General features: G+C 43.4%; 29 protein-coding genes (2 of these 29 only partly in view). 22 read left to right on the top strand and 7 right to left on the bottom strand.

Annotation, left to right across the window (positions count from 1 at the left end; genetic code table 11):
- From AC1DVJ_RS02215 to AC1DVJ_RS02200, 4 genes are all read left to right on the top strand, one after another.
- Positions 1-297 carry the 3' end of an enolase C-terminal domain-like protein gene (locus AC1DVJ_RS02215; RefSeq protein ID WP_477588009.1) on the top strand. 801 nt of this gene lie to the left of the window's left edge, so only the last 297 of its 1098 coding nucleotides appear in the window; its start codon lies off the left edge, out of view; its stop codon occupies positions 295-297.
- A 3-nt stretch (positions 298-300) separates the two neighbouring features.
- Positions 301-636: an L-rhamnose mutarotase gene (locus tag AC1DVJ_RS02210; RefSeq protein ID WP_477588007.1), complete on the top strand. Its 336-nt coding sequence runs from the start codon at positions 301-303 to the stop codon at positions 634-636.
- 200 nt (positions 637-836) lie between these two features.
- The gene (locus AC1DVJ_RS02205) at positions 837-4259 is read left to right on the top strand and encodes a discoidin domain-containing protein (RefSeq protein WP_477588005.1); all 3423 of its coding nucleotides are present in this window, start codon (positions 837-839) and stop codon (positions 4257-4259) included.
- 188 nt (positions 4260-4447) lie between these two features.
- Positions 4448-7405, top strand: coding sequence for a malectin domain-containing carbohydrate-binding protein (locus AC1DVJ_RS02200; RefSeq protein WP_477588004.1), 2958 nt, complete (start codon positions 4448-4450; stop codon positions 7403-7405).
- Between the two features lie 86 nt (positions 7406-7491).
- Here AC1DVJ_RS02200 and AC1DVJ_RS02195 read toward each other — a convergent pair whose 3' ends face one another.
- The 4 genes from AC1DVJ_RS02195 to AC1DVJ_RS02180 form a co-directional block, all read right to left on the bottom strand.
- The gene (locus tag AC1DVJ_RS02195) at positions 7492-9048 is read right to left on the bottom strand and encodes an ABC transporter substrate-binding protein (RefSeq protein ID WP_477588003.1); all 1557 of its coding nucleotides are present in this window, start codon (positions 9046-9048) and stop codon (positions 7492-7494) included.
- A gap of 180 nt (positions 9049-9228) precedes the next feature.
- Complete coding sequence (locus AC1DVJ_RS02190; protein ID WP_477588000.1) at positions 9229-10788, bottom strand: ABC transporter substrate-binding protein; 1560 nt, start codon at positions 10786-10788, stop codon at positions 9229-9231.
- A 63-nt stretch (positions 10789-10851) separates the two neighbouring features.
- Positions 10852-11733: a carbohydrate ABC transporter permease gene (locus AC1DVJ_RS02185; protein WP_477587996.1), complete on the bottom strand. Its 882-nt coding sequence runs from the start codon at positions 11731-11733 to the stop codon at positions 10852-10854.
- A gap of 20 nt (positions 11734-11753) precedes the next feature.
- Positions 11754-12737: an ABC transporter permease gene (locus tag AC1DVJ_RS02180; protein ID WP_477587994.1), complete on the bottom strand. Its 984-nt coding sequence runs from the start codon at positions 12735-12737 to the stop codon at positions 11754-11756.
- A gap of 185 nt (positions 12738-12922) precedes the next feature.
- Here AC1DVJ_RS02180 and AC1DVJ_RS02175 point away from each other — a divergent pair, with 185 nt between their 5' ends.
- The 4 genes from AC1DVJ_RS02175 to AC1DVJ_RS02160 all read left to right on the top strand — a co-directional run bounded on the left by AC1DVJ_RS02175 (position 12923) and on the right by AC1DVJ_RS02160 (position 27882).
- Entirely contained in the window at positions 12923-15175 is a 2253-nt protein-coding gene (locus tag AC1DVJ_RS02175) for an AraC family transcriptional regulator (RefSeq protein ID WP_477587992.1), read from the top strand.
- A 454-nt stretch (positions 15176-15629) separates the two neighbouring features.
- Positions 15630-20285, top strand: a complete 4656-nt coding sequence (locus tag AC1DVJ_RS02170) for an Ig-like domain-containing protein (protein ID WP_477587990.1) — start codon at positions 15630-15632, stop codon at positions 20283-20285.
- A gap of 69 nt (positions 20286-20354) precedes the next feature.
- Complete coding sequence (locus tag AC1DVJ_RS02165) at positions 20355-21938, top strand: S-layer homology domain-containing protein (protein WP_477587988.1); 1584 nt, start codon at positions 20355-20357, stop codon at positions 21936-21938.
- A 52-nt stretch (positions 21939-21990) separates the two neighbouring features.
- The gene (locus AC1DVJ_RS02160; RefSeq protein WP_477587986.1) at positions 21991-27882 is read left to right on the top strand and encodes a discoidin domain-containing protein; all 5892 of its coding nucleotides are present in this window, start codon (positions 21991-21993) and stop codon (positions 27880-27882) included.
- A gap of 58 nt (positions 27883-27940) precedes the next feature.
- Here AC1DVJ_RS02160 and AC1DVJ_RS02155 read toward each other — a convergent pair whose 3' ends face one another.
- Positions 27941-30187, bottom strand: a complete 2247-nt coding sequence (locus AC1DVJ_RS02155) for a helix-turn-helix transcriptional regulator (protein ID WP_477587984.1) — start codon at positions 30185-30187, stop codon at positions 27941-27943.
- A 202-nt stretch (positions 30188-30389) separates the two neighbouring features.
- On the opposite strand from AC1DVJ_RS02155, the gene AC1DVJ_RS02150 reads away from it, so the two are divergent.
- The 5 genes from AC1DVJ_RS02150 (at position 30390) to AC1DVJ_RS02130 (ending at position 40886) form a co-directional block, all read left to right on the top strand.
- Positions 30390-31310, top strand: coding sequence for an ABC transporter permease (locus tag AC1DVJ_RS02150; RefSeq protein WP_477587982.1), 921 nt, complete (start codon positions 30390-30392; stop codon positions 31308-31310).
- 21 nt (positions 31311-31331) lie between these two features.
- On the top strand, positions 31332-32213 hold the full coding sequence (locus AC1DVJ_RS02145) for a carbohydrate ABC transporter permease (RefSeq protein WP_477587980.1): 882 nt from the start codon (positions 31332-31334) through the stop codon (positions 32211-32213).
- Between the two features lie 65 nt (positions 32214-32278).
- Positions 32279-33832 carry an ABC transporter substrate-binding protein gene (locus AC1DVJ_RS02140; RefSeq protein ID WP_477587978.1) on the top strand — a complete coding sequence of 518 codons (1554 nt, stop codon included), beginning with the start codon at positions 32279-32281 and terminating at the stop codon, positions 33830-33832.
- A gap of 73 nt (positions 33833-33905) precedes the next feature.
- On the top strand, positions 33906-36029 hold the full coding sequence (locus AC1DVJ_RS02135) for a DUF5054 domain-containing protein (protein ID WP_477587976.1): 2124 nt from the start codon (positions 33906-33908) through the stop codon (positions 36027-36029).
- Between the two features lie 48 nt (positions 36030-36077).
- Positions 36078-40886, top strand: a complete 4809-nt coding sequence (locus tag AC1DVJ_RS02130; protein WP_477587974.1) for an OmpL47-type beta-barrel domain-containing protein — start codon at positions 36078-36080, stop codon at positions 40884-40886.
- A gap of 195 nt (positions 40887-41081) precedes the next feature.
- On the opposite strand, the gene AC1DVJ_RS02125 is transcribed toward AC1DVJ_RS02130, so the two are convergent.
- Together AC1DVJ_RS02125 and AC1DVJ_RS02120 are read right to left on the bottom strand one after the other, a co-directional pair.
- Positions 41082-42914, bottom strand: coding sequence for a sensor histidine kinase (locus AC1DVJ_RS02125; protein WP_477587973.1), 1833 nt, complete (start codon positions 42912-42914; stop codon positions 41082-41084).
- A complete protein-coding gene (locus AC1DVJ_RS02120; RefSeq protein ID WP_477587971.1) occupies positions 42911-44467 on the bottom strand; it encodes a response regulator transcription factor in 1557 nt (518 codons plus the stop codon). Before AC1DVJ_RS02120 ends, AC1DVJ_RS02125 begins: the two co-directional genes overlap by 4 nt.
- Positions 44468-44619: 152 nt before the next feature.
- On the opposite strand from AC1DVJ_RS02120, the gene AC1DVJ_RS02115 reads away from it, so the two are divergent.
- The 9 genes from AC1DVJ_RS02115 to AC1DVJ_RS02075 form a co-directional block, all read left to right on the top strand.
- Complete coding sequence (locus tag AC1DVJ_RS02115) at positions 44620-45570, top strand: ABC transporter permease (protein ID WP_477587968.1); 951 nt, start codon at positions 44620-44622, stop codon at positions 45568-45570.
- A gap of 18 nt (positions 45571-45588) precedes the next feature.
- Positions 45589-46485: a carbohydrate ABC transporter permease gene (locus tag AC1DVJ_RS02110; RefSeq protein ID WP_477587966.1), complete on the top strand. Its 897-nt coding sequence runs from the start codon at positions 45589-45591 to the stop codon at positions 46483-46485.
- A 46-nt stretch (positions 46486-46531) separates the two neighbouring features.
- On the top strand, positions 46532-48274 hold the full coding sequence (locus tag AC1DVJ_RS02105; protein WP_477587964.1) for an extracellular solute-binding protein: 1743 nt from the start codon (positions 46532-46534) through the stop codon (positions 48272-48274).
- A gap of 120 nt (positions 48275-48394) precedes the next feature.
- On the top strand, positions 48395-50665 hold the full coding sequence (locus AC1DVJ_RS02100) for a DUF5703 domain-containing protein (RefSeq protein WP_477587963.1): 2271 nt from the start codon (positions 48395-48397) through the stop codon (positions 50663-50665).
- Positions 50666-50696: 31 nt separating this feature from the next.
- On the top strand, positions 50697-52955 hold the full coding sequence (locus AC1DVJ_RS02095; RefSeq protein WP_477587961.1) for a hypothetical protein: 2259 nt from the start codon (positions 50697-50699) through the stop codon (positions 52953-52955).
- Between the two features lie 141 nt (positions 52956-53096).
- Positions 53097-53996 carry an aldo/keto reductase gene (locus AC1DVJ_RS02090; protein ID WP_477587960.1) on the top strand — a complete coding sequence of 300 codons (900 nt, stop codon included), beginning with the start codon at positions 53097-53099 and terminating at the stop codon, positions 53994-53996.
- A 32-nt stretch (positions 53997-54028) separates the two neighbouring features.
- Positions 54029-55963, top strand: a complete 1935-nt coding sequence (locus tag AC1DVJ_RS02085; protein WP_477587958.1) for a DUF8034 domain-containing protein — start codon at positions 54029-54031, stop codon at positions 55961-55963.
- 27 nt (positions 55964-55990) lie between these two features.
- Entirely contained in the window at positions 55991-56308 is a 318-nt protein-coding gene (locus AC1DVJ_RS02080) for an L-rhamnose mutarotase (protein WP_477587956.1), read from the top strand.
- A 2-nt stretch (positions 56309-56310) separates the two neighbouring features.
- A protein-coding gene (locus AC1DVJ_RS02075; protein ID WP_477587955.1) for a glycoside hydrolase family 43 protein crosses the window boundary here: on the top strand, positions 56311-57671 show its 5' portion. 241 nt of this gene lie beyond the right edge of the window; 1361 of the gene's 1602 nt are visible here — the first part of the coding sequence; it begins with the start codon at positions 56311-56313; its stop codon lies beyond the right edge, outside the window.

Below are 57671 nucleotides of genomic sequence, written 5' to 3'. Positions count from 1 at the left end.
AGCGCTGGTCTCAAAGGTGGTATTACTGGCGCAATGAAAATTGCACATATGGCAGAGTCCTTTAATCTTAGGGCTGAAGTTCATGGCGGCGGCGAACTGTGCATGCACTTGATAGCAGCATTCCGCAATACGTCCTTCTATGAAGCCCTTGTTTGGGATAATCCGATTAACGATAATCCGGAAGTGGATTCAGATGGATTTGTTCATGTTTCGAAGAAACCGGGAATATCCCATGATATTGACTTTGAGAAGATTGAGAGAGAAGCTTACGCATCGTTCTCTGTATTGGACTTTTAGGATATGAAAACAACCCAACTGTTAATGGCTATTCTGCATGAACATAAAATTGAGGAGTACGAAGGACTTCACAACCATATCCCGGATGAGATTGTAAAGCAGCTGCTCGAGGACGGTTATACGAATGTTGAGATTTATAGGAAAGGGACTACTTTAATTATCCGTATGGAAAATGATGAGGTAATAAGGGTTCCTAATCGGCGACCTAATATAGCTGTTGAAGAAGCCTGGTACAAAGTAACAAATGATTGTTTTTCGCAACCTTGGGAGCACTTATCCAAAATTTTTAATATGAATGATTTTATTTTACATCCAGAAATCCAAGAGAAATCCCAATAGATGAATAATGTTAATAAACCCCAAAATGGAATGAATTCAATCACCTGCTGGGGTTATTATTGTTTCATCAATCCATTTAAGGAGGTGATCTAATATGAAGCAGTTCGACGGATGAGAAGCCTAATTTTCCAGTGGCAAGATTGAATTCGCCTACATTTAGTTCGAGTTTAAATCCTTAAATTTGAAAGTGAGGTAGATTGATGAAAAAGTCACTCATTTATTTAGTTATGTTTTGTATGTTTCTTTCCACTTTCATGATGATCAGCTCCCCCGAGAAAGTATCCGCCGCTGTACAATCAACACTCTATGTTTCGCCTACAGGAAGTGATGCTAATCCGGGGTCACAGTCTCAACCATTTCAGACAGTAGCTCAAGCAAAAACCGCGGTACGCGCTATTAACAGCAATATGACAGGTGATATTGTTGTCATTCTAATGAATGGAACTTATAACTTAACGTCCACTTTAACGTTCACTTCATTGGATTCAGGAACGAATGGCTTTGATGTTATTTATAGAGCTGATACCGCTTCCACGCCAGTAATCAGTGGCGGCACTTCAATTACAGGATGGACGCTCGATGATGCAGCTAAAAACATTTATAAGGCAAATGTAGGTACTTCCCTCCAAACAAGACAATTGTATGTCGACGGAGTGAGAGCTGTCCGTGCAAGAGGAGATAATTTATCTGGTTTTACAAAAACAAGCACAGGATATACATTGCCTTCAACTGGAACCTATGCCAACATGGCAAACTGGGGAAATGTAATTGATATTGAAGTTGCCGCTAAAGGGTATCCATGGCAACAAAGTCGAATAGGGATTGCCTCCATCAGCGGATCGGCTGTAACTATGAAGCAACCAGGTTGGTCTTATGCTCCATCGAATACTGGTACTAATGGTTGGGTTGAAAACGCTTACGAATTATTGGATACCGCAGGGGAGTGGTATTTAAATCGTACTACAGGATATATGTACTATATCCCACGTACTGGTGAAAACATGTCGACATCCTCTTTTACTGCGGGTACACTTGAAACATTAATAAGTGGCGCTGGGACACTAGATGCTCCTGTACACAATATTCAATTCGATGGGATTACCTTCACATATAATACATGGTTGATGCCAAATACGAATGCCGGATACCCTGATAATCAGGGAGGAGTGATCATTATCGAATCAACCGACCCGGAACCGGAAAATCACAAAATGTTAACTCCGGCAGGAGTAGCGTTTAAAGCTGCAAAATCTATTACCGTTAAAAACTGTACCTTCACACACATGGGTAATGCCGGTTTAGGTTTCGATCGAGGCAGTCAGAACAATGTTATTGACCACAACACATTTACCGATCTTTCAGGCAGTGGTATCACGCTAGGTAATATCTTGGTTGACGATCACCACCCAACAGATACAAGAAATATCATAAGTGATAATAACATAACGAATAATACGATTTCGAATATCGGTGTGGAATATTTTGATACTGTGGGTATTTTTGGAGGCTACACAGTTGGAACCAAGATTCAGCACAACACCCTTTACAATTTACCGTATTCCGGCATCTCTTGGGGCTGGGGATGGGGGTATCATGACACGCTTGGAACACCCGTATCCCAAAATAACATCATTAGTCATAACCTCATTCATGATATCATGCAAACGATGAATGATGGTGGAGGTATTTACACACTTGGCAGTCAACAAGGTTCTAAGGTATACAACAATTACATCTATGCGATTAAAAATCTTTACGCATATCTATACCGTGATAACGGAACATCTGGATATTTTGATACAAACAACGTCCTAAGTTCGTTGAATTCAAGCAACGCTTCTTGGTGGTATTATACAAATACAGGTAGTGGCGGGTATTGGAACGCCAATAACAATAAATCATATTATAACTATTATTCATCTGGATTGACTCTTCACGGAACAGGCGGTACCAATGTTGTCGGCAACAATTATGCAGTAACCAATTATGCATGGGACGCTACGGCACAAGCGATTATTGCAAATGCGGGAGTTGATGGAGGGGATGGTCCGGCACCGAATTTCAATTTGCCTGCAGCACCGCCAGCATTGCCATCCATACCGCAATCCCAAATCACGGCAACAGCGACGAGTTATCATGCCGGCGCTGAGCCTAGTAAAGCGCTTGACGGAAGCGCAACAAGTATATGGCACTCGGAGTATAGCCCGATGGCAAACCTGCCTCAATCGATAACATTGAATTTAGGCGGCACCTACAATGTTGACAAACTTAGATATGTACCGCGGTCAGATGCTTCTTCGAATGGAAATATTACGACTTTCAATATTTATACAAGCACAGATGGTACGAGTTTTACCAAAGTGGTGAACGCAGGTACATGGGCAGACGATAGTACCGAGAAATCAGCTGCATTTACACCTACAAATGCTGCATATATTAAACTGGAAGCAACGGCAGGCCATGGTGGATTTGCATCAGCTTCAGAAATCAATGTAGAATTGACCCCAAGTACAGTACCGCAATCCCAAATCACTGCGACAGCAACTAGTAACTTTGCTGGTAGTGAACCAACCAAAGCAATTGATGGTAGTTCATCAACAATGTGGCATACAGCATTTAATGGTTCTACAGGGGTTCCTACTGTAAGCCTTCCTCAGTCCATAACGTTAAATTTAGGCGCAACGTATAACATCGCTCAACTGAGATACTTGCCTAGGCAGGATGCAAGCTTGAATGGTAACATTACCAGCTATAACATTTATACAAGTACAGATGGAACGAACTTTACCAAAGTGGTGAACGGAGGAACTTGGGCAGATGACGCAAATCCGAAAGCTATGACATTTACACCGATTAATGCCTCCTATGTCAAATTAGAAGCGTTAGCTGGTCATGGAGGATTTGCCTCGGCAGCCGAGATTAATATTGATAAGCTTGGAAGTCCTGTATCGTTTACGCCGCCTGCAAGCACTAATCTTAAGCTATGGCTTAGAGCGGATTCAGGGGTGTTAGCGGATGCGAATGGAAAAGTGAGCTCTTGGTCGGATCAGTCTGGCGTTGCTAACAATGCCGTGCAAGCCACTTCAGGAAATCAGCCGACATTGGTAAGCAATGTAATTAATGGGAATCCAGTTATTCGATTCGATGGCGCAAACGACTACTTGCTATCATCCGGTGTAACGGGTTCAATGAATACGTCAACGGTGATTTTTGTGTTAAAACCTCAAGTGGTTTCCAATTACAACCAAAGTATAGGCGCGGCTGGCGGATGGGGACAATTCCAATTCCACACGACATCGACGGGTCAGGTATATGTCGGAACGAGTGCGAGCTCGAGAATTACCCCGACAGACGGTCCTGGCGCAAATACGTTGGTTGCCAATACATGGTCAAAATTTGCCTATGTATTGAACAACGGCTCCGCCAAATTGTTTAAAAACGGTGTCCAACTTGCTTCTAAAACATTAAGTAATCCCGCATCGTGGACAGGATTTACGCTAGGAACTAACAGCAGCAATACGATTAACGGCGATATCGCGGAGGTGTTTGTTTACAACTCGGCTTTATCAGATTCGGACCGCCAAAGTATTGAAACTTATTTGCAAACGAAGTATGGGCTTTAATGACAGGAAAGGTTCGCATTACCGAAATCTAATATGAAGTTAATCGTGCCGAGCTGATCTCTTTCATGCTCGGCATTATCAATTTCAGACACAAACAAGCAACTGACAGACATTGTTGTTCATCGCCATGCAAAGTATGATGATTGTAATAAGAAACACGATCATAACTAGAGAGAGAAGTGAATCAAATGTCTAATTCATTGTTCATTTGCTATCCAAAAGGCGCATCCAGACAAGAGAAGTTCGCCGCAAAGGAAATACGCCGTTATTTATACGTTCGTACTTCCGTCCTTTTGCCGATGGTTGCTGAGGATTCTATGCCGGAAGAAGCAAGCGGATTCATCGTCGGTTACTCGGACAGAAGGTTGATCACAGACACAATTTCACCTCCGCAGCTGCAGTTAGATTCGGTCTATGAACAAAGCTATCAACTGAAAACGGTTTCTTCTTCAGCTGGAAAGCGAGTTGTCATCTCAGGAGGACGTAAAGGCGGATTGCTCTATGCTGCATACCGTATGGCAGAGCATTGGGGCATTCGGTTCGCCCTACATGGCGACATTATTCCTGACCAGCAAATTCCGCTGGTACTGCCGGACATCGAGGAAGCGGGATCGCCTTTATTTGAACTACGAGGTATTCTTCCTTTTCATGATTTCCCGGAAGGTCCGGATTGGTGGAGCCAAGATGATTATAAGAGCGTCTTGTCTCAGCTTCCTAAGCTGCGTATGAATTTCATTGGCTTGCACACCTATCCAGAAAGACCACGTACGAATCTTTATGCAAGCGCTGAGCCTGCAACCTGGATTGGACTTCCAGAGGACGTGAAGGACAACGGAGATGTGAGCTATAGTTATCCATCCAGACATTTCTCGACCATTAATGGTGCTTGGGGTTATGCATCGAAGCAAACAGGGAGCTATTCGGACGGCGGAGATCAGTTGTTCGAAAGGGACGATTACGGAGCCGATTATATGCAAGGTATGGCGCCATGGCCAGATACGATGGAAGCCAGCAATGAGCTTTTCAATCGTTTCGGCCGATTGCTTAATAATGTGTTTTCATATGCGCAGGAGTTAGGCATTTCCACATGTCTTGGGACGGAAGGCCCCCTAACTATACCGGCGGAGGTCAAATCTCATCTGATTCGGAAGGGGATGGATCTTGAGGACGAGAGAACGATAGGGCGTCTGTATGAAGGGATTTTCACAAGAATTAAACAAACGCATCAGCTCGATTACTTTTGGTTATGGACACCTGAGCTGTGGACATGGGGAGGCAATACGGAAGAGCAAACGCAAGCGACTTTGCGCGATATTCAAACAGCCATTCATGCTGCCGAAAAGGTAGAGACTTCGATTCAAGTGGCCACTAGCGGCTGGGTGCTAGGTCCTCAATCGGATCGGACAATGTTTGACCGCCATTTGCCCAAGTCAGTGCCATTCAGCTGCATTAACCGAAATCTCGGCAACGAATTTGTAGAGCCTGGGTTTCAAGCCATTGGGCAGCGTCCAACTTGGGCGATTCCATGGGTTGAAGATGATCCCGCTATGATTCTACCGCAACTATGGGCGGGACGTATGCGCCGGGATGCGGCTGATGCTGCATCATATGGATGCTCAGGTTTAATGGGAATTCATTGGAGGACGAAAGTGATAGATCCAACTCTTGCGGCACTCGCAGCTGCAGGCTGGGAGCAGGCGGGGTGGAATGCGAACGAAAATAAACCCGAAGACGCAGGCTCGTATTCAACAGAAGGATATTGGGGCAGCCATGTAAGGACTGTCGAGGGTTTAACAAGCCTGCACCATGAGCAATATAGAACTATCAGAGTCGGTATGAAAGGATACCGTTTGGAGGTGCCGAATGGCACCTATAGGTTGACGATAACATTTATAGAATGGGAAGTCACTGAGCCCGGCAAGCGCGTGTTCGACGTTCTCACAAACGGAAGTATTGATAAAAGGATTTACCAACTCGATATTCTCAGAGATAGCCAAGGAGAAAATCAACCATTGGAGCGTTCGATCCAAGAGTTGAAAGTGTCTGATGGCTTCATTGATATTACCTTCAATTGCCATAGTGGTGAAACTTGCCTGTGTACGATAGAGGTGGAAGGGCAAACGGACGATATCAATCAGTTTAAGGGTGGGGCTTATTCACGCCTGATTAACTGCGGAGGACCTGCAATTGACGGCTATGAGGCTGATCTTTCGGAGCTTAAGATTCGCGAACGCGATTTACCAATTACCGATTTTTATTTGGATTGGGCTACGGCGCAGTTTGGAGCGGATATAGCTGCTGATATAGCCGAGGTATTTACCGAGCTTGACGGCAAGCTTCCTCGTCCAGCAACTTGGGTGTCCGGTCCTGGCAGCACTATTGTTGTTAATCGTGCGCCATGGGCAGAAGTAGCTTTGCAATACGGATTTGTGAACCGACTAGAGACCTTGCGGGCGAGGATTCGTGGAGCGGGACATTTGGAACGCTTCGATTATTGGTTGGATCAATTCCGTTTTCTGCGCAGCTCTGCTCAGATTGGTTGCACGCTGGGCCTATACGAAGAGGCGGTGGAAGAGCTGCAAGTCCAAGCTTCAGAGGAACAGAAACGGCTTGTTGCCAGAGAAAAACTGCTGCCGATTCGCAAACAGCTTGTAGAGCAATATTCGGAGCTAAACAGCTACCTGTTGGCAACTGTTTCAACGCCAGGAGAGTTGGGCACCTTCGCCAATGTTCAACAGCAGACGATGGAGCTCCAACTGCATAAACCGGGGATGGCTTTGGAGGCATGGCTAGGTGAGCCGCTGCCGAAAGAGGCTTTGCCTGGTACAAGTTATACTGGTAAACCGCGTATGATTGTTCCGACCGTCCGTACGAGTCTGGAGATAGGGGAGCCTTTAGATCTAAAGGTGCTTATGCTCGGTCACAAGCCAGATCAACTTACGCTATACTGGAAACCATTCGGTGAACGGGATTATCGCAAAGTAGAAGGAGGTCATGTAAACCGCAATGTCTATCAAGTGTTACTGTCTCTGGAATCGGACGAGGATTTTGAGTACTACATAGAAGCGGTCCTTCCTGGCAATGAGAAGCTGCGGTTTCCTGCTGGTGCGCCATATATCAATCAAACCGTTGTCATAAACGGATGAGCTCCAATTCATATGGTTGATAGCAAAACAAAAGCCCTGCCCATCAGATGCGTTCTGAGGACAGGGTTTTCGTCATGCTTATTTAATTATTTTGAAGCTTTCCAAGCATCAACTTGCTTTTGCATTTCAGCAATAATCTTATCGGAACCGGCTGTTTTCAGTTTAGCCAAAAATTCATTGTACTTATCTTCCGAAGCAATTCCAAGTTCAATAGATCTGGAGTATTCGTCATAAACAGCACTCGACTTTGCGATCTCGGATTTTACTGGCTCTGCATCGAAGGTGAAACCTAGCAATCTAGAAGGTGTCGCCGTTTCGTTCAGTTTCTTCGTCTCTTCCCAAACTGTTTTTGGCATTCCTTTTTCAACATTAGCAAGGAAGTTGGTAGCAAACATCCACGGAACTTGCGGGTTGTACGCTTTTTGATTGTCGCCAGGAATCATGAACCCATCTGCGTCGATTTTGAAATGGTTATCCTTGATACCAAAGTTTAACAGATTGTAAAGGTCTTTATCCGTATTCAGAAGCTCGAGCAGCATCATGGCTCTTTCAGGATTTTTCGAGTTTCTGTTGATACCTTGCATCGTAGCTGTAATACCGCTTGTTGTAAGATGTGCTGTTCCAGCAGGAGCATCCACCATAGGATACCCGGCTTGAGCCGTTTCACCGATATCGCCGCCTGGTTTGAAAGAGCCGCCGAGATTCACTGCCCATTTACCAGCCTTCGCATCTGTCCATTCATCCTTTTTCTGAGAAATGCGGTCTTTGGAATTCAATAAACCTTTGGCGTTCCAATCTCTCATTGTAGCTGCAAATTTCTTAGCTTGCGGAGTTTCGAACTGGTTAATGACCTTAAGTGATGCATCGGAGTATTCGACTGCGCCCGGAACGTTAAAGCCAGAAATAGAATCAAGATTAAACAAATCACTGCCAGCTTGATCAAAAGATGTAATAAACGCTTTCTCTGGATCGTCCTTATGAACGCTCGTTACAAACGGCTCCAACAGGTTTAAGGTGTCCATATTAATTTTACCGCTTACAGAACGGAGATCGAACTTGTATTTGTCTACCAAATGTTTAGGGAACATCAAGGCAGGGGTTCTGGCAGAGATTTGATGGTTGACAAATCCATAAATTTTACCCTTCATTCTCGCAGCGTCCCACATCACTTTTGGTACGGCAGCATAGGTTTTAGGAGCATATGTTACAAGCAAATCATCAAGGGGAAGAAAGGCACCTTTTGCAACATTTTGGCTGAAGTTGGCAATCCAGCTTGCCGTAAAGGCAATGTCATACGGTTCGCCTGAGGCAATGACAACTTGCATCTTCTGATCGTAGTCACCAAAAGCAAAAGGTTTGAAATCTACGGTTGCGTTGATTTTCGCTTTCAATACCTTGTTCACTTCTGCGAATACGTTATCCTGCTCAGGCTGCGGGAAGTTCCCAGGGAAGTACCAAGTCAGTTTGACTTCTGGGAGAGCTTCCGGTGTTACAGCGGCTTTGGCAGAACCAGTCGGTTTGGCTACCGGGCTTGTTGTATTTTGCGTCGTTTTACTGCCGCATGCGGAAAGCATCATGCTGACTGCGAGAAGCATACTACCTGCTATGAGAACTGGCTTTACTAGTTTTACAGTATTGAACATGTACAAAATCCTCCCTGGTTTGTAAACATTATAGTCAGTTCGGAGTCAAAATGCGAGTTCTTAATTGAGTAGTAAGTTCTTAAATTAGGCAAACTCCCCAATTAAGAATGGTTGAAAGCATGACAAAAACCCTGCCCAACAGATGTGTTCTGTGGACAGGGTTTTTGTCAGGTTATCTCATTATTTTGAAGTTTTCCATGCATCGATTTGTGTTTGCATTTCAGCAATAATCTTATCGGAACCGGCTGTTTTCATTTTAGCCAAAAACTCGTTGTACTTATCTTCGGAAGCAGTACCAAGTTCAATGGATCTGGAGTATTCGTCATAAACAGCGCTCGTTTTCGCGATCTCGGATTTTACCGGCTCTGCATTAAAGTTAAAGCCTAGTAATTTAGAAGGTGTTGCCGTTTCGTTCAATTTCTTCGTGTCGTCCCAAACCGTTTTAGGCATACCTTTTTCAACATTAGCAAGGAAGTTGGAAGCAAACATCCATGCAACTTGTGGATTGTACGCTTTTTGATTGTCGCCAGGAATCATGAATCCATCTGCATCGATTTTGAAATGGTTATCTTTCATACCAAAGTTCAACAGATTGTAAAGATCTTTATCCGTATTCAGAAGCTCAAGCACCATCATAGCTCTTTCAGGATTCTTCGAGTTTTTGTTGATACCTTGCATTGTTGCGGTAATACCGCCTGTTGTAAGTGCTGCTGTTCCGGCAGGAGCATCGACCATCGGATAACCGGCTTGAGCTGTTTCACCGATATCACCGCCTGGTTTGTAAGCGCCGCCGATATTCATTGCCCATTTACCAGCTTTCGCATCTGTCCAATCATCCGTCTTCTGAGAAATACGGTCTTTGGAATTCAATAATCCTTTGGCGTTCCAATCTCTCATTGTAGCTGCGAATTTCTTAGCTTGTGGAGTTTCATACTGGTTAACGACTTTCAGTGATCCATCAGAAATATCAACCCCACCCGGAACATTAAAGCCAGAAATGTAATCAAGATTAAACAAATCGCCAAATGAACTGAAGGAAGTGATGAATGCTTTCTTTGGATCGTCTTTATGCACGCTCGTTACATAAGGCTCAAGTAGGTTTAGATTGTCTGCATTCACTTTGCCGCTTACAGATTTGAGATCTAGCTTGTACTTCTCAGTCAGATCTTTCGGGAACATTAATGCTGGTGTTCTAGCAGAGATTTGTTGGTTTACAAACCCATAAATTTTGCCCTTTACTTTCGTAGCGTCCCACATTGATTTTGGCACAGAAGCAAATGATTTCGGAGCATATTTAGCAAGTAAATCATCAAGCGGTAGTAAGCCGCCTTTTGCTACACCTTGGCTGTAGTTGTTAATCCAGCTTGCCGTAAAGGCAATATCATACGGTTCGCCTGAGGCAACGACGACTTGCATCTTCTGATCATACTCACCAAATGCGAACGGTTTGAAATCTACGGTTGCATTAATTTTTGCTTTCAATACTTTGTTCACTTCGGCAAATACTTTATCCTGCTCAGGCTGCGGGAAGTTACCAGGGAAGTACCAAGTTAGTTTTACTTCTTGAAGAGCCGCTGGTGTCTCAGCAACTTTGGCAGTTTCTGCCGCTTTGACCGCCGGACTTGTTGTTGCTGTTTCTTGCGCCCCGTTGCTTCCGCAAGCGGAAAGCATCATGCTGACTGCGAGAAGCATACTGCCTGCTACGAGACCTGTTTTCACTAGCTTTAAATTTTTGTACATATTCAAAATCCTCCCTTTTGGTTGTAAACATTATATTCTTAAATGGATTTTATCCATGTTAAGTTACCCTTTAACTGCACCTACTGTAAGGCCTCTGACGAAGTATTTTTGGAAAAACGGAAACACGATTAACATCGGACCAGCGGCAAGTATGGCCATAGCCATACGGGCGGATTCCGAGGGGAGGTCGGCATTTTTCAAACTAGGCGGCATCATATTGCTTGCGCTCGTCAGATATTGAATATTATTCATCATTCTGTAAAGCATATATTGGAGGGGGACGAGGCTTTCTTTCTCGACATACAGCAAGCTTAGCCACCAATCGTTCCAATAATGTAAAAGCATGAATAGCGCAACTGTTGCAAGCCCCGGCTTAGCTAACGGGAGAATGATTTGAAAAAAGATTCTGAATTCGCTTGCTCCGTCAATCATGCAGGATTCAATGATGCTGAGCGGGATCTTTTGCATAAAGGATCTCAAAATCAAGATAAACCAAGGAATAGCCAAATATGGCAGAATTAGCGCAAAGATCGTGTTTTTCAAATGTAAGTAATTTGTAATTAAGATATAGGTCGGAACGAGTCCGCCGTTAAACAACATAGTGAAAAAGACATAAAAGCTTAGAGAGTTTTTAAATTTAAAGTCTTCACGAGACAGCGCATAGGCAATGCCTGCCATGACTGTCACCGAAACGAATGTGCCGAAGAAGCTAACAAACAGAGAGACCTTGAACGCGTTTATTAGCTGAATAGGCTGATACAATATGTAAGCATAGGCCGTAGTATCAAATATTTTTGGGAATAATTTATATCCATTCTTTACAATGTCAACTTCGTTGCTGAATGAAATGGAGATAATGGATAGGAGCGGAATGATACATGTGAGACTAAACAGGATAAATAGTAGGTTGATCATGACCTGAGGCCACGTTTTTCTTGCCAGCATGTGCTCACCTCTTTGTAGTTCTAGAATAATTTGTTCTCTTCGTCTACTTTCCTCACAATAAAATTACTAATCAAAACGACGATGAATCCCATTGTAGATTGAAATAGTCCGACAGCTGACGACATACCAATATCACCAGAAACTTTCAACATACGGTACACATACGTATCAATAACTTGCGTTACTGGGTACAACTGGCCGATCTCTCTTGGCACGAAGAAGAACAAACCGAAATCGGAATAAAAAATTTTTCCTATGGATAATAAAGTCATAATAGTAATTAGCGGCATGAGCAACGGAATTGTAATCGTTCGAACCATTTGAAACTTAGATGCGCCGTCTATAGAAGCAGCTTCGTAGTATTCTTGTGAAATACCCAAGATGCCCGCATAGAAGATGATGCTCACATAGCCTAGACCTTTCCATATATTAATTAAGGTTAATAGAATGGGCCAGATCCAAGTCTCTGTGTAAAAATCAAACGACATTATACCTAAATGTTCCATATAAGAAGTGAAAATTCCATGTGGGCCCAGAAAAGAATAAGCCATATAGGCAACGATGATCCATGAAAAGAAATACGGAAAGAAAAATATGGTTTGATACGCTTTCAGAAGTCTTCTGCTTACGATTTCATTGAGAAGGATGGCAAACAACACGGAGAGAAACGTGCCGACTGCGATAAAGATGGTGTTGTAGGCCAACGTATTTCTAACTACGATCCACGCATCGCTTGATGTGAAGAAAAATTTGAAATTATCGAAACCGACCCACGGGCTGTGAAAGATGCCATCTGTATAGTTGATGTTTTTGAAAGCAATGAATATCCCGCCCATTGGGATGTAAGAAAAAACAAAAATAATGAGGATGGCTGGAAACGCTAGCAAAAGTAGTTGAACATTCTTTTTAGTGTTCTGAGATTTAAGTATGGTTTTTATCAATGTGCTCCCTGCTCCTTTAACCAGATTTTTTCGAAATGCTTGTTGACTGATCTCTGGCTTCATCGTAGCCCGTACCTCTTCCATAAAACAATTTCTGAAATCACGGATAAGTTCAGTTCAGAGTCAAAATTTGAGTTCTGAATTTAGTAGTAAGTTCTTAAATTCAGCAAAGTGCCTCTATTGCTTTGCAAAGGGTTCATTAAGTACCGTTTTTGTGATAATCTTTTGTCAGAAGGAGTTGTCGAATATTGTTTAAAAAATTCAGCATGAAAAACCCATTTCAACTGTTTCTTACGATACTGCTGCCATTTCTTCTAAGTACAGTATTGCTTCTTTTCATACAATCTTCGTTTTTAACCCAGAACTTTGAAAGCTTTGCACTTCAAATGGTTTATAATCAACAAAAAAACGACTTGCAGAATACAAGTCGGAATGTAAGCGTAATGGCACAATCAGCCAGGTCTGTTGCGACGACAGCTTTTTTTGATGATACGATTAAGGATTTGCTTTATACGGATGTAAATACCGGAGACTACATTAAATATAAGGATAAGTTAGCATCCTATAAAAACATTTATCCTTTTTTACAATCCATCTATATTTATAATGGAAGTCATATTCATGCGTTGCCAAGCCAGAAATTTGTATATGACCGTTCAACCTTTGAGGACATGGGAATTTTCCCGATTTTGGACGACATTCAGCATAACCGATCTCATAGTATTGTGCTTAGACAAATACCTAATATGATGTACGGAATTTCATCAAACGCAGAAAAAGATGTGTATGTGTATTCCTATCTTTTTTTTGATTCGCAAATTCAGAGCGGTAAAGTTAGCGAAGCCATTATTCTTAATATCTCGGAAGAGTCGATCAGACAAACCATTAGCTCGTCCGATCATAAGAATGACAATCGTATCTTTATTATTGATCGTGATGGAAGGCTGATGTCTGGCGATGGCAAGCATCCTTTGCTGAGTGCATTAAATGAAAACGACTATATCCAAAAGATTCAATCGTCTAAGGAATCCAGCGGAAACCTGCGAATGAATGTAGATGGTGTGGACTCATTCATCACATATTCAGTCACAGATGCCTTCGGCTGGAAAGTAATTAGTATTACTCCCTATCAAAGCATCGTCCAAGATGTGGAACGTATGAAGCAAAAAACCTATCTACTTGTTATTTGTTTTATAGTTGGAAGTATCTTATTATCGTTTTATTTATCGCGAAGACTGTATAAGCCTATGAACGTCGTCATTCAGAACTACATCGAGTTGGAATCTGAAAAGAGAAATGAACTATACAATCGAAAACAAAATTTCCTGCGAAGCATGGTGCTTTCTAATGAAATGATACCTGTTGAAGTTCTCAAGAAACGCTTCAACACCTATCGTATTGAGCTTGAGCCGACCGATTCGTTTTTGCTTCTACTAGTGAAAATTGATCATTTTGCGGATTTTTGTTCGGCGTTCAGCTTGAAGGATCGAGGCTTGTTAAAATTCGGCATGATCAACATTATTTCTGAGTTGTTGTCTAACGCATATAAACATGAATCTATTGAAATCGAAGAGGATCAGATCTTAATTTGGATGAACTACAATGGTTTGGAATTTCCGTCCAAGGATGACCTTCTAGTTTCGCATGTAAAAGATATTCAAGAAAATATACAAATTTTTTTGAATGTATCGATTTCGATTACCTTCAGCGAACCATTTCAAATGTTGAATACCATCAACTTTCATTACTTGAAAACACTTGATTTATCCAATTACAGATTAATTATTGGGCATAAAGCTTTAATTTCGTATGATCATATAGATATTCAGATAGATGAGTTTAAATATCCGCAAGACCAAGATAAGGAACTAACAGATGCATTAATTCAGGGCCAATTTGCTGAAGCCAAACAGGTGTTGTCCAGTGTTATTCATTCCGCTTCAAGGTATAGTTTTACTGTGCTAAATTCAGTGCTCATTCGGCTATTATTGTCGATTCGTTATGCGATTGAAATCGTTGAAGCTAATCATGCGATTAAGGTGAATTTCAATTTCAATACCTATTTGGCAGCTCTTCAAAAGATGGAAACGTTAGAACGGATTCAGTCCGACTTTCATGAGTTGTTTGACCAGTTAGAATCAGAGCTGGAAGCTAAAAAAGACAACAAATACATCAAGCTGATTGAGGACGTGAATCAGATCGTTCATGTGGAGTTCGCAAATCCAGCTTTATCATTGGATGAAATAGCTGAAAAGGTTAATTTATCCTCTCCATATCTAGGGAAATTATACAAGAAGCATTGTCTCATTTCTGTCACAGATTATATCAATCATGTTCGGCTTAGTTATGCATGTAAACTAATCGCAGAGTCAGAGGAAACGATTAACGATATTATGGAAAAATCAGGGTATATCAGCCGAAGTCATTTTTTTACTTTATTTAAAAAAGCATATGGCGTTACGCCTAATCAGTATCGAAGTAATGCAAACGTGCGTAATTGAGAAGAAGAACATGCGGAGTAACCGCATGTTCTTTTCTTATTTTGGTAATTAAAGAACGAATGATTAAAAAGAGAACTGCTTAATTCACTTGAAATAGAACCTTTTAATGATATAAGAAGTTCATTTTTGGGGCCTAAACGCTTACAGTCAGGAGACAGGAGGTGAAAAAGAAGAGGCTCAATAATTTTGACAGATTAAACTAGAATTTGAACATTGAGAATCTACTAGCTCTGTAATAACCTTGAAATCTAGGAGGAAATCAACATTAAGATGTGTAGTTAAGAGAGATACGAAGAATGTAAGCGTTTCCGCTAATGCCAAGATCGTTATGCTTTCGTGCCAACATGTAAATCTTCTCGCGCCAAAGCGGCGCTGATCGTGACTCACATATCATATTACCTTTAATGTTCAAAGTTAACACTGGGGAGGGAATGTTCATAAAATGAGAAGAACAATGTCGGCATTTCTTGCGTTCTGTATGCTTTTTTCTATTTTTACGTTTACAGCTTCTGTATCGGCAACAGTAAGCTCTAATGTCCAATTAAACTACACAGATCTCGAAATCAACCTTAGTAATACGTATGAAACACCATTATATGCAACTGTCGGTTCTTACACCGAGCCAAGCGCAAATGGAAAAGTAACTTGGTCAAGCAGTAATCCAGCAGTGGCTACAGTTGACTCATCCGGCAGAGTAAAGCCGGTCAGTGCGGGTTCAACGGTAATTACTGCTACACACGTAAGTTTTCCGAGTGAACCTGTAACATGTAACGTTACGGTTTATTCAACTACCAGCAATACATTTTTTTATGTGTCGCCAAATGGTTCAGATGTAGCTGCAGGTACAGAATCAGCACCATTTAAGACAATTCAAAAAGCAAGAGACACGATTAGAGCACTTCCTGTAATTCCAAATGGAGGAATTACAGTTATTTTAGAAGATGGCAAATACTTCGCGCCGGAAACGATTACGTTCACGCCTGAAGACAGCGGAACCCGGGATAATCCGATTATTTACAAAGCGCGAAATGCCGGGAAAGCTATTGTCACAGGTGAAGTGTCGATTACAGGATGGAGCAAAGCTGCGGATTCTGGCGAGATGTCCTCTCTTGCCCAGGGCAAAGTATATGTTGCCGACGTGGGAACGGGATGGAGATTTCATGACCTCTACGTAAACGGCGAGCGTCAGCAGGTATCCAGATCCTATAACTCGAGTGAATGGCGTTCTTGGCCTCTTTTCAAAGGCAGGGCTCCTATTTCTTATGATCCTGTCAAAGGGACGAAAGTCGTATTCGGAAATGGTGAACTGGACGGGCTGAATGGAAAGCAAGATGTAGAGGTTGCGCTGCTGCCAGTGATTTATTGGAACAGTATCCCTGTTCTCAAATCTATAGATCCGGCAACGAAAACCGGTTATTTACAATCCAAAGTGCCTTCCAACTTCTGGACAGATCATTTTGAATATGGCTACTATAATATTCTGAACACGCTGAAATATTTGGATCAGCCGGGCGAGTGGAGCGTCGACAGCCAGGCAGGCAAGGTCTATTACTGGCCTAAAGATGCGAACTCCATAGATACAGATCAGATCGTTGCGCCGAAACCCTATGAGCTATTGAAGCTTCAGGGGGACAAAGTGGAACAAAATTTCGCCAATCTTGTCCAATACCTCACCTTCGACGGGATCAGCTTCGAATATACGGACAGACTTCCTGAGAACGAATTTCCTGATGACTGGATTATTCGAAATGCCGAAAATCCGGATGCGGCCATATACCTGGATGGGACGAAAAACATTAAAATCATCAACTCAAGCGTTAAGCATTCCGGATCCTACGGCATTACGGTTAATCACTACGGGCAACTTAACGAGATCATTCACAATCAACTGAGCGATCTTGGCAGCGGCGGCGTTCAGTTCATGGGTTACGGCGTAGGAACAACGGATGTCAACAAGAACAATACAGTGATGTTTAACTCCGTTTTCAAAATGGGCGTCGGCCCTTATCAGCATTCTCCAGCTATTAGCGTGTTCGGCAGCGGTAAAAACACCTTAGCCTACAATTATATTGCAGGCGCTCCTTATGCGGCGATTTCAATTGTAGGTACAGACGAGAACTCCGTCAGCGCAACCAACCCGAACAAACGCGCGGCATACGATCTGTTCGGAGAAACGAAAAATCAATACGGCATTCGATTTAATGAGTTAGATCAACTTCCGGCTTCTGAGAAAGACGGCGTGAACGGCGAATATTTTTCTATTGCCAGGCTTGCTCAAAAATATCAGCACTCTGAGCGTAACGTAGCGGAGTACAACATTCTGGAAGACTATTCTCAGTCGATGGATGATGGCGGCGCTTTGTATTCCTGGTACAGCGGACTTGGAAACGTATATGCCTATAATATTTTGAAGGAACAGCTGCAGGGGGCAAGACAGTGGGTGTTTTGGTTGTATATGGACGATCGCGCGATCGGATATACGCTAGAAAATAACCTTACAAGCGGTAATTTTAACGCAACGATCGATAAATCTTTTGCGCCATACTCGAATCGAAGAATCAATAACGTCTATGCAGCTTATCCAGCCGTACCAGCAGGTTACGATGCGCAACGTCAAAAAATAATGAACGACGTTCAGAGAATGGTCGGCGGGTATGCCCTCCCTGGGTCGGAAACGCCGACAATTATTCAACCTGTCGATGGGGACACCAAAGCTCCGATGCCTACGACCATCCATTGGAATACGGTTCACAACGCGTCGGCGTATAAGCTCGAAATTGCGACGGATGCCAATTTCATAAATATTGTTAAAACGATGGATACAGCATCATCAATTGCTACCATTAACGATCTTAATTTTAATACGAAGTATTATAGCCGAGTCACAACTCGTGAGTATTTGGCTCCTGCGCAAACGAGTAGCGTCACAACCTTTACAACCGATGTCCAGCAACCGCCGACGGTTGTTCCGCAAGGGTTCACCGTCGTCAATAGTTTCGGTGCCGTTCTCACGAAGTGGACTCCGATAGCAAATACGGCGGTCAATGTATACCGTAAGGGCGAGAATGACCCTAGTTATGTAAAAATAGCTGGAAATATCGCAGGAGACGGCTATTTAGACAGCAATGTCGTAGAGAAAAAATCGTATGCCTATAAAATTGCTGCCGTCAACACAAACGGAGAGGGTCCTCTAAGCGATCCGATCACCTATTCCACGTTAGCGCAGGAGATCATGTTTAGTGATACGTTCGACACTTCGATTAGCGATCTCTGGACAGATCTTAACGGAATTCCTGCAAAGAATACGCCGGCCAATGCAGTGGTTACGAACGGACAGTGGATTCCGGCGGGCAGTTGGAAGGAATATTATGTGGGGGTGGGTAACTCCCAATGGAAAGATTATGCAGTTGAAGCAGACATTACCTTCAGTGGGCTTCAGGCAGGGGCGGAAGCCTATTCCGGATTTGGTCTAGTTACTAGAGCGAATAAAAGCGGAACGAAGTCCCAATTCTACCAGTTTATCGTTCGTACGAATGATACAAAGTACGAATTTGTTAAAAATAATGCTGGTAATTGGACGACATTTATTTCCGTAAACAATGCTAGCAAACCTGCTGCCAACACGTTGTTTAAAATGAGATTCGAGAATGAAGGGAACATTGTCCGCATCTACTTGAATGGCGTGCTGATTCGTGAGACGACGGACAGTTCGTTTGCAAGCGGCGGGATCGGGTTTGGATACGGCAAAGATAACATTAAGATCGATAATGTTCGTGTTCTCAAACTTAAGGATTACGCCGTAACACTTAATCAATCGCCGAACGGATCGATTTCTTCGACGGCGACAGTAGGAAAAGTGACAGCAGGTCAAAACGTAGAGTTTACGTTTGCGCCTGCCAATGGCTACAAGGTCAAGAAGGCGTTCGTCAATGGAAATGAAGTCGGGTTGGCCAATGGCAAGTACTTGGCGGCCAATGTGCAGGTCGATCTAAACGTAACGGCGGAATTCGAAGCTGCTAATGATCTTGTGAGCATAACAACACCATTGGCCATTACCGATGTAGCCAACGGAACGGCGAAGACGGCAGCGGCCCTTGCATTGCCATCCTCGGTCAATTTGGTAACCACTAATGGAAGCATAAACGCCGCCGTGGCATGGGATTTAGACGCTGCAAGCTATGATCCGGCGCAGAAAGCTTCGCAAACTTTCACTGTCAATGGAACAGTAGCTTTGCCGGCGGGAGTGGCAAATCCCAACAGTGTACCATTGACAACTAGCATCAATGTAACTGTCACTGCCGGACAAGGAGTTCAATTAACCGGTCCGGCATCCGTACTAAGCGGACAGCCGATCAGCTTGACGTACAGCTTGGTGAACGTCACTGCGAGTGTTTACGCACAGGATCTGACGATTAGCTTTGATCCGGGACAATTGCGATTTGTGTCTGCGGAGTCGATCGTGAACGGATTTTCAGTTGTGGGTGAATCAGACTCTAACGGGATTGTAAGACTGATTGCAGCAGCGTCAGGTCCGAATGGCGCCGTTACGGGAACAATGGACGTTCTGAAACTGAACTTCCAGGCCCAGCAGATGAACCAATCAGTAAACAGTGCCGTTAACGTGACTCGAGCTGTCGTTGCTGACGTACATGGCGTTGAAACGCCATTAAGTAGCTTTTCTGACTATAGCGTTCAGGTTACTACTGTTCAAGTTGTGGACAAAACAGCCCTGAATGTGGAGATTGCAGCTGCACAGACGATGGTCGATACAGCTAAGATCAGCTCGACCCGATGGGGATATTATCCGCAGAGTGCAGTCGATGCGTTAAAAGCGGCGCTCAGCAGCGCGCGTACAGTTGCCAATGATGTGAATGCCACTCAGGCACAAGCGAATCAGGCTGTTATTGATTTGGACACAGCGCTGGCTACATTTGCGGGAGCCGTAAATACGACGGCAAACGTAGGCGACCTGGCCGTATTGGCAGGTAATTACGGTGCAACCAGCATCCGTTCCGATTGGACTTCGCTTCAAATGTATGACCTTAATAATGACAACAAGTTAGATATCATCGACCTGGCAGCTATGGCCAGAAAAATTCTCGGACAGTAATTTCTTATATAAGATAATGCGAGGAAGTCATTCCTTCCTCGCAGTTCTAACTTGGAAGGGGGGATTCTTTTGAAGTACAAATTGCTTGGCTTGATGCTTTTGTTATGCCTGGTTAATGTCTTGCCGCAAACTGCTTCGGCGGATAATAAGAGCCCTAATTTTAAGCTATCGCTTAACAAGAGTAATCCTGTATCTGGGGATAAGATACAGGTTACGTTGTCGGGAAAAGGTCTAGAAGATGTATTTGCTTACGAAGCCATATTGGAGTTTGATTCCAGACAGTTGACTTATGACAGCTGGATGGCCTCTGAGAAAGGTTATTCTGTAGCACCGGTGTTTACAGGAAACCAGCTTCTTTTTGCATATACGAAAATAGGTGAAGTTTCTGGGAGTTCCGGGAATCTGGATATGGGAACGATTACTTTTAAGACGAATGGTGTCGGTCCCACAGACATAACCCTAAAGAGCGTAAAATTAGTAGATTCCAAGCTTGCCTCATTTACGGTACAAACATCCGACGTACAAGTTTCTGCGATGATAAAAGGTCAAGTGAAGAAAGTCGTATCGGTTAACGACATTAGCAAGCCTGCGGAAAACGGAAAAGTGAATGTTTTCGTCAGTGGAGATGTGAATACGATCGTCCTTCCTGTCAATAGCGCTAATCTGATCGGCAATAATAAGCTCTCGATTCATACGGACAAATTAACGCTGGATCTCCCTCCAAAAGTTCTTGCTCAATTGATGAACAGCTTATCGGGAGATGAATTGCAGAATAGCACCATCGAACTATACGTTTCGCCGATGTACGATGCAGATGCGAAACAGTTGTTAAATAAAGGACAAAACTCAAGTGCGGCTCAACTGCGGTTATCCGGGCAAGTGTTCGAATTCAGCTTATCCGTGGTCAAAAAAGACGGCACAGTATTGAATTTATCTAACTTCGATCAGCCTCTGACGATCCACTTGAAACCATCTGAAGGTTTTGATCAGAAGCTGACTGCGATCTACTACATCGCTGACGATGGTACGCTGGAATACATAGGCGGAAAGTACGTGAATGGTGAGATAGTTGTGCAAATCTATCACTTCAGTAAGTATGCACTGCTAGAATTTAAAAAATCTTTCGCCGACGTTCCGTCCAGTCACTGGGCATGGGCATCGATTGAAGAATTGACGGCTAAGCACATCATTAACGGCACGAGCGCGGATACGTTCGAGCCTGATCGTTCAGTAACGCGCGCCGAATTTACGGCAATGCTCGTACGCGGGCTAAATTTAACGCAAGCAGGGAGTCAGACGTTTGCTGACGTAGCTTCTAGTGACTGGTATGCACAGCCGATTTCGATAGCGGTGAAGGCAGGCATCGTAACCGGCAAGACCGCCGATTCGTTCGCTCCGAATGCACAGATCACCCGTGAAGAAATGGTTACAATGGTGATGCGAGCGTACGCGATCAGCAATGGCGCTCCAGCAGACATGACGAAGGCTTCCTTGTTCAGTGACGAAGCGGATGTCGATTCGTGGGCTCTGCCGTACGTGCGGGAGGCTGCTTCTCTGCAGCTGATCAGCGGTCGCGAAGAGAGCAAATTCGTGCCGACAGGTAAATCAACGCGAGCTGAAGCGGCGACGATTTTGATGCGTATTTTACCGTAATTATTATGTACGTTTAATTGAAGTAGATTTATGAATCGAAGGGAGTTTGACAATGCCAATGTTATTTGCAAACGGTATCAAACGATCAGTTTCAATTTTGCTAACGTTGTTTCTACTCTCATCCTTCTTGTTTGTCACACCTGCCTCGGCTATTGTGGATAATACGGTGCTGACTACGAAGATTACGGCAGCGCAAGCGAAAAGCAATACAACGTTGTCGGGCAATATTTATACATCAGCCTCGTTTACTACGCTGCAAACAGCACTAACTGCTGCCCTCACCGTGAAAAATGACGGGAGTGCAACGCAAGTGCAGATCGATACGGCGGTTGGCAATCTGCAAGCAGCTATGGATGGGCTCGTTGCACCGATGCCGAAAACAGGATGGATAGCTTCAGCATCTAATGCCCATGCTAGCACCCCTGCACAGCGTGCTCTAGATAATGGAGCTACTTCTGGTACTCCTGGAGAGTCGGCATATTGGACAACAGGAGCATTACAGACTAGCGGAATGTGGTATAAAGTCGATATGGGCTCTTTACAAACCTTCGATATGATTCAGTTGATTATTTACAAAACAGCGGTTCCGGTTTCTATGGACATCTATGTTTCAAACGATAATACGAATTGGGGAACCGCTATCGCTAGCAAAGCCGGTACTCCCGGTACGATGGAAATCACCGTCAACCCGCAGACAGCTAGATATATCAAAATTGTTCAAACGGGAACCAGCGCGACACAGTGGTGGTCGATGTACGAGTTCAGTGTTTACAAATCCGTTGATAAATCGGCGCTGAATGGAAAGATAGCAGCAACGCAGGCATTGACCAGCAGCAGCTATACAACAGCTTCATGGGCTTCACTTCAGACAGCGCTAACTGCAGCGGTCAGCGTGAGCGGCAACGGAAATGCGACGCAAGCGCAGATCGATACAGCTGCTGGCAATTTACAGTCGGCCATTGATGGGCTCGTAGTGGCAGTGGCAGTGGCGGTCGATAAAACAGCGCTGAACGCCAATATTGCGACAGCACAAGCATTGAACAGCAATAGCTACACAACGGCATCTTGGTCTTCGCTGCAAACGGCATTGACTGCAGCCGTCAACGTGAGCAACGATGCGAATGCGGCGCAAGCGCAGGTGGATGCAGCGGCAGCAGCTTTGCAGACAGCTATCTCTGCGCTGCAAGTAACCGGTGTCCCAGCAGTAACACTTGAAAATTATTATGTTTCTACCTCAGGAAGCGACCTTACAGGCGACGGTTCAATTGAAAATCCTTTTGCATCAATTGAGAAGGCTAAAAACGCAGTAAAAACCAACCTTGTAGCAGGGCTAACCAAGGATGTGCATGTCTACGTAAGAGGTGGAACCTATTATTTAGATAATGCGATAAAGCTTAATGAAACAGATTCTGGCAACAATGGATTCAAGGTTATTTATACAAGCTATAATAATGAAAATGTAAGAATAATCGGAGGCAAGCCGGTAACGGGATGGACAGATACTGGCAACGGCATCTACAGTGCTGATATTACTGGAAGAAACAATTTCTGGGCGTTATTTGACAATGGCGTGCGTCTGCCCAATGCAAGTGAAACGAGCTGGCAGAGTATCACCGTGGCTGATAAAAGTCATTTACAAGCAAAATACGGGAATGCCACCAGTTGGTTTGGTGAAGTGTTGAAAGTAAATACCCTCAGTGGATCGTCTGTTACAACAGATATTTCCAAGGGCGCATTCAGTGGCAATCTTGAATATTTACAGGGGGCAAAGGAATACATAAATAGCGCCGGAGAATGGGCTATTTCAGGCAATTCACTTTACTATAAGCCGCTTGACGGTTCTAATTTGACCGGTCACGAGATCATTGCACCTACAACCGACAGGATATTCTACCTACAGGGAACAGAAGGAAACCGTGTAAAGAACATTGTTATTCAAGGCATGAATCTTGAAATGAATGATTTTGGCCCAAATCTTATTGCACATGCTGGTCATAATGGTGATCAGACAACCGAATATCCTGATAATCTCAAAGGACTTGTTGATCTTGATTATACGGAGAGCATTGTGGTTCGTGATTCTAAATTGACAGATGCCGGGTACATGGGGGTTGTCATCAATCATTATGGTCAGAACAACACGATATATGGCAACTACATTGAGGATACTGGCTATGCAGGAATATTTCTTATTGGCGAGAATCCGGGAAGTTTGAAATATTTTAATAAAAATAATGTGATTTCCAACAATGAAATTAAAAATGTAGGCAAATTTGTTGGGCACGGCTCGGGCATCTATTTAATGAACAGCGGAGATAATCAGATTACCCATAACAACATTTCCAATGTTCCGCGTTATGGCATCTCGATGAAAGGTATCCGTTACGGCGTTTTTGCAGCAAACGGCATTACTGGTGTTCCGTTTGAGGATCATTATCAGTACAATCAGACAACAAGAAATTATATTGGTTACAATACGATCTACAACACAGGTATGCGCTCTGGGGATGGCGGCGGTGTCGAAGGATGGGGCATCGGCAGAGATAACCGCATTGATCACAACATCATATATAATGCATATAGAGGTGTGGCAACTACGGGATGGAGAGGTCACAGTATTTTCACGGATGATGCAACGCATCATACAATGGTGACCAATAACATCGTATATGATGAGAATGCTGTTGCTGTAAATGCGGGAACGATGATGAAAAGTATATCCAACTATGTATCGAACAACGTATTTGATATAGGTTACGAATATAACGGCGCGGTAAACGTTGGCCCATACATTGAACCTTCTGGAGGCATGGTATTTGAGAAGAATATTGTCTATACCGATGCTCCAGGAACTCTGAATGCAAACGGTACATGGAGCAATACAGGAAATGGCGATAGAGTCATGCTGAAGTTTGATGATGGTTCTTATAATGTATCCGGTACTAAAGCACTTGAATCTATGGCAAGTATGAATAAAAATGTATATTTCAATAAGTTGGGTATACCATCCTTCCAGATTCTAGGCCAATTCCTGAGTCTAGACCAATGGAAGTCAGCTTCCAATAATACAGGTAAATATGATAAGGATAGCATCCTGGCAGATCCCAACTTCAAAAACACAGCAAACAGGGACTATCGATTGAATGCTAATTCTCCTGCATTTGCACAGGGAATTCGTTCTATTGAGTCAAGCCAGATTGGACTTCTTCCTKATTATAAGTTTGCAAGTAACGATAATGTTAAAACATTGTTTATAACTGCAGCGAATAACACACAGGCAGCGACAGCACTTCCTGTTGGAAGAACAGTTCAACTTGCGGTTTCCGCAAGAACTGAAAAGAACTATGCACTGGATAACCTGACGGGTGTAACATTCTCAAGTAACAATCCGGGTGCAGTTACTGTTTCCACTACGGGTCTTGCAACGGCCATCGGTAACGGAACGGCAATCATTACTGCAAACTACGTAGGAAAGACAGACAGTTATACAGTTTATGCTGGAGATACTCCAAATGCGATTGATGCAGATAATATTGCGCTTAAGATTACAAAAAATGAAGCTACGCTAGTTAATCCAATGATAAAAACAGCAGGCGGTAATAGTTTAGGCGATGTAGGCTACGTTTTTAGTGCAGTCGATCCTTCAATTGCTACAGTTGATGCAAGCGGAAGAGTAGAGGCAAAGAAAAATGGTTCTACGGCAATCGTTATTACGGCCAATGTTTCGGGTGAGACACTCACGAAACAGATCACAGTGAAGGTAACAGACCCATCGGTTGTATCAATTGAAGAGATGCAAGGCGTTACGGTAACCAATAGTTTTGGTGCCGTTCTAACGAAGTGGAATCCGATTGCTAACACAAAAGTCAATGTGTATCGAAAGGGCGAGACTGATCAGGACTATGTAAAAATAGCTCAGAATATTGCTGGGAATGGATATATCGACAGCAGTGTTGAAGTGAGTAAATCCTACTCTTACAGAATGTCAGCAGTTAATACAGCTGGCGAGGGTCCTCTTAGTGATCCAATCAGTGTTACGATTCTAGCAGAGGAGATCCTGTTCAGCGATACTTTCGACACCTCGATTAGCAATCTCTGGAAAGATCTTAACGGTGCTGCCGTGCCGGCGGCCAATGCAGGGATTACGAATGGTCAGTGGGTACCGACGGGCACTTGGTCGGGAGGTAATTGGAAGGAGTACTATGTGGAGTTGGGTAACACCCAATGGAAGGATTATGCAGTTGAAGCGGACATTACCTTCAACGGGCTTCAGGCAGGGGCGGAAGCTTATTCCGGATTTGGTATGATTACTAGAGCCAAAAAAAGTGGCAGTACAAACAATTTTTATCAATTCATTATTCGCGGTAATAATACGCAGTACGAATACTATAGAAAAGACAGTGCATGGGTCATGCTTAGTTCTCTCAATAACGCCGCTAAACCGGTTGCAGGAACGACGTTCAAAATGAGGGTGGAAAACGTTGGCAACATTCAACGCGCCTATCTGAATGGCGTTATGATTAGCGAAACGACAGATTCTGTTTTTACAAGCGGTGGGATTGGAATTGGATTCGGTAAAGAATTGATTAGTGTTGATAATGTTCGAGTCGTTAAGCTTAAGGATTATGCCGTAACCATCAATCAAGCAGCGAATGGAACGATAACTTCAAATGCAGTAAATGGAAAAGTAACAGTAGGAGGAAATGTTGAGTTTACTTTTACACCTGCTAATGGCTACAAAGTAAAAAATGCCACTGTGAACGGAAATGTAGTTGGTTTGACAAATAACAGTTACTCGGTAACAAATGTTCAGGGAGATTTAACAATAACAGCGGAATTTGAACCTATTAGCAAGACGGTTATGAGTATTACAACACCTGCTGCAATCACACAAGTAGCGAACGGAACAGCAAAGACGGCGGCTGCGCTTGGTTTACCTTCCAATGTAGGACTAATGACAGATTTAGGAAGTGTAAGCGCCAATGTGACATGGGATGTAGGAGCTTCAAACTATGACCCATCTAATAGGAATGAGCAGACATTTACTGTAAATGGAACAGTGGCTTTGCCGGCAGGAGTGGCAAATCCAAACAGTTTACCATTGACAACAAGCATCAGTGTAACTGTCACTGCCGGAATTGGAGTTCAATTAACCGGTCCAGTATCCGTACTAACCGGGCAGCCTATCATCTTGACGTACAGCTTGGTGAATGTGACTACGAGTGTTTACGCCCAGGATCTAACGATCAGCTATGATCCGACACAATTGCAATTTGTGTCTGCGGAATCAATCGTTAACGGATTTTCAGTTGTGGGTGAATCAGACGCTAATGGGACTGTGAGATTGCTTGCAGCAGCTTCAGGATCGACTGGCGTCGTGACGGGCACGATAGACGTTTTGAAGCTGAACTTCCAGGCTCGTCAGCTGAACCAAACAGTGAGCAGTGCCGTTTACGTAACGCAATCTGTCGTCGCTGACGTATATGGCGTTTTAACGCCATTAAATAGTCTTTCTGTCTACCACGTTCAGCTTACTGCTTCAACAGTTGTGGATAAAACAGCGCTGAATGCGCAAATTGCTACAGCACAGTCAACGGTCGATGCAGCCTTGGTTAGCCCGACCCGTTGGGGATATTACTCGCAGAGTGCAGTCAATGCGCTGAATGCAGCGATCAGCAGCGCGCGTTCAGTAGTCAATGATGTGAATGCCACGCAGGCACTAGCGAATCAGGCTGTAATTGATCTGAACACAGCACTGGTTACATTTGCGGGAGCCGTAAATACGACCGCAAGCATAGGCGACTTGGCCGTATTGGCAAGTCATTATGGAGCAACCAGCAGCCATCTGGATTGGTCTACACTTCATATGTATGACTTTAATCAGGACAACAAGTTGGATATTATCGACTTGGCAGCTTTGGCCAGAAAAATTCTTGGACAATAAACTTATAATAAAAAACTGGACAGCTGGCATATAGCCGCTGTCCAGTTTTTTATTTGCATCAGCTTGATTTAGAATTGCTTCTAAACTGACTTGGAGTTACCCCGTACATTTTTTTGAATAACGTGAAAAAATGACTTCGGCTGGAGAACCCTGCCTTCATCATGATGTCCATAATCGAATCCTCCGACGACGCGATCATGGTGCTTGCATACGTAAGCCTAATGTTGTTGATATAATCCGTCATGGAAATCAACCGGTGTTTCTTGAATAACTTGAAAATATAAGGAAGCGATAAACTTACTTTATCTGCAATGGTATCTAATAAATCCGGGTTCCCGTAATCAGCTTGAATAATCTGTGTTACATCATCAAGCAGCTTGATATACTTATTATCCTTTTTAGATTCCAGCTCTTTGGAAAGGAGATCGAACAATGCAAAGATATCCAATTGAACTTGATCTATAGTCTCCATTTTTTGTAATTTAGCGAGATACGTATTAAAATTGAAATTTACTTTTATGGCATGATTAGCTTCCAACACTTCTATGGCGTACCGAATAGACAATAATAACCTGATAAAGACGGAATCTAGAATCGTATAACTATATCGTGAGGCATTCTGGATGATATCAGACAATGTGTCTTTCGCCTTGCTGACTTGGCCTTGTAACAAAGCATCGACTAATTCCTTTTCTTGTTCCTGCGGATATTTATAATCATCCGTACGTATATTCAGGCTATCATTCAAAATAATGGATTGATGACCAAGGATCAGTCTGTAATACGATAAATCAAGTGTTTTTAAATATTGAAAATTGATTTCGTATAACGATTCAAAAGCTTCGCTAAATGTAATGGATAGGGATACATTCAAATACTTCTCCGTGCAATGTTGAATATCCGTTACAAGTGAAATCAATTGTTCATTTTTATAAGGCACTTCCTGCGAGTCATAGTGGACCATTACCAGAATCTGATCGTCTTCGATTTCTATACATTCATATTGGTAATTTTTCGTGAGTATTTCGGACACAATATTGACGATGCCGAACTTCAACAACTTACGATCAGCAAGGTTATATTTGGTGCAAAACTCTGCAAAATGATCCAGCTTTAATAAAACTAAAACATAGGGATCAGACGGTTGGAGTTCCATATTAAATTTAGCAAACTGCTTCCGTAAGAACTCAACAGATACTACATCCCCTGAAAGAACCATTTGGCGCAGAAAGTCTTGCTTCCTATAATAGAACGCGTTCCTTTGCTCGGATTCCAGGTCCTTATAATTTTGCAGAACCATTTTGATCGGTACAAAAAGACGTCTTGCAAAATATACCGAAAGTAAAATGCTTCCTATAATGAAGGAGAAAACAAGCAGATACATCTTCTGTTTCATTTTTTGAATATCTTCCACTATCGTTTGATAAGGAGTAATACTAATCAACTTCCAATCAAACACGTCAGTCGACGTAAAGGTAATGAAAGAATCCACACMATCGACGATCATTCGTAAATTGCCAATCTTTGATTTGGAAGCATCCACGGCTTGGATCCATGCATTCCCACTCAAGTCGGTTAATAAAGGATGTACACCATCATCGGTGAATAGCTTTCCGTTGCGATCGACAATAAAATTCCGGCTTTTAGTGTCAGTATCCAAAGATTCGATGCTTTGCTTAATTGATTCTTGCGAAATATTCATAATAATCGCTTCGCTGACTTTCCCGATTACCTCTTGTGAATCGAAAAACAAATACGAATAGACATAAATGTCCTTAGGCGCACTTGAGTCAATATCAGCCATGACATTGGGGATTTTCCTAAGCACAATACTGTGCGACTGGTTGTGGTGAATGTCATCCACAATTGAGAGAATCCCCTGATCTTTAAAGGTAGAGCGGTCATTTACAAAAACTGCGCTTGGAACAGAATAGATATGTTTGCCATTGTAAATATATATGGATTGCAAGAAAGGATAAATGTTTTTGTAAGATTGCAATTTGATATTATATTTCTTGTAATTCTCCGGACTTACATCTGAGTAGAGGATATCTTTAATCATATCATCGAAAAAAGCGGAGGTGGCGACAGATTTGACCATATCCGCCATCGTGCTTACATTCCGACTTGTATTCAGCAAGTCGTTTTTTTGTTGGTTGTAGACCATGTTCAAGGTGAAATCTTCAAAATTGCGAGTGATAAACGATGATTGAACGAAGAGCAGCAAGATAGAACTAATTAGAAAAGGTAATAAAATCGTTAAGAACAGCTGATAAGGATTTTTTAGTACAAATGACTTAAGCATGATGTTAATCCCCCCTCTAACTAAGAGTACCACAAGGACCGCGATTTGATAAATAGAAGGATGTGTCCATACCTTATTCAGAACAAATTCTTGAATATTGTACTCCTAATTTTCCGCTCAATGATACTAATTGCAGAGAATAGAAATTGTCATTTATTCGCAGGATGCTAAGATTAGGGCATAAGAAAGGAGCATGATCATCGTGTTGAAAAGAGCTATGCATTCCCGGGAAACAAAAAAGAACTTTCAATTGATCCTATTGGCTCTGCCAGCCATATTGAGTATTTTTGTCTTTTCTTATATTCCCATGGCAGGTATTTTCATTGCTTTCAAAAATATCAACTTCGAACTTGGTATTTTTGGAAGTCCTTGGGTCGGCTTTGATAATTTCAAGTTCTTCTTTACCTCAAGTGACGCTTGGATCGTAGTAAGGAACACATTGGGCTATAATATCCTCTTTATCGTGATAGGGACTTCGCTCTCTGTACTGTTCGCCATTCTATTAAATGAAGTCGTCAGCAGAAAAATACTAAAAGTGTATCAAACTGTGTTTTTCTTCCCTTACTTCTTTTCTTGGATCATCGTTGCCTATATGGTTTATTCCTTCATCGGTCCATATGGCGTTCTTACCTCTTTAGTTGAAAAATTAGGTTTTACATCGTTCCAATTCTATTCAACAACATGGATATGGCCCATTATTCTCGTACTGATTAACATCTGGAAAGGAATTGGCTATGTCAGCATCATCTTCTATGCAGGCATTTTAGGTATTTCGCAAGAGTATTTTGAGGCAGCAGCCATGGATGGCGCAACCAAGTTCCAGATAATCCGCAAAATTACAATACCTTTATTAATGCCGCTAATTACCATCATGACACTGCTATCGGTCGGGAAAATTTTTTATTCGGACTTTGGATTATTTTTCTTCGTTCCGCGAGAGATCGGCCAGCTCTATCCCGTAACACAAGTTATTGATACTTATGTTTACCGCATGTTGAAGGTTTCAGGCGACTTGGGCATGTCCTCTGCCGTAGGCTTGTTCCAATCCACGATGGGCTTCATCGTAGTCTTAATTTCCAATTTTATCGTCAGTAAAGTGAATGATGAAAATAAATTATTTTAACTCATGTTTGGAGGTGTCGCCATGAACATCAAAAAAGTAATTCCCCAAATTCTTATTAATTCCGTATTTATATTGTTCAGTTTAGCCTGCATTATCCCGCTTATATCTGTCATATCGGTTTCGTTCAGTAATGAAACGGATATTATCAAGAATGGCTATCGGTTGATTCCCAGAGTTTTCGATATCTCGGCTTATGCTTATGTTTTGTATAAACCGATTCAATTATTAAACGCTTTCAAAATCTCAGTTATTGTCAGCATCGTAGGCACTTTTCTTTCAGTACTTGTTATGGCAGGCATTGCCTATACGTTATCCCGCCACGATTTTAAATATAAAAATTCGTTAAGCTTTTATGTTTTCTTTACTTTGTTATTCAATGGTGGGTTGGTCCCCACCTACATGCTTATCAGCAACTATCTGCATTTGAAGAACACCATTTGGGTGCTGATTCTTCCATATTTAGCCGTACCATGGTTTATCTTGCTTTTACGTTCGTTTATGCAAAAAATTCCTTACGATGTCATTGAATCCTGCATGATCGACGGTGCAGGCGAGTTCAGAATCTTTTTTCAAATCGTTATTCCGCTTGCCAAACCTGGTCTAGCTACCATAGCACTATTTACTTTACTACAATACTGGAATGATTGGTGGCTAAGCTTGCTCTATATCGAGAATGAAAGCCTAGTACCCCTGCAGTATATGCTGTATCGCATGATGAGCAATATCAATTTTCTGACCAGTTCCACCAATGCGATGCCGCCTGGACTTAAAAATGCCACCATCCCATCAGAATCGGCCCGAATGGCTATGGCCATTCTTGCTGCGGGACCTATGCTTGCCGTATTCCCTTTCTTCCAACAATATTTTGTAAAAGGCCTAACGATAGGTGCAGTAAAAGGCTAACGCTTAAACATGGATTCATATCCATTTTAAGAATATAATTATGTATACCAAAGGGAGGATTTACAATGTTAAAAAGCTCAAGAGCTTCAAAGACTGGCATATTTGTCACACTCATGCTTTTTGTTTTTAGCATGCTGTTAACAGCATGTGGCGCAAGCAAAGAAAGCGCAACGCAGACACCAGCTGCGACGGCAGCTGCAACTGCAGCAGCACAGGCAACCCCGGCAGCGCTTCCTGAAGCAACACTGACTTGGTACTTCGTAGGCAATTTCCCGCAACCTGAACAAGATCAAGTGTTTGCTGAAGTCAATAAAGTGATTAAGTCTAAAATCAATGCAACAGTGAATTTCAAGCCGCTTTCTTTTGGTGATTATGATCAAAAAATGCAAGTTGTCATTGCTTCCGGAGAAGCGTATGATATCGCATTTACATCGAACTGGATCAACAATTACAGCCAAAATGTAGCGAAAGGCGCTTTCTTACCGCTGGATGACCTGCTTACGAAATATGCGCCAAAATCGTTTGCGAATGTTCCCAAAACATTCTGGGACGCTACGAGAGTGAAAGGGAAAATCTATGGTTTCGTAAATCAGCAGATTTCCGCAAGAACACCAGAAATTGCGGTTCCAAAAGCTTTAACGGATCAATATAAACTTGATCTTAATGCGATTGGCGGCAAAATTACCGGTAAAACGTTAAATCTCTTGGAACCCTACATTCAAGCTGTAAGGAAAGATCATCCAGAAAAAGCGTTCTACTCAAATATGTCCAATTTTGCCGATGCTTTTAATTTCGAAGCTATTGCAGGATTCAACGTACCAGGTGCCGTGTCCTATTCCGACAACAGCCTTAAAGTAGTCAATCAGTTTGAAACAGATGACGTGAAAGCATTTGCCGCAACAATGAGAGATTGGAATGCAAAAGGTTATTTAAACTCCAAAGAGCGTATTTCCAAGAAAACGGATGACTGGTCAGACGCCAAAGCTGGCAAATTCCTTATGAATATCGGCGGAGCCTTCAAACCAGGCGGCGCAAACCTTACCTCTGCGCAAGCAGGAGAACCGTATGTGACTGCTCCAGCTAACACAGCATATCTGACAACAGGCGGAATTGTTGCAACGATGCAGGGAATTAGCCGCAGCTCGAAAAACCCAGAAAGAGCTATGATGCTGCTTGAGCTTTTAAACACAGATAAAGACCTTTATAATTTGTTGAACTTTGGTATTAAAGATAAAAACTATAAAATCGATGAAGACGGCCTTATGATCCCTGGCGATGACCAAAAAGGATACAATCCGCAAGTGCCATGGATGTTCGCTTCCAACTACCTTGCCAATGTGGAAAAAGGCATGCCTAAAACCGTTTGGGAAGATACAAAAAAGTTGAATGCCGATGCTACACCTTCCAAGTTGCTAGGGTTCTCATTTAACGCTGAACCTATCAAAGCAGAAATCGGCAAAACTAGCGCCGTATATGACGAGTACAGTAGATCTATTGATTTAGGTGTTGCCACAGAAGCAAAATACAACGAATTCTTAGCAAAACTTAAAGATGCAGGCGCAGATAAAATTATTGCAGAAATGCAAAAACAAATTGACGATTGGAAAGCTTCGAAATAACTAGAAAAAAGGACCTCTCATCATGTCGAGAAGGTCCTATTTTAAAAACTAGAAAAAGGCAGGCCGTTAAACCATGACAATCAAAAACGTACATGTGATATTCAAAACTCACTTGGATTTAGGATTTACAGATTTGGCCAAGAATGTGGTAGACAAGTATATAAATCAATTCATTCCGGCGGCACTAAAGCTTGCGGAAGAGCTTGACAATAAAGATGGAAGTCCCTCTTTTATTTGGACGACCGGATCCTGGCTCATTGATCAATATTTGAGCAGGGCTTCTGAAATAGACAAGAAAAAGATGGAAGAGGCGATTGCGAAGGGGCATATTGCTTGGCATGGCCTTCCTTTTACGTCTCAAACCGAGCTCATGGATCCGAAACTGCTGGAATTTGGACTTTCCATCTCTGACCGGTTGGATCGGAAATATGGAAAGAAAACGATTTGTTCCAAATTGACGGATGTTCCAGGACATACGATTGCCATGGTGCCTTATTTGGCGCGCGCGGGCATCAAATATCTGCATATCGGTGTTAATCCTGCATGTACCAGGCCGGCGGTGCCGGAAATTTTTGTCTGGCGCGCACAGGACGGGTCGGAAATTATCGTGCAATATGCCAATGATTATGGGCAGGCACTAGAAATGGATGGATTTCACGATGCACTTATATTCGCCCATACGGGGGACAATAATGGTCCTTCGACCACGGAAGAAATTTCTGCGGAATACCGGCGGCTGGCGGAGCAATACCCTGGTGCCAACATTCAGGCCTCGACCTTGGATCGTTTTGCAGAGAAGCTTTGGGAAATTAAAGACCAGCTGCCAGTAGTTACAGAGGAAATTGGCGATACATGGATTTATGGAGCGGCTGCCGATCCAATGGTTGTAGCTCAATATCGGGAGTTGCTCCGTTTGCGGGACAAATGGCTGCAGGAAGGACAATTGGACACGCAGAGCGAGGAATATAGGCAATTTTCTAGCAGTCTTCTTTTGGTGACTGAGCATACTTGGGGCCTGGACGAGAAAAAGTATCTATGTGACTTCAAAAATTACGCGAAATCTGATTTTCAAGCTGCTAGGAAGGCCGACTGGGTCGACAGCAGCAGCGTTCCAGCTAAATTTCAACATATGGCAATATCGGCGAATAGAGATTTTGCATTTCATCAAGACGCTTCACCGGAGGAGAAGTCGGAACTTCGCAGTTATCAACGTTTTGAGAGTTCTTGGGCTGAACAGCGGGGTTATGTGCACAGTGCTATTGCAGCTTTAAAGGGTTCGAGAAGAGATGAAGCGTTGAAAGCGCTTGAACAAGTGATTCCTACAAGACAGGCAGATGCGTATGTAAGCACGGAGGAGTCGATTGCGCCCTATCGTCGTATTCAACTTGGGGTGTTCCAAGTTGTTTTCGATCACGAAGGGGCGATTAAAGAATTAACCGATACGAATGGAAAAGGTTGGGCAGATGAGGCTAATCGTTTGGGCGTGTACCGCTATGAAACCTTCAGTTCAGAGAGCTACAATTCATGGCTTCCGCAATATATGATTAAGTACCCTGAAAACCATAGGTGGGCAGAAGCGGATTTAACAAAACCTGGTATAGAACTCGTGGTTCCGAAAGTGGGACATGATCTTTATGCCCCTGAATTAAGCCAACTTTATTTGACCCGTAATGAAACTACCGATCAGATTTGGGCAGAATTAACGATGCCTATGAAAGCTGTAAGGGATTATGGAGCTCCTGGAAAGCTTGCCATTGCGTATACATTTTATAATGATCGTCCAGCGATTGACGTTAATTTGAACTGGTGGGATAAGGACGCTAATCGTTTGCCGGAAGCAAGCTGGTTTTCCTTCGCACCACGTATTGATAATCCGAGCCAATGGAAGATGGATAAGCTGGGAGAACTGATTTCTCCATTATCTGTCGTGAAGAACGGGAATCGGAATATGCACGGCGTGGATAGCGGCATGTATTACGAAGGCGCGGACGGAAGAGTGGTCATTGAAACTTTGGATGCCCCTCTGGTTTGTCCAGGGGAAAAACGTTTGCTGCAATTCGATAATACCTTTGCCCCGCACGAAGGCGGATTTCATTTTAATCTGCATAACAATCTATGGGGTACCAACTATCGAATGTGGTTTGAGGAAGATATGAAATTTCGATTCCGTTTGACCTTGCAGTCAAACCAGATGTAAGGCTCATCCCAATAATTCAAATGTTTCATTCAATTAGGAGGCGTAAGAATGTCAAAGAAACTGATTTCTTTTTGCTTGGCCCTATTGATGATTTTGTTGAGTTTTAATTTTTCGATTAAGGATGCCGATGCAGCTGTTCAATCAACTTTTTATGTTTCGCCTACGGGTAGCGGCACGAGTTGTACACTGTCTAATCCGTGCTCGCTTCAAGAGGCACAGACGCAGGTGAGGGCTGTTAATCAAAATATGAACGGAGACATTGTCGTTTATTTCTTGGACGGTACTTATCAATTGTCTTCTACCTTCCAGCTAAATGAGAACGCTACCACGCATGACTCCGGCACCAATGGGTTTAACATCATCTATCGCGCATATCCCGGGGCCCAACCAGTAATCAGCGGTGGAACAACGTTGTCCAATTGGTCGCTTGCCCAGAACAGCAGTACCATTTACCGCTCCTACGTGGGTCAATCCTCCGGGGTTTTGCAAATGTACGTGAATGGCCAACGTGCAACTATCGCTAGAGGTGAGAGTAATCCTATCAGTTTTTCCATTATTAAAACACCATTATTAGTTATTKACGCGCTAAAAGTATACAATAATTCAAATGTCACTACCGTAAATGATAACGATCCAAACATAACCTATACGGGCTTTTGGTCGTATGATAGCAACCGAACAGCCGCTGGATTCTCCGACAACAATAACGATATCCATTATTCAAAATTTAATGACGATTCGATCAGCTACACGTTTACCGGAACAGGTATCGAGCTTGTTACCGAGACTGATCCAGGTTATTCAACCAATGTGCAGGTTTATATCGACGGCACTCTGGATCAAACGATTAGCGAAACCAGCACTACTAAATCAAGCAATCAGACTAAATATATCAAAACAGGATTGGCTAATGATATCCATATTATAACAATAACAAATAAATCGTATAACGTTTTAACTACCAACGCGAAATACACGAATATGGCGAGTTGGAAAAATCTTAGTCAGATCAGAGTGAGCAGCCAATACGAATGGGTATTTGCTCAATGTAATATCTCTTCCGTATCGGGGGGGCAGATTACTTTCCAAGAGCCTTGCTGGAACAATGCCTGGCGAGATAAAAACAAAGTGAGCTGGCTTGAAAATGCCTTTGAGCTCTTGGATACGCCAGGGGAGTATTATTATGATATTACGGACGGGTACATGTACTACATGCCGAGAAGTCAAGAGGATATTAATACAGCATCCGTGATTATTCCACAAGTCGAACAGTTGGTAAGCGGAACAGGCTCTACGGGAGCACCACTTCATAATGTTCAATTTATTGGGCTTGCTTTTCAACACGGAACGTGGCTTCAGCCGCTAACCAATAAAGGGTTTACCGGTGTCCAAGCAATGGAGTATTGCGTTACTTATAATTGCACCCAAACGGGTAAGATTGGCGGCAACTTAAACTTTAATCATGCCAACAATATCGTCATTCAGGGGAATACTTTCAGCCGTTTGGGAGGCACCGCTGTTGTATTTGAAAACGCGAGTCAGAATAATGAAGTGGTCGGAAACAACTTTGTTGATATTTCCGGCGGCGGGATTCATATCGGAGATGTGAATGATGATTACATGAATACGGACCCCGCACAACAAACGTTGAATAATAGCGTTAGGAACAACTATATGACTACCATTGGTGCACAGTATCCTGGGTCGGTAGCTATATTTGGAGGATATACCACCAATTTGCAAGTTCTGCACAATGAATTGGACAATTTACCTTATTCAGGAATTTCACTCGGCTGGGGGTGGGGGCACGAGAGCACGGTGCCTTATTCCAACAGCAACGTCGTCAGTTACAATAAAGTTACGAATTACATGCAGAGAATGGTTGATGGCGGTGGTATTTACACGATCAGCAATCAACCCAACTCCGTGATCTCCCACAACTATCTAACGGGTCAAACAAATAACTTCGCGGCCATTTATTTGGACGAAGCCACGAACAATTTCAATGTCAATAATAACGTTGTACAAAAATACGTCCCCAATTGGTTGCAAGTTCAACAATACGGTATTCCTGCCCAAAATAATATAGTTACCAATAACTACACCGACAGTACTTCTGTAGCTGGATTGCCGAATAGTAACGGGAACAGTTTAAGCAATACGACAACCGTCACTGGAAGCAATTGGCCAACAGCAGCCGTGTCAATCATGAATAATGCGGGATTGGAACCAGGGTATCAGTATTTGAAAAATACTGCTGGTGTCATGGTTAACGATACCGACTCAGAGATTTCCTACACGGGGTCGTGGACGTATGACAAAAACAGAATTACTACAGGTGCATACAACTATATAAATGATGCGCACTATACGTCAACTTCCGGGAACTATCTGCAATACACGTTCACTGGAACGGGGATCGATATTGTTGCGGAAACAAGTTCAGATTTTACATCGAACGCGCTAGTTTATTTGGATGGGGTGTTACAGCAGACTATTAGCGAGAATAACAACAATCATTTAAGCGGGCAGAGCGTTTATAGCCTTACGGGTATGTCGTATGGGTCGCATACGATCAAGATTGTCAACAATGCAAGTCAAGTTTTATTGGTGGATGGATTTAGACTATATGGAACGATTCCTCTTAATCCAGTTGCAGTGGCAGGCATCAGTATGGGTCAAAGTCAGGTAGCGGTAGGGCGGGGTTCAATCTATGACTTGAAACCGGCTGTTACCATTACTCCGTCTAATGCCACCAACCTGAAATTGATTTGGAGTTCAAGCAGTCCGAGCGTCGCGACGGTCGCAAACGGTGTAGTCCAAGGGATCTCGACAGGCCAAGCGGTTATTACCGTTACGACTAAGGACGGTAGTTATTCGGCAACGTGCAATGTCAATGTGATCAGTAACAACAGCTTGACTTCTAACAAGCCTACTACATCCAGCAGTTCTTTGGATACAGGGTCTCTAGCTACCAAAGCGACTGACGGATTCACGACAACCAAATGGGTTTCGGAGTTTGGTGAAACGAGCTGGCTCCAGGTTGATCTTGGACAGTCGTACCCGATTACGGGATATGTGGTACAACATGCCGGAGCGTATGAAACTTGGGGAATGGAGTCGCTAAATACCAGAGACTTTAAGTTCCAAGTTAGCGATGACTTAGTGAACTGGACGGATGCGGATACGGTGATTGGAAATACGGCTAATGTTACGGAACACAACGTGTCTGCAACGGGCCGATATGTACGGTTGTATATAACGAGTCCTCAAACCGAAATTACAAATAGAGCGGCTAGAATTTATGAGTTTATGGTAAACGGGATGAAGCTAAACTTCGACGGCTTTGAGACCGGTCTTGGAAACTGGACATCAATTAAAGGAACGCCAACACTTAGCTCTACGGTTACCCATTCCGGCTCCATGAGCTACATCATTGATGAAGATACCGATGCGATCCAACAAACCTTTGATTCTTCGTACAACAAAATCGTTTCTATCTGGTTCTATGATGACGCTTCGAATCTTAATATGATGAATGCAGCCGTCGTCGATGATGGAATTACCACCAGTTCTCTCGGAGTCAACACCTCCACTGGCTTTACTGCAAAAAGCTATTACGTACGCTCTATAGGAAATACTCGTACAGTTGTAAACGTGAAGCGAACAACTGGCTGGCATGAATTTAAATTTGATTATTCGTCCGGAACCAAGTTGGATATGTACATCGACGGAGTGAAAGTCGGCTCCCAGACGGGTGTTACGAGCTTTAAGCGTATCGTACTAGGTGATGTGACGGAAGGGAATGGGATTCAGGGTACAACGTATTACGATGACGTGAATATCTTTGATCTCGACAATACAGTTCCAACAACGTCGGATAATGCTCCTTCGGGCTGGGTTAACAGCGATGCAACGGTCACTTTCACTTCCAGCGACAGTGGCTCAGGAGTGGCTGATACCTTCTACACGGTCGACGGCGGTACTCAGCAAAAAGGTACTTCCGTTACTATAAAAGAAGGAGGCAGTCACATCATCTCTTACTGGAGCGTTGATAAGGCGGGCAATATTGAAACGCCGCACACGGCAGCCGTGCAAATCGACAAGACAGCTCCAACAACGTTGGATAATGCGCCTTCTGGCTGGGTGAACAGCGATGCAACGGTTACTTTCATTTCCAGCGACAGTGGCTCAGGTGTAGCTGATACCTTCTACACGATCGACGGTGGTACTGAGCAAGAAGGTACTTCAGTTACTATAAAAGCAGAAGGAAGTCACACCATCTCTTACTGGAGCGTTGACAATGCCGGGAATGTGGAAGATGCAAAAACTATTGGCTTCAATCTGGATGCGACTGCGCCGACAATTACCGTAACGGGCTTAGTGAACAGTACGTACAGTGATGAACAGGTCATTACGCCAATCATTGCGCTGAGCGATAATTTGTCTGAGGTGGACAACAGCAAAACTACGGTAACGCTGGATACGTACGGAGTACAGCAAGGCGCGACAATTGATCTGTACACGCTGCCTCTCGGTTGGCACACGTTTACCGTCACTTCAAGTGATTTGGTAGGCAATGTGAGCAACACATTAGTGGAATTCGAGACAACGGCAAGTATCCAATCCTTGCAGGCGTTGGTAACGTATTTTGCAAACATGCAGTGGATTGATAGAGCAGGCATCGCCAATAGCTTGCAAAGCAAATTAGCCGCGAATAAACTGGGAGATTTTGTTAGCGATGTGCAGGCTTTTATTAACGAGGTGCAGTCGCAAAGCGGGAAACACATTTCAAGCGAAGCGGCAAAATATTTGCTGCGAGATGCTGAATATGTATTGTCTCATTTGTCTCATTGATAGATCGAGTAGGAAGTAATTGGGTTCGACATCTCCAATAGATAGGGCTTGGAAAATACGGATGGGATGGAGCTTGTGTCCATAATAGAAGGCGGTCCAGTCAAAGATTAAAAGTATGGTTCGTTGAATAATGACAAAAAACTGGACAGCCGGCATATAGCCGCTGTCCAGTTTTTTAGCATATAAAGCCTGCCCTCAATGATGAATAGAGGGCAGGTCTGTTAGCAGTTTTGTACTACGCTCCTTGATTTCCTCAGGCTTCATACAAGGAATTCGCAGTGTAATACGGCTTCCGTTCAAACCATCGCTTTCGATGTCCAGACCATAGGAAGAACCGAACAAAAGCTTTATCCGCTCATTCGCGTTGTGAAGGCCAATGCTTCCTATCGTTGATGGCGAAGTTGTGTTTAGCTTTTGTTTAAGTTCACTAAGCTTGTCCGATGGGATACCGATGCCATTATCCGCAACAGTTATGCAGATAGTGTCGCCGTCTCGACAACCGAGAATGGACAATACATTGTCTTGTCTTCTGCGGTCAAATCCATGAATGAGGTAGTTTTCTACAATAGGCTGAAGAATTAATTTAATGATCCCACAGTGCTTTATGTCATCATGGATGTCGATATGGAACTGAAATAAGTTCTGATACCTAACTTCGAAAATATTCAAATACATTTGGCAGAATTCGATTTCTTCCGAGACGGTGACGACCGAATCCGCTTTCAGGGAAGCTCTAAATAACATTGCGAGGGAATGAATCATTTGTCCGCCCTCGTCATTCCCGTCGATTTCCAGCCTCGCTCGAATCGCCTCTAATGAGTTGTAAAGAAAATGAGGGTTTATTTGATTTTCAAGAATTTTCATTTCGGCAACCTTCTGCTGCAATTCATAGACGTAAGACTTATTGATATAGTCCTGCAGATTGTCGCACATTTTATTGAAGTGTATAGCGATTTGTTCGAATTCATTATCTTTATTGGTCAAGGGAATTCTGTGAAGTAAATTACTCTTAACCGTTTTACCCATGGCATTAACGATTCGATTGACTCTTTTCGATATGATCCCCGTTACAAAAAAGTAAACGGAGAAGATAAATAAAAGAAGGATAATCGCAGCCAGATAAGTTGAATTATTGAAGATACTCATTTGCTTGCTCAAGGTTGATTTCGGTAAAACCGAAGCATAAATGAACTTGCTCTGATCCGAATTGACGACGTTTATAATACTTTCCTCCGCTAATTGCACGGAATCTGATGATTGCCCTATTTTATCAAAATAAGGGTATTTCTTACCGTAATAGGTGGAAGTAGAATCGAATATAACATCGCCTTCTTTGGTTAAAATCAATAGATAACCCTTCATATCTTTACCAAATTGGATGATGGTGTTCTGAAGATCTTCCATGCCAAACTCGATGATGAACCTACCTAGAAATAAGCTAGAGCGAGGGTAATAAAAATTACTAGCCATTCCAAAATAATACGTGGAACTTTGGCGTGCATGATAAGCACCTAAATGTGCTGGTAAAATAAAACTTTCCTGAGATGGATTCTGTAGTTGAGGAATGTTTTTGATAATAGGCTCTGTAAAATCGGAAAACGAGTAGTTTAAATCATATAAATACAAGTAGGCTTTTTTAGTAGTGTTATTATACAAAATGAGATGGCTAATGTTCTTATCAATGCTTACAAGATCCTCTAGTTTATTAACCATTGTTTGCTTCTCGAACGAGTTTTCGGCGTAAGATTCACTAGGTTCCGCATCGCCCATCATGCCCATGATGTAATTGTTCAAATCTTGATCATTATAAATTTTCAATAAAATATCTCGTATCGTTTTTGAACGATTATCCATGATATTCTGCATGGCGGCGAGCATTTGTTGGTGAATTCCTATTTGACCCTTTTTTAATAGCTCCATGGAATTGTCAGCAACATAGCGCGTAAAGCCATAAAGCGCAAACGAGAGTATGAGGATATATAGCAACAAGATTTTGGTAAACAATTTGATCTGAATGAATTTTCTCATTTGAATTGTGCTGGGGAAACCCCAGTCGCCTTTTTGAATATTTTATAAAAATGACTAGGCTCCAAATAACCGACCTTGGCGGATATATCCGTTACCTTCATGTCTGTTTGGAGAAGCAGTTCTTTTGCTTTCTCAATTCGTAAATGATTGATGTAGCTGCTAAATAGGATGCCAGTTTCCTTGCGAAATAGCTGTCCTAGGTAGGAAGCATTGACGTTGAACTGAAAAGAGAGTGTTTTGAGTGACAAATCCTGTTCTGAATTTTCCCTAACGTAATCCAAAATTTGCTTGACTGTTGCATTTGTCGCGTTATCTCTCTGGGAAAGTAATTCGCAAGCGGAACTGATGGTGTCATCAATCATACCTAGCAGATCTTCATATCGATCTGAAGATGCAAATCGCTGATATAAATTTCGAAATGATTCAGGAATGCTTTCAGGTTGAATGATTGCATTCTTAACGGTATTAAAGATATGGAATAAAAGCTCTAAGATCGCGTTTTTAAACATGGCAGGTGTAATCTGGCTGCTCCCATGGATTTTGGTAAAAGCGACTCGGGTGATTTCAAGGCATTCTTCTTTTCTATTTGTCAGGATGAAATTACTAATCTTTTCAAGCGGTAGGTCGAGGTACCATATACCTTCGTTTCTATTTTTTTCGATGTCGTCAGAAATGACAAGGCTGTTAGGTGGCAGTAGAAACGTGTACCCTTGTAAATCCTTTGCCGTATGGTAGCTTCTATGGGCAGTAAATAAGTCCGATTCGTCATTCCCAATGGTGAGGAGCAATTGCAGTTCGGTATGAACGGTTAGGGACGTTAATATGGACTGTAGTTGATCGTGTAAGGATAAGTTAACATTGTTAAATAAATGCGATGGGAAAACCACCACAAGATCATAAGACGGATCACAAAAGGACAAATTTCTCAGTTCTTGCCCGAACTGTTGCCATAGAAAATTTTGAATGATTAAGGTTGCCGCATGCTTGTCTGAATTACCATTGCGATTGAGTATTTTAAATAAGGCTATCCGATATTGGGCAAGGTTGGTATCAAATTGAGCCATGTGGGCTTTTTCTCGAAATTCTGCTCTTGATACAGAGTTGGTTACCCATCGAAGGAGAAAGCTCTCCCGAAAGGCATTCATCTGCTCGTTGAGATTTATTTGACGATCGAAGTCAGCTTGCATTTTGTCTACGATACTGCTCAGGGTAGAGGCTAATTCCGATTTATCAAGTGGTTTTAACAGATAGTTTTCCACGCCTAATTTGATAGCTTCTTTCACGTAGTTAAAGTCGTCATGTCCACTCAAAATAACAATTTTAACTTTGGAACCTCGTTCGCGTAGGTTTCGGATCAACGCAATGCCATCCATTTGAGGCATTCGAATGTCTGTTATCACAATATCGACATGGTGCTTATCCATCCAGTCGATGGCATCTAAACCATTAAAAGCGTTGCCAATAACCTCAAGACCTAGATCATCCCAGATGGAGGATTTAAGGAGTGCTTCAGCTACGATCGGCTCGTCTTCTACAATTAGTACTTGATACATATTAGAATCCCTCCACTTGTGTCCTATCATAGCAAATTAAAAGTGAAAATGAAAACGCTCTATAATTTTGACAGATGCATCTAGAGTTTAAACAATTGAGTTCGAAACCGCTCCGTTATACCATTGGATATGAAGGAGGGGATACACAGAACATGAGCAGTCAAGCAAGAAAACGCGTTGTAACCGTTTCCCAAAAGGAAGGGAAAAAGCTTTTTTACCTATCGATGCCATTCATTTTACTCGTATTCGTTTTTTCTTACTTGCCGCTTTACGGTTGGATTTATGCTTTTTTTGACTACAAACCAGGTTATAAACTTTTTGATACGGAATTTAAAGGCTTCTTCTTCTTCAAGATGCTTTTGAGCGATCCAATGACGGTTGATGAAGTAAAAAGGGTCATGTCCAATACGCTTGGAATGAGTGTATTAAGTTTAGTCGTTCAAATTTTACCACTAATATTTGCGGTTTTCCTTGTGGAGATTAAATTTGAACCGCTTAAAAAAGCCGTCCAGACGCTAACTACACTTCCGAATTTTCTAAGTTGGCCACTTGTGTATGCGTTTGCATTCTCTATGTTTTCAGAATCAGACGGGTTTATAAACAAATTTCTCTTGCATCTCCATATCATCGAAGAACCCATTAGCTTGCTAGTCAGTTCTGACCATGTTTGGTTAACCCAAACAGCCTACTTGGCGTGGAAGACGATTGGCTGGACGGCCATTATTTATATCGCAGCGGTGACGTCCATTGACAGTGAACTCTACGAGGCGGCACGAATCGACGGGGCTGGCAGGTTCCGGGTCATGAGATATATTACGATTCCTCATCTAATGCCAACCTTTTTCGTTCTCATGCTGTTAAGCGTTGCCAACTTTCTGAATAACGGTCTCGAGCAATACTTGATATTCCAAAATGCATTGAACAAAGATTCGATCGAAGTGCTTGATCTCTATGTCTACAATATCGGCATACGCAATGGGATGTCCGGATACAATTATTCTTTCGCTACCGCCGTTGGCATCTTGAAATCAGTTGTCAGCGTTGCGCTTTTATTCTCAGTCAACTACGCATCGAAGAAGGTTCGTGGAGAAGGCATTATTTAAGAAGGGGATTGTACACCCATGAAACAAAAAGTGACAATCGGAAATCTGAGTTTCAGTGTTATCAACAGTTCGATATTTCTCCTATTTGCAATCATATGTATTTTCCCGCTGTACTATATTTTCGTACTGACCTTAAGCAACAACCAGTGGGCTGCCTCAGGAGCCCTCGTCCTCTATCCCAAGGGTTTCCACATTGAAAACTACATACAGGTGTTGAAACTGAATGGCATTGGAATGGCATTAGGGGTTTCCGTATTGAAAACCGTCATCGGAACGGCTCTTACACTGGCAGGCTCATCTTTCTTGGCCTATTTATTTACGAAACCGAACATGTACATGAAAAAGTTTCTGTACCGTTTCGTTATCATAACCATGTATTTTAATGCTGGTCTAATTCCTTGGTATATCAATATGAAAAATCTACATCTGATGAATACGTTTGCCGTATACATCATTCCCTATATTATTGCTCCTTTCTATGTGATTCTTATCAAAACATTTATAGAAAGTATTCCTAAGGCATTGGAAGAGTCAGCGCAGATCGATGGTGCAGGAGTATTCCGGATTTTCTGGAGCATACTAGTACCACTATCTAAACCTATTTTGGCTACTGTGGCTGTTTTCGAATGTGTCAATCAGTGGAATAATCTGCGAGACAATTTGTTCTTGATTACGGATTCGAGACTGAACACGCTGCAGTTTGTACTGTATAAGTTCATGTCCGAAGCAGATGCATTGGCAAGAAAGATCATGGTTGACGGTGGAGCGAGTTTGTCGGCATCGAGCTTTAAGTTAACGCCGACGGCTGTCAGCATGACAATTGCAATGGTTGTTATTCTTCCTATTGTCTGCATTTATCCCTTCATGCAACGCTATTTTACCAAAGGGATTATGTTAGGTGCAGTAAAAGGTTAGAATTCAATAAATAGGTAAACCAAATTGATTGAGGGGGAAGCACCAAATGAAAAAGAACTTCACGAGTATTGCAGGCATGGTTTTAGTCGGAACGATGGCAATCAGTTTGACAGGGTGTGGAAGTACAAAGACGGAATCGACGACTGAATCCGCCAAGCCTTCAACAGCAGCAACGTCTTCCGCAGCAACGAGTACGGCGTTGGAGCCTGTAAAGATTCAAGCCCTGATTGGACCTAGTTCACTGTCAGGCGTACAAAGCGATGAAATTTCTAAAGAAATTTTCGAAAAGAAATTCGGGTTGAAAATGGATTACATCTTCGCTGGCGACAAGTTCGACGAAAGGTTGTCCGCTATTATGGCTAGCGGCGATATGCCGGATTTGATCGAATTCAAAGATAAGAAGCAATTTGAGAGCGCTGTCAAGGCAGGCGTGCTAATGTCTCTGGATGATTTAGTCGCTCAATACGGCCCTAATATTACTAATAATCTACCTTCTATGCTTTCATATATGCGAGATAACTATAGCAACGGAACGGGGAAACTATTTGGCTTGGCTTCTCAAATCGGTGCTGGACAACCGACGAATTTACTGCATATGGCTCTCTATTCGAGATGGGATTTATACAAGAAAATCGGAACGCCAGAATTAAAAACGTATGATGATTTATTGCAGGCGATGAAKAAAATGCAAGCTGAGTATCCTGCTACCGCCACGGGACAGAAAGTCTATCCGATGCAGTTATGGAGCGATTGGGATTCCATTAGTATGAGCCTTGTCGACTTCACGGTGCCAGGTTATATGGGTGTCAATGCGAACGCTGGCACTTTGCAGTTTACGGAGTATGATCCGGCTTCCAAGCAGATCAAGAGCGTATTTGATGCCGATAGCAAGTACTTTCAAGGTGTAGATTTCTATTATAAAGCGAAAAAGATGGGGCTTCTGGATCCAGATTCCATTTCCCAAAAATGGCCGAACGCGGAAACGAAAACGAAGGAAGGTCGCACGCTAACTGCACTATGGGGATGGCAATCACAAATTTTTAATGGCAGCGATTACGTGAAAAGCAATCCACAAGCTGGTTTGATTCCGTTGTTCCCGAAAGATGAGGCCAAATTCCTCGTACAAGCGGAGCTTCCTGTAGGTGGTGGATACGTATTCGGAATCGGCAAAAACTCGAAGAATGCGGATCGCATTATTAAACTGCTTAACTACTCTGCATCCGCACAAGGTTCTACTGAACTTATGAACGGTGTAGAAGGCAAAGCGTTTACGATCAAAAACGGCAAAGCTGAATATGCACCGGAGTATTTAGATAAAGTGATGAAGAACGACCCTTCTACTGCTGGGTATKAAGGCTTCACGATGCTTAACAAGTGGAACATTGACCCAAGAACGAACGAGCCTATTACTCACGAAGGTTGGTCACAGTTTGTGAAGCAGAATCTGACGGCCGCTGAACAGGAGTGGACGAAAGCTAACAACGTTTCGAACGTGTATGAATATGCCAAGAAAAATCTTAAAGTTGTTCAAGACGATGGGGTCACAGCTCTAGCGGGCGCTCCTACAGATGATATTAAGGTCATTCAACAAAAGCTGGGTGAGCTGCTTAAGACGGCATCCTGGAAAATGGTATACGCTGCGAGTGATACTGAATACAATACGCTCAAACAAGACCTGATGGACAAAGCATCGAAATTGGGTGCCGATAAAAACTTCACTTGGGCGAAAACGGAGTTTACTGCTGCTTCACAAAAAGCTGCTAAGTATAAGGATTACAAAGTTAAGTAATTGTTTTAGGTCATAAATAAAGGTTAATGGACCGCGGTTATATTTGGAAATTACTTCACTCCAAGTAAACCGCGGTTTTCATATGCAGAAAATGGAAAATGGGAAAGGAATTCATTCGCTATGGAACATCTTGTAGAGAACTATGATGTGATTTGGAAGTCTCCAAGCCAAAATGCAGCAGGATCGATGCCGATCGGGAACGGCGACATCGGACTTAATGTTTGGGTTGAAGAAGAAGGGGATCTGTACTTCTATATCGGGAAAACAGATGCATGGGACGAATCCCATCGCTTGCTGAAACTGGGTCGAGTACGGTTGAGATTGAATCCTAACCCTTTTGAAATAGGCATGGAATTCGAGCAGAAACTGCATCTCATTAATGGCGAAATTATCATTTGCGGAGGCAATCAAGAAGATCGTGTAAGGCTTCGGATTTGGGTGGATGCCTGCTCGCCAGTTGTTCATATTGAAATTGAAAGCAAGCAAGAGATGGATTGTGAGGTTGAGTTGGAGCTTTGGCGGAATACAACAAGGCCAATGGTTTTGGAGGATAAGCGTGAAGGCAGGACGACAGGGGGATCGGATTGCTCGCATAGCGAACAAGGGTTGATTGCCGCAGGCTTGAATCCATGTATCACTTCAGATACCGTTGTTCCTGCATCATCAGATAGACAAGGCAGCATGACGTGGTACCACCGCAATGAAACGTCGATCTGGTACGGGGAGCTCGTTCATCAGGGGATGGAAGCGTTTGCCAGAGAGGCAAACGATCCGTTATTGGATCTTACAACTGGCGGCATGATTTGGGGGGAAGACCTTGTTACGGTCAATTCCTCGTCCATAAAGACCCGGCAGCCAGCTACAAATATTCATTTGTCGGCTTATTTATTAACGAAGAAAGTAGCTGAAGTGAGCGATTGGATGAAGGAGCTTGACGCGAAAGCGGAAGAAGCTTCTCTTATTCCGATTGAACAGGCGAGAGAGGCTCATCGTCAGTGGTGGAAGTCGTTTTGGGACCGCAGTTATATCCGTGTGAGCGAAGGTGATCATCTTGAAACGGGGGTGTTATCATCATCTTGGCATTTGCATCGGTATACGGTTGCTTGCACGGCGAGAGGAAACTTCCCGGTCAAATTCAATGGATCTATCTTCAATGTGGACGGAAATCATGATGTCCGTAACCAATTTTGCCATCAGGGATATGATGCTGACTTTAGAGCTTGGGGTGGATGCTTTTGGTTTCAAAATCAACGACATATTTACTGGCCAATGCTCGCAGCTGGCGATTTCGATGGCATGCTGCCGTTTTTTAAGATGTATCTGGATGCGCTGCCTTTTGCCAAAGCGCATACTCAAACGTGGTTTCAACATGAAGGAGCCTTTTTTCCAGAGACGATGTATTTCTGGGGGGGTTATAACCGAACAGATTACGGCCAACTACCAGCATCCGAGCGAACAGACATATCGCTTACAGACAGCGGTTATGTTCGGAGATACTGGCAGGGCGGGCTTGAGCTGCTTTGTATGATGCTTGACTATCATGCTCACACGATGAATGAGGAGTTTTTAGCAGAAACGCTGCTGCCGATCGCGACGGAAATCATTCGTTTTTACAACGAGCATTATCCGAGGAATTTGGCGGGTGAGCTCCTGATCGAACCTGCACAGGCTTTAGAAACATTATGGGATGTTACCAATCCCCTGCCAGAGATAGCAGGACTCCAGAAAACACTGAATGGCTTGCTGGGCCTATCAACAGATCACGTCCCGCAAAGCACAATGGAGATGTGGCATAAGTTGTTGTCCGAACTGCCTCCGATTCCAGTGAAGACTAGAGAAGGCAACACATATATCGATTCTTGCGAGGAAAGTCGCGGAGAATCTCATAACTATGAGAATATTGGCCTTTATTCCGTGTTTCCTTATCGTTTGTTTGGTGTAAATAAGCCTGGATTGGATATTGTTCAGAACACGTACTGGATGAGAACTTATGAGGGGATGTATAAGTGCTGGGGTACCGATAATATATTTGCCGCTTATCTTGGATTGACGGATGAGGCTAGGAAAAACCTCGCAATGCGCTATACGCTGCATGACGGCTATCGCTTCCCTACATTTTATGTAGAGGGAGATTGGGTTCCTGATCATGATAATGGAGGAGTCGCTCAGATGACGTTGCAGGCTATGCTGATGCAGACGGATGGACGCGAAATTGTGCTGTTTCCGGCTTGGCCAGAGGAATGGGATGTCGAATTCAAGCTACATGCGCCGATGAACACGATCGTGGAAGCGAAGCTCAAGGGGAAAAGGTTGGAGTATTTGAAGGTTGAACCATCTTGGCGTAGAGAAGATATTGTTATTTGGAACGGTGTAACGGCAACGGGGACATAAGATTCAGTCAGTGAAAGGAATGGTAGTTTACATGGAGCTTCGCGATCATTTTTTCGAACAATTCAATCTGTGTCTGGATGCTGTCATAACGGCATTTCAAGATTCACATCCAGTAGATTCACAAAGTATCCGTCTTGTGAATCAGGACCTACAAAGCCACAAAGCTGATTTCAATGAAGTGGAATGGGAAATAATTTCCAAGATGTCACGTGTGCAAGAAAGAAAGGATGCAGTGGATCTAGAGGTGTCATTCAGACTGTGCAAAGGCTTCTCTGAAAGTACGAATGTGGCTATGCGATTAAATTTCGATAAATGGTCAACTAATAATTATGTCCTGATGCCTTCGGCTGTATACAATGGCAATCGTTTTGAGGTCAGAAAAATAGCATATCCGCCTCAATTGTGCGAGGAAAGTGATTTTGGTGCTGATGTACCTACGATCATTACCGATGTTCCACGGCTAAATATCGGTGGAGAACGGTCGAGAATTCAACTTCTTACAGGGGACCTTGCAACACCGGCAGTTGGCTTTGCAGATTTTCAAAGTAAACAGGGTTTCTGGCTACTGACGGAGCAGGGCACGGGGGTTGGCGAGTCCGGAATTACAATGGAAGAAGATGTTGAAAATCAGACATGCCATATTTCGATTTCAGCTCCTGGTGTCAGAGAAGATGTCAGATATACGATTTGTGACACAAACTACCCTTCAGAAGATACTGGCGCTGATTTCGTAGAAGGGGATACAGTCAAACTAAGTCTTAGACTCTTCTTTTTCGAGTGTGAGGATGCCCAAGCTTTTTTCGATTATTTCACTGAAATTAGAAAGGATCTAACAGGTGAAGTTAAGTTCAGTCATGAACTGCCTTTTTCAAGTGCGTGGGAAATTCAAGAGACGAAATACAATACACAGAATTGGGTAGAGGAATATGGCTATTACTCGGTTGGTACGTTGGAAGGTGTACATCAAGATTGGCAGATCGGTTGGGTAGGGGGTCTCATGGCCACATACCCGATGCTTGTTGAAGGTTCGAGCCTTTCTATAGAAAGGGCACTGCGAAATTTTGACTTTGTATTCTATGGAGGCCAGGATGAATCAGGATTTTTCCACGGCTGCGGGCACAAAGGCAGTTGGTATGGGGATCATTTTGGAGACTTGGATAAAAAGTGGCATTTGATTCGTAAAAGCAGTGATGCTTTGTACTATATCATTAAACAATTCATGCTTATTCGCAAGATGGAGCCGACTCGATCAATACCAGAGAAATGGATGGATGGCACCAGAAAATGTGCAGATGCCTTTGTGAATCTGTGGACGAGATATGGGCAGTTTGGGCAATTTGTAGATACAGAAACAGGTGAAATCATCATCGGTGGCTCGGCAAGTGCTGGAATAGCCCCTGCCGGTCTTGCATTAGCCTATCAGTTCTTTGGGGAACAGAAATATCTCGTTGCAGCCGAAGAAGCCGCAATTTATTATTACGATCATTTTGTTAAAAAGGGATATACAACCGGAGGTCCAGGGGAAATATTGCAGTGTCCGGACAGTGAATCTGCTTTTGGGCTATTAGAGTCGTTTGTCGTCTTATATGAGGTTACTGGAGAAGAGCATTGGCTTGCAAAAGCTGTAGATATGGCTAACCAATGTTTCACATGGTGTGTTTCCTATGATTTTGAATTTCCCAAGGAGTCGACTTTCGGTAAATTGAATATGCATACAGCAGGCTCCGTTTATGCCAATGTTCAAAATAAGCATAGTTCACCAGGCATATGCACGCTATCGGGAGATTCGCTTTTTAAGCTATACCGTTATACAGGGAATTTGAAATACTTGCAGCTCATCCAGGAATTATCACACAACTTGACTCAATATCTATCGAGAGAAGACAGACCCATCCATGCCGCTGACGGAAAAGCTATGCCTGCAGGATGGATGAATGAACGGGTCGAAATGAGCGACTGGCTGGAGCCAGTTGGAGAGATCTTTTATGGTTCGTGCTGGTGTGAGGTTTCAAATATGTTGACCTACGTAGAAGTTCCGGGGCTGTATGTGCAAACGGATAGCGGTTTCGTTGCTGCGATGGATCATATTGACTATGAAATGAAAGAAAATACAGCGGATAGATTGGTTCTAAGCATCATAAATCCGACTAATTATAATGCGAAAATAAAAGTTTTCGAAGAGACATCTTCGTCTATGCATACTATTTTAGGTCAGAATGCTTTATTCGGTTGCAGGTATGTAGAGCTTGAGCCTCAATCCTCCATGGAGCTTGTTTTTGAAAAAAACTGATTTAAGAACTGATATCTGATTTAAGAACTTTTATTTTGCTAGTTACAGAACTGATCAATGGTATAAGGAATTGTAATCGTTTTAAGGCCTGATAGGATTAGATTATGACTAGTAAACCTTATTTAGAAAGAGGAGAGAATCATGGAGTATACGACTTTCGGTAAAACAGGTCTCAAAGTATCTAAGCTTGGTTTGGGCGGGGCACCGCTTGCAGGAGATTTCGGTAAGACGGATGAAGGCGAAGTGCAGCGATTGATTCATGAGGCTATCGGTTCCGGCGTCAATTTCATTGATACTGCGCCTAAATACGGCAGCGGAGAATCGGAGCGACGTATAGGCAGAGCGCTTAAAGGACTCAGAGATCAAATTGTCATAGCATCTAAGGCAACGCGATTCGACATGAGCTACGATTATGAAACGACAATTCGTTCTGTTGAAGAAAGCCTGCAAAGGCTAGATACAGATTATATCGATATCTTGCAAATTCATGATGTGGAAACGCAGTCGTACGAGCTAATTATGAATGAGACGGTACCGGCTCTGGAGAAGCTTCGGAAGGACGGGAAAATCCGTTTTCTCGGCGTGTCGACGAGGGTCCTACCTTTGATGATGACCTATATGAAAACTGAGAAATTCGATGCGATTCAATTTTACGCGAGGTATATGCTTATCGATCACACAGCTAAAGATGAGGTAATGCCGCTTGCTAATGAGATGGAAATAGGTGTCATTAACGGCAGCGTCCTTGGTTTGGGCATGCTGGCAGATGCTCCTGCTCACTTCTTGGAAGAGGATGTTCGAATGAAGTCTTTAAAGCGGATTGAACAATTGGCTTTTTTACGTAAGACAGAGCCGAAAGGGCTGGTTGAGCCTGCTATGCGGTTCAGCTTAAGTAACCCTGACATTCATGTTACGCTAACAGGAACAGCTTCAATTCAATCGCTGCGTACCAATTTGTCATTTTGTGATGGAAAAGGCTTGGAGCCTGAAGAACTGCAACGCGTGTATGGGCTATTTCAAGGCCAACCGTTGTTCGATTAATTAATGGCATGAATCAGAAGGAGAAATGTGCAATGAATTCATCTCACAGTCGCGAGTCGATCGCATTCGTCCGTGCATCAGAGCGAATTGTTCCCCCGCAGTGGGCTTTACAGGAACAGTTGCTCTTTGAAACCTTGAACAAGGCGGCTAAAGAGTTCGTGGAGCGTTATACGCATCCGGACGGAACGCTTATTTGGTTTGAGCATTGGCCAGGTATGGACGGATCGGATGATCCCTATGAGGGCTTTATGAATCTGGCTCTCCTTTATGTACTAGGAGGTAGCAGCGAGCTGCATGAGGTGTCCCGTAAAATATGGGAGGGCATAACGTGGCAATGGACGGAATACGGACAAATTCACCGTGAGTTTGATGGTTATTATGACTGGATGCATCATGGAGAAGGTTATTTGTATTTGTATTTTCTTGGGCTGGCAGGACCTGCAACACCGAAGGATCGACAGCGGGCAATGAAGTTTGCGGGCATGTATACGGGGGATGATGCAGAAGCGCCAAACTATGATAAGGAACTGAAGCTGATTCGATCACCGCTGACGGGCAGCCGAGGTCCTCAATTCGAGGTTTCGGAAGAGGATTGGAGCACGCATAGGGGGATTTTGGACGATTACTTGGCTCCATATGAAGATATTCCCGGTGTAGACTTTACAAGCGGGAAGTGCGCCTGGTCGAATGATGAGGTGTATACCAATCTAATTAACCTCATGAATGAGCGAATGAATCGCGGTGACGTACCTCTGAATTTAAACGCAACTGGCTTGATTACCCATGCGTTCTTGCATGCTGGCGATGAGAGCTTGCGAAGCTGGGTAGTCGATTATTTGAATGCCTGGCAGGAGCGAACACGTCAGAACGGCGGTATTATCCCTGATAATGTAGGTTTAACCGGGCAAATTGGCGAGCACAACGATGGCAAATGGTGGGGCGGCTATTATGGTTGGCGGTGGCCGCATGGCTTCATGACCATCATTGAGCCATTGACAAATGCCTGTATGAATGCAGTGTTACTAACCGGAGACATCAATGGCTTGCAGCTTGCTAGAGAGCAGCTTGATCGAAATTGGGAGCTTCGCAAAGAGCAGGATGGCAAAATGATAGTGCCGAATAAGCATTTTGATAGCGGTTGGACGGACTACAGGGAAGCGATGCCGAAATATCCGATCTACCTGTGGACGATGTCGATGGCGGATGAGGATCTGGAGCGGGTCGAGCGGATTCCGAAAGATCACGACTGGAATGAAGTGATAGTACCTGCTTTCTCTGGCAGAGATCCGAAGACCGGGCGGGAAACGAAGCACTACATCGGCAATACGCAGCCGTGGTATCAATACATTCGCGGATACAATCCGAATTATCCGCAGCACATTCTAAGTGCAAATTATGAAATGATTGGCAATCAGTTGGCCAAAATGCGCGCCCCCGAAGGCGATCCGCATCAGTGGACCGAGCACTACAGCGAAGGGATGTACTCTGCGATTCACATCTGGCAGGAAATGTGTCCGCTGTATTTTGAAGGACTTGTGCAGCTGACGCTAGGCGGACCGATGCACATTTCGCATGGGGGTCTTCAGCATGGACGCGTCAGATATTTTGACGCTGCTGCGAAGCGTCCGGGACTGCCGCCAGGCGTATCAGCACTTGTTGATAAGTTGACTCCTGATTCGGCTACTGTACATTTGATCAATACAAGCCTGTTTGATGATCGCGATTTGATCGTGCAAGCTGGCGTATTCGGGGAGCACCGCTTTGTATCGGGTGAGGTTCTCCTTGCTTCAGGCGAGGCGGGAGACCCGATCACGATTGAGGGGAAATGGCTGCACGTGTCGCTGCCTGCTGGAACAGGCATCAGCTTGAAGCTTGCGATGGAGCGCTATGTCTATTCGCCAACGTATGAGATGCCTTGGCCGAGTGAGGATAAGACGGCATTCATCCGAGGTCGTGGGGAGCAATAAATGAACAATGATAGAGGAGAGAGGGACATGACATCAACCAGGCAGACGGAAATCAAAGTAGCTCATCTTCAACCAGATCAAGTAGATAGGTACGAACAGCTTCACCGCGATATTCCTGCTGGGAACGAAAAGCATATGCGGGAAGCGGGCATCGTGTCTTTGCGGATATTTCGCGAGGGGCTGACCCTGTTTATGATCGTTGAGTCCGATCCATCTTTGGCAATTCCTGATCGGGTCATTGATATCCAGTTGGAAGAAGAGTGGCATCGATTGACTGGTGAATGCTTTTCAAGTATTTGGCAGGATGCAAAGGAAATTTATCGATTTCAGAGAGAGGAGTCGTAGGAATGAAGGAGCGCAACACAATCGTCGAAAATCCGATTTTATCTGGTGACCACGCCGATCCTTCGATCGTGCTTGTTGGATCGGACTATTATATGGTAACTTCGACGTTTCAGTATTTTCCTGGCGTTCAGGTTTTACACTCCCGTGATCTGGTTCAATGGTGTCCAATTGGTCATGTTATAACTCGCAAGAGTCAGCTAGATTTGACGGGCATGCCGGATTCATTCGGTGTATTTGCGCCAGACATTTCTTATTATGACGGGAAGTTCTGGGTTGTTGTGCCTTACTACCATGGTCAGCCGCGCTGCACGAATTTGTTGTTTGTCGCGGACCGGCCAGAAGGACCGTATAGCGAAGCGATCATGCTCAATCATCACTTTATTGATCCATCTATTTTCAACGACGATGATGGCAAGCGCTATCTGGCATTCGGTGGAGGATGGGTGCATGAAATGGCAAAGGACGGCTCCTGTTTACTTGGAGAGGCGAAGCAGGTATGGCCTGGAACAGGCGGAGCTGCGCCTGAAGCGCCGCACATTGTGAAGCGCAATGGCTGGTACTATTTGATGCTGGCGGAAGGCGGCACCTTCTTTGAGCATATGGAGACGCTTGCGCGCAGCCGTTCCATCTGGGGGCCTTACGAACCGTGCCCGCACAATCCGGTGTTAATTCAACGCGACCCCGAACAGCGGATACAGAAGCCTGGACACGGGAAGCTGGTCCAAGATCCGAATGGACAATGGTGGATGTTTCATCTTGGCGGTCGCCCACTAACCCCAGGGGGTGCATGCCCGCTTGGACGAGAAACATTCGTGGTACCTGTACATTGGACAGAGGATGATTGGTTTATTGTGGGTGAAGATGGCGTGCCGATGGATCGAGTGACGATGCCTTTGACAGGAGACGGGCTATTAACAGAAGATTCCTCAGTCGAAGATTGTTTTGAAGGAGCCGCGTTATCACCTGATTGGGAATGGGTACGGCATCCGGTAGAAGATGGCTATCAATTGTCGCAAGCGGGACTGCAAATGATGTGCAAACCGTTTATCCCCTACGGTCTTGGATCCACGCTCATATTAACACGACGCTGGCGTCATTTCGGTTTCACTACGGTGACCAAGATGGTTTTTGAGCCTAAAAGCAGGGGGGAAGAAGCGGGGATAGCGCTTTATCGGGATGCCGATGCCTTCCTTTTCTTTTCTATTCGTAATGGTATTGGCCAAACGTCTGGACAAGGCTTTGATGTAAGTCGTCTTCATGAAAATCAAGAACATGACGGACTGTATCTGGAACTCGATCAATACGTAGCTGTTCACAAAAAGATGCTCGCAAGGATTAAGCTTCCTATTGAACCAGGGCAACC

The organism is Paenibacillus sp. P4_A9 (genome assembly GCF_056402415.1).
This window is presented reverse-complemented; position numbering and strand designations above follow the sequence as displayed.

Excerpts from the sequence above, each read along its gene's own strand:
- AC1DVJ_RS02210 (WP_477588007.1), top strand. The coding sequence starts at position 301 with ATGAAAACAACCCAACTGTTAATGGCTATTCTGCATGAACATAAAATT.
- AC1DVJ_RS02205 (WP_477588005.1), top strand. The coding sequence starts at position 837 with ATGAAAAAGTCACTCATTTATTTAGTTATGTTTTGTATGTTTCTTTCC.
- AC1DVJ_RS02200 (WP_477588004.1), top strand. The coding sequence starts at position 4,448 with ATGTCTAATTCATTGTTCATTTGCTATCCAAAAGGCGCATCCAGACAA.
- AC1DVJ_RS02195 (WP_477588003.1), bottom strand. The coding sequence starts at position 9,048 with ATGTTCAATACTGTAAAACTAGTAAAGCCAGTTCTCATAGCAGGTAGT.
- AC1DVJ_RS02190 (WP_477588000.1), bottom strand. The coding sequence starts at position 10,788 with ATGTACAAAAATTTAAAGCTAGTGAAAACAGGTCTCGTAGCAGGCAGT.
- AC1DVJ_RS02185 (WP_477587996.1), bottom strand. The coding sequence starts at position 11,733 with ATGCTGGCAAGAAAAACGTGGCCTCAGGTCATGATCAACCTACTATTT.
- AC1DVJ_RS02180 (WP_477587994.1), bottom strand. The coding sequence starts at position 12,737 with ATGAAGCCAGAGATCAGTCAACAAGCATTTCGAAAAAATCTGGTTAAA.
- AC1DVJ_RS02170 (WP_477587990.1), top strand. The coding sequence starts at position 15,630 with ATGTCGGCATTTCTTGCGTTCTGTATGCTTTTTTCTATTTTTACGTTT.
- AC1DVJ_RS02145 (WP_477587980.1), top strand. The coding sequence starts at position 31,332 with ATGAACATCAAAAAAGTAATTCCCCAAATTCTTATTAATTCCGTATTT.
- AC1DVJ_RS02140 (WP_477587978.1), top strand. The coding sequence starts at position 32,279 with ATGTTAAAAAGCTCAAGAGCTTCAAAGACTGGCATATTTGTCACACTC.
- AC1DVJ_RS02135 (WP_477587976.1), top strand. The coding sequence starts at position 33,906 with ATGACAATCAAAAACGTACATGTGATATTCAAAACTCACTTGGATTTA.
- AC1DVJ_RS02125 (WP_477587973.1), bottom strand. The coding sequence starts at position 42,914 with ATGAGAAAATTCATTCAGATCAAATTGTTTACCAAAATCTTGTTGCTA.
- AC1DVJ_RS02120 (WP_477587971.1), bottom strand. The coding sequence starts at position 44,467 with ATGTATCAAGTACTAATTGTAGAAGACGAGCCGATCGTAGCTGAAGCA.
- AC1DVJ_RS02115 (WP_477587968.1), top strand. The coding sequence starts at position 44,620 with ATGAGCAGTCAAGCAAGAAAACGCGTTGTAACCGTTTCCCAAAAGGAA.
- AC1DVJ_RS02110 (WP_477587966.1), top strand. The coding sequence starts at position 45,589 with ATGAAACAAAAAGTGACAATCGGAAATCTGAGTTTCAGTGTTATCAAC.
- AC1DVJ_RS02100 (WP_477587963.1), top strand. The coding sequence starts at position 48,395 with ATGGAACATCTTGTAGAGAACTATGATGTGATTTGGAAGTCTCCAAGC.
- AC1DVJ_RS02095 (WP_477587961.1), top strand. The coding sequence starts at position 50,697 with ATGGAGCTTCGCGATCATTTTTTCGAACAATTCAATCTGTGTCTGGAT.
- AC1DVJ_RS02090 (WP_477587960.1), top strand. The coding sequence starts at position 53,097 with ATGGAGTATACGACTTTCGGTAAAACAGGTCTCAAAGTATCTAAGCTT.
- AC1DVJ_RS02085 (WP_477587958.1), top strand. The coding sequence starts at position 54,029 with ATGAATTCATCTCACAGTCGCGAGTCGATCGCATTCGTCCGTGCATCA.
- AC1DVJ_RS02080 (WP_477587956.1), top strand. The coding sequence starts at position 55,991 with ATGACATCAACCAGGCAGACGGAAATCAAAGTAGCTCATCTTCAACCA.